Source organism: Streptomyces sp. NPDC001617, assembly GCF_053596855.1.
In genome coordinates this window covers 1-56,779 of record NZ_JBSFHA010000010.1, presented here as the reverse complement: position 1 = coordinate 56,779, position 56,779 = coordinate 1, and the positions used below count along the sequence as shown (strand labels likewise).

48 protein-coding genes and 3 pseudogenes (1 of these 51 cut by a window edge) are annotated in these 56,779 nt (G+C 71.2%); 27 read left to right on the top strand and 24 right to left on the bottom strand.

What is annotated here, in order from left to right:
• Both ACWC09_RS10620 and ACWC09_RS10615 read right to left on the bottom strand, forming a co-directional pair.
• On the bottom strand, positions 1-182 hold the start of the coding sequence (locus tag ACWC09_RS10620; RefSeq protein ID WP_450850170.1) for a glycoside hydrolase family 6 protein. 1,531 nt of this gene lie to the left of the window's left edge; 182 of the gene's 1,713 nt are visible here — the first part of the coding sequence; the start codon lies at positions 180-182; its stop codon lies off the left edge, out of view.
• Between the two features lie 60 nt (positions 183-242).
• Positions 243-1,718, bottom strand: a complete 1,476-nt coding sequence (locus tag ACWC09_RS10615) for a cellulose binding domain-containing protein (RefSeq protein WP_450850169.1) — start codon at positions 1,716-1,718, stop codon at positions 243-245.
• A gap of 287 nt (positions 1,719-2,005) precedes the next feature.
• Here ACWC09_RS10615 and ACWC09_RS10610 point away from each other — a divergent pair, with 287 nt between their 5' ends.
• A complete protein-coding gene (locus ACWC09_RS10610) occupies positions 2,006-4,924 on the top strand; it encodes a glycoside hydrolase family 48 protein (RefSeq protein WP_450850168.1) in 2,919 nt (972 codons plus the stop codon).
• 151 nt (positions 4,925-5,075) lie between these two features.
• Positions 5,076-7,739 carry a cellulose binding domain-containing protein gene (locus ACWC09_RS10605; RefSeq protein WP_450850167.1) on the top strand — a complete coding sequence of 888 codons (2,664 nt, stop codon included), beginning with the start codon at positions 5,076-5,078 and terminating at the stop codon, positions 7,737-7,739.
• Between the two features lie 49 nt (positions 7,740-7,788).
• On the opposite strand, the gene ACWC09_RS10600 is transcribed toward ACWC09_RS10605, so the two are convergent.
• The 4 genes and pseudogenes from ACWC09_RS10600 to ACWC09_RS10585 form a co-directional block, all read right to left on the bottom strand.
• Positions 7,789-9,702 carry a rhamnogalacturonan lyase gene (locus tag ACWC09_RS10600; RefSeq protein WP_450850166.1) on the bottom strand — a complete coding sequence of 638 codons (1,914 nt, stop codon included), beginning with the start codon at positions 9,700-9,702 and terminating at the stop codon, positions 7,789-7,791.
• A 75-nt stretch (positions 9,703-9,777) separates the two neighbouring features.
• Positions 9,778-10,341, bottom strand: a pseudogene (locus tag ACWC09_RS10595) (helix-turn-helix transcriptional regulator); the annotation flags it as partial.
• Between the two features lie 31 nt (positions 10,342-10,372).
• The gene (locus tag ACWC09_RS10590; RefSeq protein ID WP_450850165.1) at positions 10,373-11,122 is read right to left on the bottom strand and encodes a class I SAM-dependent methyltransferase; all 750 of its coding nucleotides are present in this window, start codon (positions 11,120-11,122) and stop codon (positions 10,373-10,375) included.
• A gap of 5 nt (positions 11,123-11,127) precedes the next feature.
• Entirely contained in the window at positions 11,128-11,433 is a 306-nt protein-coding gene (locus ACWC09_RS10585; RefSeq protein ID WP_450850164.1) for a 4a-hydroxytetrahydrobiopterin dehydratase, read from the bottom strand.
• Positions 11,434-11,623: 190 nt separating this feature from the next.
• Here ACWC09_RS10585 and ACWC09_RS10580 point away from each other — a divergent pair, with 190 nt between their 5' ends.
• The 5 genes and pseudogenes from ACWC09_RS10580 to ACWC09_RS10560 all read left to right on the top strand — a co-directional run.
• Positions 11,624-12,454: a helix-turn-helix domain-containing protein gene (locus ACWC09_RS10580; RefSeq protein ID WP_450850163.1), complete on the top strand. Its 831-nt coding sequence runs from the start codon at positions 11,624-11,626 to the stop codon at positions 12,452-12,454.
• Between the two features lie 214 nt (positions 12,455-12,668).
• Positions 12,669-13,532, top strand: a complete 864-nt coding sequence (locus ACWC09_RS10575) for a helix-turn-helix domain-containing protein (protein WP_450850162.1) — start codon at positions 12,669-12,671, stop codon at positions 13,530-13,532.
• 58 nt (positions 13,533-13,590) lie between these two features.
• A complete protein-coding gene (locus ACWC09_RS10570) occupies positions 13,591-14,397 on the top strand; it encodes an SAM-dependent methyltransferase (RefSeq protein WP_450850161.1) in 807 nt (268 codons plus the stop codon).
• A gap of 268 nt (positions 14,398-14,665) precedes the next feature.
• Positions 14,666-15,169, top strand: coding sequence for a nitrate reductase molybdenum cofactor assembly chaperone (gene narJ / locus ACWC09_RS10565; RefSeq protein WP_450850160.1), 504 nt, complete (start codon positions 14,666-14,668; stop codon positions 15,167-15,169).
• Positions 15,145-15,291 (top strand): annotated as a pseudogene (locus ACWC09_RS10560) (respiratory nitrate reductase subunit gamma); the annotation flags it as partial. The gene narJ and the pseudogene ACWC09_RS10560, both read left to right, overlap by 25 nt.
• Before the next feature lie 67 nt (positions 15,292-15,358).
• On the opposite strand, the gene dnaK reads toward ACWC09_RS10560, so the two are convergent.
• The 6 genes from dnaK to ACWC09_RS10530 all read right to left on the bottom strand — a co-directional run bounded on the left by dnaK (position 15,359) and on the right by ACWC09_RS10530 (position 23,473).
• Positions 15,359-17,230: a molecular chaperone DnaK gene (gene dnaK, locus ACWC09_RS10555; RefSeq protein ID WP_450850159.1), complete on the bottom strand. Its 1,872-nt coding sequence runs from the start codon at positions 17,228-17,230 to the stop codon at positions 15,359-15,361.
• 143 nt (positions 17,231-17,373) lie between these two features.
• On the bottom strand, positions 17,374-17,802 hold the full coding sequence (locus ACWC09_RS10550; RefSeq protein ID WP_450850158.1) for an OsmC family peroxiredoxin: 429 nt from the start codon (positions 17,800-17,802) through the stop codon (positions 17,374-17,376).
• Between the two features lie 57 nt (positions 17,803-17,859).
• Positions 17,860-19,596, bottom strand: a complete 1,737-nt coding sequence (locus ACWC09_RS10545) for a vWA domain-containing protein (protein WP_450850258.1) — start codon at positions 19,594-19,596, stop codon at positions 17,860-17,862.
• Between the two features lie 65 nt (positions 19,597-19,661).
• Entirely contained in the window at positions 19,662-20,723 is a 1,062-nt protein-coding gene (locus ACWC09_RS10540; RefSeq protein ID WP_450850157.1) for an ATP-binding protein, read from the bottom strand.
• A gap of 212 nt (positions 20,724-20,935) precedes the next feature.
• Positions 20,936-23,038: a phage holin family protein gene (locus ACWC09_RS10535; protein WP_450850156.1), complete on the bottom strand. Its 2,103-nt coding sequence runs from the start codon at positions 23,036-23,038 to the stop codon at positions 20,936-20,938.
• Positions 23,039-23,065: 27 nt separating this feature from the next.
• Entirely contained in the window at positions 23,066-23,473 is a 408-nt protein-coding gene (locus tag ACWC09_RS10530) for a hypothetical protein (RefSeq protein ID WP_450850155.1), read from the bottom strand.
• Positions 23,474-23,557: 84 nt separating this feature from the next.
• On the opposite strand from ACWC09_RS10530, the gene ACWC09_RS10525 reads away from it, so the two are divergent.
• Positions 23,558-24,331, top strand: a complete 774-nt coding sequence (locus ACWC09_RS10525) for an MBL fold metallo-hydrolase (RefSeq protein WP_450850154.1) — start codon at positions 23,558-23,560, stop codon at positions 24,329-24,331.
• Positions 24,328-24,957 carry a DedA family protein gene (locus tag ACWC09_RS10520; protein ID WP_450850153.1) on the top strand — a complete coding sequence of 210 codons (630 nt, stop codon included), beginning with the start codon at positions 24,328-24,330 and terminating at the stop codon, positions 24,955-24,957. Before ACWC09_RS10525 ends, ACWC09_RS10520 begins: the two co-directional genes overlap by 4 nt.
• 49 nt (positions 24,958-25,006) lie before the next feature.
• Here the strand turns inward: ACWC09_RS10520 and ACWC09_RS10515 are convergent, their stop codons facing one another.
• The 4 genes from ACWC09_RS10515 to ACWC09_RS10500 form a co-directional block, all read right to left on the bottom strand.
• A complete protein-coding gene (locus tag ACWC09_RS10515) occupies positions 25,007-26,062 on the bottom strand; it encodes an MBL fold metallo-hydrolase (RefSeq protein WP_450850152.1) in 1,056 nt (351 codons plus the stop codon).
• The gene (locus tag ACWC09_RS10510) at positions 26,059-27,306 is read right to left on the bottom strand and encodes an aminotransferase class I/II-fold pyridoxal phosphate-dependent enzyme (RefSeq protein ID WP_450850151.1); all 1,248 of its coding nucleotides are present in this window, start codon (positions 27,304-27,306) and stop codon (positions 26,059-26,061) included. Before ACWC09_RS10510 ends, ACWC09_RS10515 begins: the two co-directional genes overlap by 4 nt.
• Positions 27,307-27,492: 186 nt before the next feature.
• Entirely contained in the window at positions 27,493-28,392 is a 900-nt protein-coding gene (locus ACWC09_RS10505) for a hypothetical protein (RefSeq protein WP_450850150.1), read from the bottom strand.
• Between the two features lie 175 nt (positions 28,393-28,567).
• Complete coding sequence (locus ACWC09_RS10500) at positions 28,568-29,284, bottom strand: ANTAR domain-containing response regulator (protein ID WP_450850149.1); 717 nt, start codon at positions 29,282-29,284, stop codon at positions 28,568-28,570.
• An 88-nt stretch (positions 29,285-29,372) separates the two neighbouring features.
• Between ACWC09_RS10500 and ACWC09_RS10495 the strand changes: the two genes are divergently transcribed.
• Positions 29,373-29,810 carry a GAF domain-containing protein gene (locus ACWC09_RS10495; protein ID WP_450850148.1) on the top strand — a complete coding sequence of 146 codons (438 nt, stop codon included), beginning with the start codon at positions 29,373-29,375 and terminating at the stop codon, positions 29,808-29,810.
• Here the strand turns inward: ACWC09_RS10495 and ACWC09_RS10490 are convergent.
• The 3 genes from ACWC09_RS10490 to ACWC09_RS10480 all read right to left on the bottom strand — a co-directional run bounded on the left by ACWC09_RS10490 (position 29,791) and on the right by ACWC09_RS10480 (position 32,356).
• Positions 29,791-30,585: an RNA polymerase sigma factor SigF gene (locus tag ACWC09_RS10490; RefSeq protein WP_450850147.1), complete on the bottom strand. Its 795-nt coding sequence runs from the start codon at positions 30,583-30,585 to the stop codon at positions 29,791-29,793. The genes ACWC09_RS10495 and ACWC09_RS10490 overlap by 20 nt on opposite strands.
• 327 nt (positions 30,586-30,912) lie before the next feature.
• The gene (locus ACWC09_RS10485; RefSeq protein ID WP_450850146.1) at positions 30,913-31,611 is read right to left on the bottom strand and encodes a response regulator; all 699 of its coding nucleotides are present in this window, start codon (positions 31,609-31,611) and stop codon (positions 30,913-30,915) included.
• Positions 31,612-31,774: 163 nt separating this feature from the next.
• Complete coding sequence (locus ACWC09_RS10480; protein WP_450850145.1) at positions 31,775-32,356, bottom strand: CBS domain-containing protein; 582 nt, start codon at positions 32,354-32,356, stop codon at positions 31,775-31,777.
• A 16-nt stretch (positions 32,357-32,372) separates the two neighbouring features.
• Here ACWC09_RS10480 and ACWC09_RS10475 point away from each other — a divergent pair, with 16 nt between their 5' ends.
• Positions 32,373-32,522: a hypothetical protein gene (locus ACWC09_RS10475; RefSeq protein ID WP_450850144.1), complete on the top strand. Its 150-nt coding sequence runs from the start codon at positions 32,373-32,375 to the stop codon at positions 32,520-32,522.
• Here the strand turns inward: ACWC09_RS10475 and ACWC09_RS10470 are convergent.
• Complete coding sequence (locus tag ACWC09_RS10470; protein ID WP_450850143.1) at positions 32,516-34,228, bottom strand: SulP family inorganic anion transporter; 1,713 nt, start codon at positions 34,226-34,228, stop codon at positions 32,516-32,518. The genes ACWC09_RS10475 and ACWC09_RS10470 overlap by 7 nt on opposite strands.
• A 239-nt stretch (positions 34,229-34,467) precedes the next feature.
• Here ACWC09_RS10470 and ACWC09_RS10465 point away from each other — a divergent pair, with 239 nt between their 5' ends.
• The 4 genes from ACWC09_RS10465 to ACWC09_RS10450 all read left to right on the top strand — a co-directional run bounded on the left by ACWC09_RS10465 (position 34,468) and on the right by ACWC09_RS10450 (position 38,081).
• A complete protein-coding gene (locus tag ACWC09_RS10465; protein WP_450850142.1) occupies positions 34,468-35,097 on the top strand; it encodes a hypothetical protein in 630 nt (209 codons plus the stop codon).
• Between the two features lie 154 nt (positions 35,098-35,251).
• Complete coding sequence (locus ACWC09_RS10460; protein WP_450850141.1) at positions 35,252-36,157, top strand: universal stress protein; 906 nt, start codon at positions 35,252-35,254, stop codon at positions 36,155-36,157.
• Between the two features lie 23 nt (positions 36,158-36,180).
• The gene (adhP, locus tag ACWC09_RS10455) at positions 36,181-37,203 is read left to right on the top strand and encodes an alcohol dehydrogenase AdhP (protein WP_450850140.1); all 1,023 of its coding nucleotides are present in this window, start codon (positions 36,181-36,183) and stop codon (positions 37,201-37,203) included.
• Positions 37,204-37,208: 5 nt separating this feature from the next.
• Positions 37,209-38,081, top strand: a complete 873-nt coding sequence (locus tag ACWC09_RS10450) for a universal stress protein (RefSeq protein ID WP_450850139.1) — start codon at positions 37,209-37,211, stop codon at positions 38,079-38,081.
• A gap of 17 nt (positions 38,082-38,098) precedes the next feature.
• Here ACWC09_RS10450 and ppk2 read toward each other — a convergent pair whose 3' ends face one another.
• Positions 38,099-38,902 carry a polyphosphate kinase 2 gene (gene ppk2, locus ACWC09_RS10445; RefSeq protein WP_450850138.1) on the bottom strand — a complete coding sequence of 268 codons (804 nt, stop codon included), beginning with the start codon at positions 38,900-38,902 and terminating at the stop codon, positions 38,099-38,101.
• A 40-nt stretch (positions 38,903-38,942) separates the two neighbouring features.
• On the opposite strand from ppk2, the gene ACWC09_RS10440 reads away from it, so the two are divergent.
• The 5 genes from ACWC09_RS10440 to ACWC09_RS10420 all read left to right on the top strand — a co-directional run bounded on the left by ACWC09_RS10440 (position 38,943) and on the right by ACWC09_RS10420 (position 44,947).
• Complete coding sequence (locus ACWC09_RS10440; protein ID WP_450850137.1) at positions 38,943-41,324, top strand: phosphoketolase family protein; 2,382 nt, start codon at positions 38,943-38,945, stop codon at positions 41,322-41,324.
• A 310-nt stretch (positions 41,325-41,634) separates the two neighbouring features.
• Complete coding sequence (locus ACWC09_RS10435; RefSeq protein ID WP_450850136.1) at positions 41,635-42,366, top strand: CBS domain-containing protein; 732 nt, start codon at positions 41,635-41,637, stop codon at positions 42,364-42,366.
• Between the two features lie 16 nt (positions 42,367-42,382).
• A complete protein-coding gene (locus ACWC09_RS10430; protein ID WP_450850135.1) occupies positions 42,383-42,883 on the top strand; it encodes a flavodoxin domain-containing protein in 501 nt (166 codons plus the stop codon).
• Positions 42,884-43,177: 294 nt separating this feature from the next.
• Positions 43,178-44,248: a zinc-dependent alcohol dehydrogenase family protein gene (locus tag ACWC09_RS10425; protein ID WP_450850134.1), complete on the top strand. Its 1,071-nt coding sequence runs from the start codon at positions 43,178-43,180 to the stop codon at positions 44,246-44,248.
• A gap of 18 nt (positions 44,249-44,266) precedes the next feature.
• Positions 44,267-44,947 carry a helix-turn-helix domain-containing protein gene (locus ACWC09_RS10420; protein ID WP_450850133.1) on the top strand — a complete coding sequence of 227 codons (681 nt, stop codon included), beginning with the start codon at positions 44,267-44,269 and terminating at the stop codon, positions 44,945-44,947.
• A gap of 107 nt (positions 44,948-45,054) precedes the next feature.
• On the opposite strand, the gene ppdK is transcribed toward ACWC09_RS10420, so the two are convergent.
• On the bottom strand, positions 45,055-47,742 hold the full coding sequence (gene ppdK, locus ACWC09_RS10415) for a pyruvate, phosphate dikinase (protein WP_450850132.1): 2,688 nt from the start codon (positions 47,740-47,742) through the stop codon (positions 45,055-45,057).
• Between the two features lie 467 nt (positions 47,743-48,209).
• On the opposite strand from ppdK, the gene ACWC09_RS10410 reads away from it, so the two are divergent.
• The 4 genes from ACWC09_RS10410 (at position 48,210) to ACWC09_RS10395 (ending at position 53,394) form a co-directional block, all read left to right on the top strand.
• Positions 48,210-49,064 (top strand): universal stress protein, encoded by an 855-nt coding sequence (locus ACWC09_RS10410; RefSeq protein WP_450850131.1) that lies wholly within the window; start codon positions 48,210-48,212, stop codon positions 49,062-49,064.
• 54 nt (positions 49,065-49,118) lie between these two features.
• Positions 49,119-51,494: a glycoside hydrolase family 65 protein gene (locus ACWC09_RS10405; RefSeq protein WP_450850130.1), complete on the top strand. Its 2,376-nt coding sequence runs from the start codon at positions 49,119-49,121 to the stop codon at positions 51,492-51,494.
• 181 nt (positions 51,495-51,675) lie between these two features.
• Positions 51,676-52,482, top strand: coding sequence for a universal stress protein (locus tag ACWC09_RS10400; RefSeq protein WP_450850129.1), 807 nt, complete (start codon positions 51,676-51,678; stop codon positions 52,480-52,482).
• Positions 52,483-52,749: 267 nt separating this feature from the next.
• Entirely contained in the window at positions 52,750-53,394 is a 645-nt protein-coding gene (locus ACWC09_RS10395; RefSeq protein ID WP_450850128.1) for a methyltransferase family protein, read from the top strand.
• On the opposite strand, the gene ACWC09_RS10390 is transcribed toward ACWC09_RS10395, so the two are convergent.
• Complete coding sequence (locus tag ACWC09_RS10390) at positions 53,391-53,642, bottom strand: hypothetical protein (RefSeq protein WP_450850127.1); 252 nt, start codon at positions 53,640-53,642, stop codon at positions 53,391-53,393. The genes ACWC09_RS10395 and ACWC09_RS10390 overlap by 4 nt on opposite strands.
• A 128-nt stretch (positions 53,643-53,770) precedes the next feature.
• On the opposite strand from ACWC09_RS10390, the gene ACWC09_RS10385 reads away from it, so the two are divergent.
• Together ACWC09_RS10385 and ACWC09_RS10380 are read left to right on the top strand one after the other, a co-directional pair.
• Complete coding sequence (locus ACWC09_RS10385; RefSeq protein ID WP_450850126.1) at positions 53,771-54,163, top strand: DUF2795 domain-containing protein; 393 nt, start codon at positions 53,771-53,773, stop codon at positions 54,161-54,163.
• Between the two features lie 332 nt (positions 54,164-54,495).
• Positions 54,496-55,041: a type 1 glutamine amidotransferase domain-containing protein gene (locus tag ACWC09_RS10380; RefSeq protein ID WP_450850125.1), complete on the top strand. Its 546-nt coding sequence runs from the start codon at positions 54,496-54,498 to the stop codon at positions 55,039-55,041.
• A 176-nt stretch (positions 55,042-55,217) separates the two neighbouring features.
• On the opposite strand, the gene ACWC09_RS10375 is transcribed toward ACWC09_RS10380, so the two are convergent.
• Positions 55,218-55,466: a DUF6158 family protein gene (locus ACWC09_RS10375; protein ID WP_450850124.1), complete on the bottom strand. Its 249-nt coding sequence runs from the start codon at positions 55,464-55,466 to the stop codon at positions 55,218-55,220.
• 88 nt (positions 55,467-55,554) lie between these two features.
• Here ACWC09_RS10375 and ACWC09_RS10370 point away from each other — a divergent pair.
• Positions 55,555-56,696, top strand: a pseudogene (locus tag ACWC09_RS10370) (baeRF2 domain-containing protein).
• Positions 56,697-56,779: the final 83 nt, after the last annotated feature.

Here is a 56,779-nt window from a genome sequence, read left to right as displayed (position 1 = left end):
CTGTTGTTGGTGATGGTCACGGCGGCGGTGAAGCCGGTGTCCCACTGGTTCTGCACCTTGTAGTCGACGGTGCAGGGAATGGCTTTCACCCCGACGTCCCCGGGGACGACGGCCGTCGCGGTCCCGGCTGTCCCGGCGACCAGCGCCAGGGCGGCGAGTATCGCTGTTCTGGTACGGCTCATGAGTGCGGGTTTCCTTCTCCGTAGCGGTGGTTGTCCGTTGCGGGAACCACAGGTTCGGGATTACGGGTTGAGGGCACGCAGGTGATCGCGCAGCCCGATGCCGTACGACGTGGGAGTCCCGTCGTAGGCGGAGATCAGCGAGGGACCGGAGGAGCAGTCCCAGGTGTTCCAGGTCCAGCCGAGGTAGGAGAGCCCCCGGTCGTCGAACCACTTCATGACCTGGTCCACAAAGCCGTGCGAGCAGGTGTTCTCGCCGATCTCCCCTGCCACCAGCGGCACTTGGGCCGCGACCGGGGCGAGCGTCGAGTTCCAGCAGCTCTCGTTCGCGCAGGTGTTGAAGTTGTAGACGTGGTAGGCGGCGACGAGATTGCCCGTCGGATCGCTGGGCTTGTACGTCAGCCACTGACTCAGGTCGTTCGAGTACGCCAGTCCGCCGGCCATGACGACGTTCTTGGCGCCGGTGCCGCGCACCGCGTCCACCAGGTCCTGCATGCCGGCGACCTCGTACCCGATGCCCGGGCAGGTGCCGCCGTCGCGCCAGCACTGCCACGCCTGGGTGGTCGTGGAGGTGGCCCGGTCCGGATACGGCTCGTTGAACAGGTCGAACACCACGCCCTGGTCGCCCTTGAAGGTGTTGGCCACCGAGGACCAGAACGACGGCGTGTACTGCATGTCCGGCATCGGCTTCTGACAGCTCGCGTGGACGTCGGAGCAGCCGGCGGAGTTGCCGGTGTACTGCCCGTAGGTCCAGTGCAGTTCGACGATCGGCGTCATGCCGTGCGCCTCGACCCGGGCCACCAGGTCCTTGACGGCGTTGATGTAGGTGGCGCCGCCGTACGCGGACTGGATGTTGGAAAGCCCCAGCCAGCACTCCTCGTTGAGCGGAATGCGGACCGTGTCGGCCTTCCAGTCGGCGATCGCCTTGATCGCCGCGTCGTCCACCGGACCGTCGAAGATGCCACGGCCCTGCACGCACATGAACTCGCCGCCGGACCGGTTCACCCCGAGCAGCCGGTGCGTAGCGCCCGAGGCGTCCACGAGCTTGTTGCCGGAGACGTGCAGTGCGGGTGCCGTGCCCGTCGCAGGCGGCTCGGTCGGAGTCGGTGACGGCTCCGCATCGGCGTTGCACGTCGTCCCGTTGAGCTTGAACGACGTCGGTACGGCATTGCTCCCGGATCCCGGCCAGGAGGCGAGGAACCCTGCGCTGACGCTCGCACCCGTGGCCAGCGAGCCGTTGTAGCTCTCGTTGGCCGCGGTCACCGTCGTACCGGACTGGGACCATGTGGCGTTCCAGCCCTGGGTGACCTTCTGTCCTCCTCCGAAGTCGAAGCTCAGGCTCCAACTGCTCACGGCCGCCGTGTTGTTGGTGATCCTCACGGCACCCTGGAAGCCCGTGTCCCACTGACTGGTGACCGAGTACTCCACCGTGCAGGCGGGCGTGGCTCCCTGCGCCGTCACGACCGGGACGGTCATGGCCCCGACAAGGCCGACCGCTCCGACGACGGCTAAGAGTACTGAACGCGGGGGGTGTCGCATGAGCGACTCCTTGCAGCTCAGGCGCGTCGTGACGGACGCGTCGACTGATGGAATCGCTCCCACTGGTGTCAACGAAGCTAGCGCCAAGTGACAGCAAAGGACAGGGGAGTCACAGAGTTTCGCCGACTTTCCCTGACTTTCCCTCAACTAAAACCCGTCGAATCTTTTCGACTCTTCAAGCACCTTGACCACCCTCACCCCCGTCCCCACTATGGGAGCGCTCCCACTGGTTCAAGGCTTGTTGCTCCTCCCCCACTTCGCTCGAGCCGCAAGGAGGAACCAGCACCATGCAACCAAGACGCAGACGCCGCCGCACGCGGCGACTGTGGACCGCCGTCGTGGCGGCCCTCGCGCTTCCGCTCACCATGCTCGGCACCGGAACAACTCCCGCCCAGGCGGCGGCACTTCAGTGCAGTGTCGACTACAAGACGAACGACTGGGGCTCCGGCTTCACCGCCGATCTGACGATCACCAACCGCGGTACGGACGCCATCAACGGCTGGACGCTGACGTACGGCTACTCCGGCAGCCAGAAGCTCAGCAACGGCTGGAACGGCACCTGGTCCCAGTCCGGCACGGCGATCACCGTGAAGGACGCCGGCTACAACGGCACGATCGCCGCGGGCGCCGCCGTCTCGACGGGCGCGCAGTTCAGCTACAGCGGCACCAACACCGCCCCCACCAGCTTCGCGATCAACGGCACCACCTGCGCCGGCGCCCACCAGCCGCCGGTCACCGTGCTGACCAGCCCCACGGCCGGCGCGGTCTACACCCAGGGCGACGCGGTCCCGCTCGCCGCGACCGCCGCGGCCGCCGACAACGCGACGATCAGCAAGGTCGAGTTCTACGACGACACGACCCTGCTCGGCACGGACACCAGCGCGCCGTACACGCTGTCCGCTTCCGGGTTGACCGTGGGCAGTCATTCCCTGGTGGCGAAGGCGTACGACAGCCTGGGCGCGTCGGCGGAGTCCACGCCGGTCGGCATCACGGTCGCCTCGGGCCCCGCGGTGGTCGCCTCCCCCACCCAACTGGGCGTCCAGCAGGGCAAGACGGGCACGTACACGGTGAAGCTGTCGACACAGCCTTCGTCGAACGTCACCGTGACGACGGCTCGCGCGAGCGGCAACTCCGGTCTGTCGGTGACGGGCGGAGCCTCGCTCACCTTCACACCCTCCAACTGGAGCACGGCACAGACGGTGACCATCACCGCCGACTCCTCCGGGACCGGTGCGGCCTCCTTCGAATCGACGGCGACGGGCTTCACCAAGGCGGCGGTCACCGTCACCGAGCTGGCGGCCTCGAAGGCGTACGACGCCCGTTTCCTGGATCTCTACGGGAAGATCACCAACCCGGCGAACGGCTACTTCTCACCCGACGGCATCCCCTACCACTCGGTCGAGACGCTGATCGTCGAGGCGCCGGACCAGGGGCATGAGACCACCTCGGAGGCGTACAGCTACCTTCTCTGGCTGCAGGCCATGTACGGCAAGGTCACCGGTGACTGGTCCAAGTTCAACGCCGCGTGGGCCCTCATGGAGAAGTACATGATCCCCACCCACGCCGACCAGCCCACCAACTCCTTCTACAACGCCTCGAAACCGGCCACCTACGCGCCCGAGCTGGACACGCCCGACGAGTACCCGGCGAAGCTCGACACGTCGGTCTCGGTCGGCTCGGACCCGATCGCGGGCGAGCTGAAGAGCACGTACGGCACGGACGACGTCTACGGCATGCACTGGCTGCAGGACGTCGACAACGTCTACGGCTACGGCGACACCCCCGGCGGAACGTGCGAGGGCGGGCCGACGGCCAAGGGACCGTCGTACATCAACACCTTCCAGCGCGGACCCCAGGAGTCGGTGTGGGAGACGGTGCCGCAGCCGACCTGTGACGCCTTCAAGTACGGCGGCACGAACGGGTACTTGGACCTGTTCACCGGCGACTCGTCCTACGCCAGGCAGTGGAAGTACACGGACGCCCCGGACGCCGACGCGCGTGCGGTGCAGGCCGCGTACTGGGCCGACGTGTGGGCCAAGCAGCAGGGCAAGGGCAGTGATGTGTCGGCCACCGTCGGCAAGGCGGCGAAGATGGGCGACTATCTGCGGTACGCCATGTACGACAAGTACTTCAAGAAGATCGGCAACTGCGTCGGGCCGTCCACCTGCCCGGCCGGCACCGGCAAGGACGCCTCGGACTATCTGCTCTCCTGGTACTACGCGTGGGGCGGCGCGAACGACACGAGCGCGGGCTGGGCGTGGCGGATCGGTTCGAGTCATGTGCACGGCGGTTATCAAAACCCGTTGGCCGCCTATGCGTTGAGCTCCTACGCCGACCTCGAACCGAAGTCGGCCACGGGCACCTCCGACTGGTCCAAGTCCCTGCAACGGCAACTGGAGTTCTACCAGTGGCTGCAGTCGTCCGAGGGCGCCATCGCGGGCGGTGCGACCAACAGTTGGCAGGGGCGGTACGCGACTCCCCCGTCGGGTACGTCGACCTTCTACGGCATGTACTACGACTGGGAGCCCGTCTACCACGACCCGCCGTCCAACCAGTGGTTCGGCTTCCAGGCATGGTCGATGGAGCGGGTCGCCGAGTACTACCAGCAGACGGGGAACGCCACCGCGAAGGCGGTCCTCGACAAGTGGGTCAAGTGGGCGCTGTCCAAGACCACGATCAACCCGGACGGCACCTATCTGATCCCGTCGACCCTCCAGTGGTCGGGCCAGCCCGACACCTGGAACGCGTCGAGTCCCGGCGCCAACAGCGGACTTCACGTCACCGTCGCCGACTACACGAACGACGTCGGGGTGGCGGCCGCGTACGCCAAGACCCTGACGTACTACGGCGCCAAGTCCGGTGACGCGACGGCCAAGTCGACGGCGAAGGCGCTCCTCGACGGCATGTGGAACAACTACCAGGACAGCCTGGGCATCGCCGTCCCGGAGACCCGCGCCGACTACAACCGCTTCGACGACAGCGTGTACGTCCCGAGCGGCTTCAGCGGCAAGATGCCGAACGGCGACGCGATCAACTCGTCGTCGACGTTCACCTCTCTGCGGTCCTTCTACAAGAACGACCCGGCCTGGTCGAAGATCGAGAGCTACCTCGCGGGTGGAGCGGCGCCCTCGTTCACGTACCACCGGTTCTGGGCCCAGGCGGACATAGCCCTCGCCATGGGCTCGTACGCGGAGCTCCTCGAATAAGTCCCCGCTAAGGCTCCGCGTACTCGCCGGGCGACCCCCACCCGCACTGGGGGTCGCCCGGCCACTCGCGCACCGTATAGAAAGCGCTTCCCCTCGCCTTCCTTCAGTCCTCGCATCCCCCCATCCCTTCCCCTCCCGGAAAGGACCCCCCGTGCGAAGAACCCGCATCCTCACGGCCGTCCTGGCCCTCGCCGCCGGCCTGCTCGCCGGCACCCCGCCCGCACTGGCGGCCGACCACAGCGCGAAAGTGACGCTCGCCGCCGACACGTACACCTGGAAGAACGCCCGGATCGACGGCGGTGGCTTCGTCCCCGGGATCGTCTTCAACCGCAGCGAGAAGAACCTCGTCTACGCCCGGACCGACATCGGCGGCGCCTACCGCTGGCAGGAGTCGTCGAAGACCTGGACGCCGCTGACGGACTCGGTCGGCTGGGACGACTGGGGGCACACCGGCGTGGTGAGCCTGGCCTCCGACTCCGTCGACCCGAACAAGGTGTACGCGGCTGTAGGGACGTACACCAACAGCTGGGACCCGGGGAACGGCGCCGTGCTCAGGTCGGCCGACCGGGGCGCGAGTTGGCAGAAGACCGACCTGCCCTTCAAGCTCGGCGGCAACATGCCCGGCCGGGGCATGGGCGAGCGGTTGGCCATCGACCCGAACAAGGACAGCGTGCTGTACCTGGGCGCGCCCAGCGGCAAAGGCCTGTGGCGGTCGACGGACTCCGGCGTCACCTGGTCACAGGTGACCGGCTTCCCCGATGTCGGCAACTACCAGCAGGACCCGACCGACACGACCGGGTACGCCAGTGACAACCAGGGCATCGTGTGGGTCACCTTCGACGAGTCGACGGGTACATCGGGCAGCGCGACGAAGACGATCTACGTCGGGGTCGCCGACAAGGACAACGCGGTGTACCGGTCGACGGACGCGGGCGCCACCTGGACGCGCCTCGCCGGGCAGCCGACGGGCTACCTGGCCCACAAAGGCGTGCTGGACGCCAAGAACGGCTATCTCTATCTCGCCTACAGCGACAAGGGGGGACCGTACGACGGCGGAAAGGGCCAGCTGTGGCGGTATGCCACCGCGACCGGCATCTGGACGAACATCAGCCCGGTGGCGGAGGCCGACACCTACTACGGCTTCTCCGGCCTGACCGTCGACCGTCAGCACCCGGGCACGGTGATGGCGACGGCGTACAGCTCCTGGTGGCCGGACACCCAGATCTTCCGTTCCACGGACAGCGGCGGCACATGGACGAAGGCGTGGGACTACACCTCATATCCCAACCGCTCGAACCGCTACACGATGGACGTCTCGTCATCCCCCTGGCTGACCTTCGGCGCGAACCCGTCGCCGCCGGAACAGAGCCCGAAACTGGGCTGGATGACGGAGTCGCTGGAGATCGACCCGTTCCACTCGGACCGGATGATGTACGGGACGGGGGCGACGCTCTACGGCACCGAGGACCTCACCAAGTGGGACAGCGGGGGCCAGTTCACCGTGAAGCCCATGGTGCAGGGCCTGGAGGAGACGGCGGTCAACGACCTGGCGTCCCCGCCGTCCGGAGCCCCGCTGCTCAGCGCTCTGGGCGACATCGGCGGCTTCCGGCACACGGATCTGACCAAGGTCCCGTCGATGATGTTCACTTCACCGACCTTCACGACGACGACCAGCCTGGACTTCGCGGAGACGAACCCCAACACGGTCGTCCGCGTCGGCAACCTCGACTCGGGCCCGCACATCGCCTTCTCGACGGACAACGGCGCCAACTGGTTCGCGGGGACGGACCCTTCGGGGGTGAGCGGCGGCGGGACGGTGGCGTCCTCGTCCGACGGCAGTCGCTTCGTGTGGAGCCCGGCGGGCACGGGCGTGCAGTACACGACGGGATTCGGCTCGTCGTGGTCGGCGTCGAGCGGTATCCCGTCCGGGGCGATCGTGGAGTCGGACCGCGTGGACGCCAAGACCTTCTACGGCTTCAAGTCCGGGAAGTTCTACGTCAGTTCGGACGGCGGCGCGACCTTCACCGCATCCTCGGCGACCGGGCTCCCGAGCGGCGACAGCGTGCGCTTCAAGGCGCTGCCCGGCACGAAGGGTGACGTGTGGCTGGCGGGCGGTGCCTCCGACGGTGCGTACGGCCTGTGGCACTCCACGGACGGCGGGGCGAGCTTCACCAAGCTGTCCAATGTAGATCAGGCGGACACGATCGGCTTCGGCAAGGCGGCGACGGGGGCCTCGTACCAGACCCTCTACACCAGCGCGAAGATCGGCGGAGTCCGCGGCATCTTCCGCTCCACCGACAAGGGCACGAGCTGGACCCGTATCAACGACGATGCGCACCAGTGGGGTTGGACGGGTGGAGCAATCACCGGCGACCCACGGATCTACGGCCGCGTCTACGTCTCGACGAACGGCCGGGGCGTCATCTACGGCGACACGTCCGACAGCGGCGGCGGTGACGGCGGCGGATCCACGGACCCGACACCGCCCTCCACAGGTGCCTGCACGGTCACCTACAAGATCTCCAACCAGTGGTCGGACGGCTTCCAGGCGGACGTCCAGCTCACCAACACCGGCTCAACTCCCTGGTCCGGCTGGTCACTTGGCTGGACCTTCGGCAACGGCCAGAAGATCAGCCAACTCTGGAACGCCGACTACACCCAGTCCGGCGCGACGGTCACGGCAAAGAACCTGAGCTGGAACGCCAACGTGGCCACGGGCTCGTCCGTGAGCTTCGGCTTCACAGGAACCTGGACGGGCTCGAACACGAAACCGACGTCGTTCAAGCTGGGCGACCAGACCTGTACGGCGGTCTGAGCACCGATTCGAGGGCGCGGGCCTTGACGGCACGCGCCCTCTTCGACGACTACGGCGTGTACACCGTCGGCCGCGGTGCCGTGGCCATTCCGTCGCCGATGAAGAAGCTGGGGTGCGGGGGCTGGTTGTAGGCCGTGTTCTGCCAGGCCAGGGCCGTGCGGTACTGGGTGTCGTGGAGGAGGGTGGTGATCCTCGTGCTGGTCTCGTACGGCGTCGAGTAGATCCGTAGGGCCGTGTTGTCCGTCGTCGGCCAGACCACCTCCTCGCGCCAGTCGCCCAGGATGTCGCCGGACAGGGACGGGGTCGCCTTGGTGCTGTTGTTGGAGTGGACGCCCGAGGCGGTCAGGAGGCGGGTGTCGGATGACGTGCCGTATTTGTCCACATGGGTGCCGTCGAGGAGTTCGCGGACCGTGTCGCCGTCCCACCAGTTCAGGAAGTTGATGCTGGAGGGCTTGCGGCTCGCGACGACGGTGCCCTGCGGGTTGCGTACGCCGTCGGCGTGGGAGGACCACGACTCCGCACCCGCGCTGCCCGCCCAGATGTCCCCGGAGACGCCCCGGCCGTTGTCGCCGTTCGCGGCCGTGGACCACAGGATCTGACCGGTCTTCGCGTCCGCCATCCAGGACGCCGGCTTGGAGCCGTCCTCGTCGACCTTGAACTCCTCCAAGCCAGGGCGCGACGGGTCCAGGTCGCCGACGTGCAGGGCGTCGCCGTGGCCGTTCTTGGTGGTCCACAGGCCGCTGCCGTTGTCGTCGACGGCCATCGAGCCGTACACGATCTCGTCCTTGCCGTCCCCGTCGACGTCCGCGACGGACAACTGGTGGTTGCCCTGACCGTCGTACCCCTTGCCGGAGTTGGTCGAGGAGTTGGTGTCGAAGGTCCAGCGGCGGGTGAAGGAGCCGTTCCGCCAGTCCCAGGCGGCGATGACGGTGCGGGTGTAGTAGCCGCGGGCCATGATGAGGGAGGGGCGGGAGCCGTCCAGGTACGCCGTCCCGGCGAGGAAGCGGTCCACTCGGTTGCCGTACGAGTCTCCCCAGGAGGAGACCGTGCCGCGTGCGGGGACGTAGTCCACCGTCTGCATCGCCTTGCCGGTCCGGCCGTTGAACATGGTCAGGTACTCGGGGCCGGAGAGAACGTACCCGCTGGAGTTGCGGTGGTCGGCGGACGAGCTGCCGACCACCGTACCCGTCCCGTCGACCGTACCGTCGGCCGTCTTCATCGCGACCTCGGCCTTGCCGTCACCGTCGTAGTCGTACACCTGGAACTGCGTGTAGTGCGCGCCGGAACGGATGTTGCGGCCCAGGTCGATACGCCACAGGCGGGTGCCGTCGAGCTTGATGCCGTCGACGATCGTGTCGCCGGTGTAGCCGGACTGGGAGTTGTCCTTGGCGTTCGTCGGCTGCCACTTGAGCACGAAGTCGAGCCGGCCGTCGCCGTCCAGGTCGCCGACCGACGCGTCGTTCGCCTCGTAGGTGTAGGCGACCCCGTCGGGGGTCGTCCCGCCCGCCGGCGGGCTGATCGGCACATCCTCGTAGCCGCTGCGGAACTGGATCGCGTGCTCGGAGTCGCCCTGCTCGACGCCGTTCACGAGCGCGCGGACCGTGTAGTCGGCCGAGTTGGGCGCACCCGAGTGGAAGTAGTTCGTGGAGCCGGTGATCGGGGCCGCGTTGACCTTCGTACCGGCCCGGTAGACGTTGAAGGAGACGTTGTCGGGGTCGGTGCCGAGCCAGCGCCAGCTGATCAGGTTGCCGCTGTCGGTGTGGACGCTGACCAGCCCCCGGTCGAGCTGCTCCACCTGCCGGGCGGTGGCGGCCATGGGGGCCCCTCCCGCGCGAGTCAGTTCGAGCGTGGGGGACGTGCCGGTGGTGGTCAGCGTGGTGAGTCCGGCGGCGACCAGGGCGGCGGCCGTGGTCACCGCCGAGAGGAGGGCGCGGCGTCTGCGGTGCTTGTGCGGGTGCTGCACGGGACGAACCTCCAGAGAGGACGGACGGGTTCCGCCCGTCCAGTCGCCGCCACTTGCCACCGCGTTGCCCCGCCTTTACGCCAACTTGACATATCTTTCGGCCAGTTCGGCGACCGTGCGGGCGATCCGGTTCCGGAGTTCGACGGGTTCCAGCACCTCGACGTCCGCGCCGAGCCGCAGGAACTCGCCGTGGGCGCGCTCGACGGACTCGACGGGGACCGTGACCACGGCCCAACCGTCGTCGTCCGTACGGGACTTGACCGCCCGCGGCAGGGTGACACCCGGCGCCAGCCGGACCACCGCCTCGCCGCGGTACAGCCGGTCGTGGAAGTCACGCTGGTAGGCCGTCCAGTACGCGGCCAGGTCGAAGTCGTCCGGGCGGGTGAACTCTGCGTCGGAGGGGGCGAGTTCGAGGATCTGATCGACGCGGTAGGTGCGGGGGCCGGGTCCCGCGACGACGTACCAGCGCCCCGCCTTCAGCACCAGCCCGTACGGCTCCAGTCTGCGCTCCACGTCGGTCGGCTCGGCCCAGCGACGGTACAGGACGTGCAGCACCCGGCCGTTCCACACCGCGTCCGCGACCGCCGGGAGGTACGGCGCCTCCTCCGCGTCCGCGTACCAGCCGGGGGCGTCCAGGTGGACAGCTGGCTGACCAACTGGACCATGGACTTCAGCCGGCCGTCGGCTTCCTGAAGGCGCGGAGGCTGAACTCCGGGTCGGGGCACGGCCGTTCCTGGTCGGGCAGGGCCTCCAGCCGGACGACGAACCGTTCGGTGAGCGGGTCACCGGGCGGCAGCATGGTGAACCAGCCGCGGCGCAGGTCGGCCGCGGTCCGGCGGGGGCTGCGCCCCTGACCGCGGCCCGAGAAGGTGGCCCGCCCCGCCGGATGCAGGCGGTGCGCGGCGGCGTACGACTCCACGAGCGGGGCGGCGTCGGGGGCCGGGCGGCGCGGGCGCGGGGCGAGGACGGCGTCGATGTCGCTGCCGACGTCGTGGGCGGCGGCCTTGTCGACGGTGGTGACGTAGACACCGCCCGGCTTGAGGACCCGGGCGCACTCGGCGACGACGGCGCGGACGTCCTCCGGGTCGTCGAGGAGGTGCAGCAGCCAGACGCTGGTGACGGCGTCGAAGGTCGCGTCGGGGAACGGCAGGGCCCGGCCGTCGGCCAGGGTGATCGCGCCGGGCAGACGGGCGGCGGCCATACGGGCCATGCCGTAGGTCAGGTCGACGCCGGTCACCCGGGTGGCGGGGCGCGGGGCGGCGAGGCGCCGGGTGACGATGCCGGTGCCACAGCCGACGTCCAGGAGGCGTCCGGCGCCGGCCGGGATCAGACCCAGTACGGCGTCGGCGGCGGCCTCGGCCCTCGCTTCGCCGCCGCGTGTCACGTCGTACGCGTCGGCTTCCTTGTCGTAGTCGAGCACGCGCGTCAGTGTGCCCCGTGTCCCTGTGCGAGCTCCTCGACCCTGGTCGCGAGGCCGAAGTCGAGCTCGGTGACCTTGCCGTCGGCGCTGTGCGTGTTCACGGACAGGGTGACGGTGTGGTAACCGAGGGTGAGGTCGCTGTGGTGGCCGAGTTCCTCCTGGACCTGGGCGATGTGCACGACCATGGCGGTCGCCGCGAAGTGCGAGCCGAGCCGGTAGGAACGGGTGAGCCGGTCCTCCTCGACCGACCAGCCCGGCAGCTCGGCCAACCGGTCCTCGATCTCCTTCTGGGACAGCGGTTCCACGGGCATGGCCTCGCTCCTTCCTGAGCTGCGGGTCCTTCTCCAGCCTGCCACAGCCGGGCGACTGCGGTCCTGGTCAGAAGGGTGCCCGGGGGTGGGGCGGGGACACCTGGTGGGACGGAGGGGCTTGGCTGCGGGTGAGCCGAGGCCGCTCCAACGCCCAGGTCATTCCCTGCGTCCCTCGGCTACGGTCGTACGTATGACCACTGCCGCGACCGGAACCGCCGCCTCCGTGACCGCTCCCGCCGACCGGGGCGTGGGCCCGCTGCTGCGGGCCTGGCGGGAGCAACGGCGGGTGAGTCAGCTGGAGTTGGCGTTGCGGGCGGACTCCTCGGCCCGGCACATCAGCTTCATCGAGACGGGCCGTTCACGGCCGAGCGAGGAGATGGTGCTGAGGCTCGCCGAGCACCTGGAGGTGCCGGTGCGGGAGCGCAACTCCCTTCTGCTGGCGGCCGGTTACGCCCCGCACTACCCGGAGACACCGCTGGACGACCCTGCGCTGGACGCCCTGCGGGAGGGCATGGAGCGGCTGATCCAGGGCTACGAGCCCTACCCGGCGTTCGTGGTGGACGCGACGTACAACGTGGTCGCGGCGAACCGCGGCGTGCTGATGCTGCTGGACGGACTCCCGGAGTCGCTCCTCCAACCCCCGCTCAACGCCATGCGGTTGACCCTGCACCCCGAGGGTCTCGCGCCCCGCATCCGCAACCTCCGTGAGTGGCGCGGTCATCTGCTGGCCCAGATGGAACGCCAGATCGCCCTGCACCGCTCCGAGCCGCTGCGGGCGCTGTACGAGGAGGTGGCGGCCTACCCGGTGCAGGAGACCCACCAGGCCCCCGAACCGCCCGACCCCGTCCCCCACTTCGCCCTCCCCATGCGGCTGGAGCACGAGGACCGCATCCTGTCCTTCATCTCGTCCATCTCCACCTTCAACACCCCCATGGACGTGACGGTCGCCGAGCTGGCCATCGAGACCCTGCTCCCGGCGGACCCGGCCACGGTCAAGTACCTCCGGTCGCTGATGCCCTAGGAAGGCGGGCCCCGGACCGGAGTGCGCCGTCCCGGAACCCGCTGCCACCACGATCCCGCGCACCGCGCCCCCGGTCGATGACCCCCGGAGTAATGACCGCCCGAACGGCCCGCGTGGCAAGCGCCTCATCGCCGGCCCGGTGAGACTGACAACGGAACATGACACACTGCTTCGCGCAGACTGATCCACCGGGCAGGCCCTTGGGGAGGGTGGCGTGAGTGAGCGGCGTCCCGCGCCCACCGTGGGCCAAGTGGTGCTGGGCAAGCGCCTGCAGGAGTTGCGGGAGGCGGCCGGGTTCAAGCGTGAGGAGGCCGCGCGTGTGCTGCGGGTGGCCCCGGCGACCGTGCGGCGGATGGAGATGGCCGAGGTCGCCCTGAAGATCCCGTACGTCCAGGTGCTGCTGGAGACCTACGGCGTCGCCGAGGACGAGACGGAGGCCTTCGTCCAGCTGGCCGAGGAGGCGAACCAGCCGGGCTGGTGGCAGCGGTTCCACGATGTGCTGCCGGACTGGTTCAGCCTGTACGTCAGCCTGGAGGGCGCCGCCGGCATCATCCGCTCCTACGAGCCGCACTTCGTGCCCGGCCTGCTCCAGACCGAGGACTACGCGCGTGCCGTGATGGAAGCAGGAACGGTTGGCCAGACCGAACCGGGCGCCATCGAGCGGCATGTCTCCCTGCGTATGGCCCGGCAGAAGCTCCTGGACCGCCCGGACCCGCCCCACCTCTGGGTGATCATGGACGAGACGGTGCTGAAGCGCCCGGTGAGCATCCGCGGCGAGGTCATGCGGGACCAGCTGGACAAGCTCCTGGACTTCGCCGAGCGCGACGGGGTCACCGTGCAGGTCGCCGAGTTCAGCGACGGCCCGCACCCGGGGACGTACGCGCCCTTCACGCTCTTCCGCTTCGGCGAGCCGGAACTGCCCGACATGGTCTTCACCGAGTACCTGACCGGCGCCCTCTACCTCGACTCGCGCACCGAGGTCTCCGCGCACCTGGAGGTCCTCGACCACATGACCGCGCGCGCCGCGTCGGCGCAGCGCACGAAGAAGATCCTGCGGAAGTACCGCGAGGACTTCTGACCCCGCACCTCGCACCCGTCACGCACAGCACCTTTCGCATCCGAGGAGAAGACAGCGCATGACCGGATCCGACGCCGCACCGCAGATCGACACCAGCCGGCCGCACTCCGCCCGGGTCTACGACTGGTGGCTGGGCGGCAAGGACAACTACCCGGTGGACGAGGAGCTGGCCCGCCGGATCCTGGCCGCCGACGGCACGGTCGTGCGCGGGGCGCGCGCCAACCGCCGGTTCATGCACCGGGCCGTCCGCGCCGCCGCCGAGGCCTGCATCCGCCAGTTCCTGGACATCGGCACCGGCATCCCCACCGAGCCCAACCTCCACCAGGTGGCACAGCAGGCGGCCCCGGAGTCCAGGGTGGTGTACGCGGACAACGACCCGATCGTGCTGCGGCACGCGGAGGCGCTGCTGAAGAGCACCCCCGAGGGCAGCACGGACTACATTCACGCCGACGTCCGCGACCCCGACACCATCCTGCGCCTGGCCGGCGAGTCCCTGGACTTCTCGCAGCCGATCGCGCTGTCCCTCGTCGCGCTCACCCACTACCTGGGCGACGAGGAGGACGACGTGTACGGCCTGCTCAAGCGCTACGTCGACGAACTCGCCCCGGGCAGCTGCCTGATCCTTTCCCAGGTCACCCCGGATCTCGCCCCCGAGGGCGTGGCCAAGGCCAAGGAGCTCTTCGCCCGCAGCGGGACGCCGTTCCACCCGCGCACGCTCCCGGAGTTCTACCGCTTCTTCGAGGGCCTGGAACTGCTCGGCCCCGGCGTGATCCCGGTCTACGGCTGGCGCCCCGAGCCGGTGGACGTCGAGGCCCAGGCCGAGGGCGTCGTCCCGGTGTACGCGGGAGTCGCCCGCAAGGTCTGACGCATCGCCCGTACACCCGTACGGGCGCTTGAGCAGGTGCGGTCCCCTGCTCACCCCTAGCGTCGAAGCACAGGGTGAGCAAGGGAGCGACGCACGTGACGGACACGCGGATACCGCCCACCGAACCGGGAGCGGCACTGCCGCGCGCCGGCAGGTTCTTCCGTACCGGTACACCGGCCCCCGACCTGCACAGGACGAGATCGAGGCGATGTACCGGCTGCCGGCGATCGCCAGGTAACGATCCGTCGTCCGAAGCGAAGGAGGTCTGATGCCCTCGGACGCAGTGCTGTACCAGGCGGCGGCGCTCTGCCTGACGTACCCCGACGACGACTTCCGCGCACGACTCCCGCTCCTGCGTGAAGCCGCCCCGCAGCTACGGGAGTTCGTGGACCACGCGGCCGTGACCCCACCCCAGGAACTGGCCGCGCACTACGTCCAGGTCTTCGACTTCGAGAACCGCCACAGCCTCCACCTCGGCAAGTGGCAGGACGGCGACACCCGGCGGCGCGGTATGTCGCCGGCCCGCTTCAAGGAGGTCTACCGCGCCGCCGGGCTGGAGTTCACCGGCGAGGAGCTGCCCGACTTCCTGCCCGCGGTCCTGGAGTTCGCGGCCCGCACCGGCGACACGGACCTCCTCACGGAAAACCGGGCCGGCCTGGAGCAACTCCGGTCCCGGCTCACCGACTTCGGCACCCCGTACGCGTCCGTGCTGGACGCCGTGTGCGCGACCCTGCCGGCTGAACGATGTCCTGGACCGACGAGGTCGGGGTGAGCGAGCACACGTACCACCTCTTCTCGCTCCACGGCGGTACGGAGGCGGGTGTGCCGGCGGTCGCGGGCATCCTGCTCCTGGTCCACCGCCGCCGCACGCACGCCCCCGTGTTCCGGGCGACACGGTGAACGACCGTGAGTGGTCCCGTCACCCGCCTGGTCCACATGTTCAGCGCCGGTCCGGCGGGGTCTAGGCGGCACCGCCCTTCGCATCCCGCTCGTCGTCGACGATCTCCGCGTCGACCACTCCCTCCTCGTCCTGCGGTGAGGTGTGCTGTTCGGCGCCGGTGCCACTGTCCGTCGGGGTCTGGTCGGCCTGTGCGTACATCGCCTGGCCCATCTTCTGGCTGACGGTGGCCAATTTCTCGACGCCGGTGCGGAGTTCGTTCGTCTCGGCGTTCCGCTCCAGCAACCCCTTCAGTTCCGTGGCCGCCTCCTGCACCTCGGACTTGGTGTCGGCCGGGATCCGATCCTCGTTGTCCCGGATGAACTTCTCGGTCTGGTAGACGAGTTGCTCGGCCTGGTTACGGGTCTCGGCGGCCTCCCGCCGCTTGTGGTCCTCCTCGGCGTACTGCTCGGCCTCCCGCATCATGCGGTCGATGTCGTCCTTGGGAAGGGCGGAGCCACCCGTCACCGTCATCTTCTGCTCGCGGCCGGTCGCCAGGTCCTTCGCGGACACGTGCATGATCCCGTTCGCATCGATGTCGAAGGCCACCTCGATCTGCGGCACTCCACGCGGGGCAGGCGGCAGCCCGGTCAGGTCGAAGACGCCCAACTTCTTGTTGTACGCGGCGATCTCACGCTCACCCTGATAAACCTGGATGCCGACCGAGGGCTGGTTGTCCGTGGCCGTCGTGAAGATCTCCGAACGTCGGGTCGGGATCGTGGTGTTGCGCTCGATGAGCTTGGTCATGATGCCGCCCTTGGTCTCGATGCCGAGGGACAGCGGGGTGACGTCGAGGAGCAGCACGTCCTTGACGTCGCCGCGGATGACACCCGCCTGGAGCGCCGCGCCGAGGGCCACGACCTCGTCCGGGTTGACGCCCTTGTGCGGATCCTTGCCGGTGAGCTCCTTGACCAGGTCGGTGACGGCCGGCATCCGGGTCGAGCCGCCGACGAGGATGACGTGGTCGACCGCCGAGAGCTTGATGCCCGCGTCCTTGACCGCCTGGTGGAAGGGGGTCTTGCAACGGTCGAGGAGATCCGCGGTGAGCTCCTGGAACTGGGCGCGGGACATCTTCTCGTCGAGGTGCAGCGGCCCCTCGGCGGAGGCGGTGATGTAGGGAAGGTTGATCGTCGTCTCCGACGAGCTCGACAGCTCGATCTTGGCCTTCTCGGCACCCTCGCGCAGCCGCTGCAGCGCCATCTTGTCCTTGCCGAGGTCGATGCCGTACTGCCCCTGGAACTTCTTCACCAGGAACTCGACGATCCGCTGGTCCCAGTCGTCGCCGCCGAGATGCGTGTCGCCGTTGGTCGCCTTGACCTCGATGACGCCGTCGCCGATCTCGAGGAGCGACACGTCGAAGGTGCCACCGCCGAGGTCGAAGACCAGCACGGTCTGCTCCTCGCCCCGGTCCAGGCCGTACGCGAGCGCCGCGGCGGTCGGCTCGTTGATGATCCGCAGAACCTTCAGCCCCGCGATCTCGCCGGCCTCCTTGGTCGCCTGCCGCTGGGAGTCGTCGAAATAGGCCGGTACGGTGATCACCGCGTCCGTGACGTCCTCGCCCAGGTAGGCCTCGGCGTCCCGCTTGAGCTTCTGCAGTACCCGGGCGGACAGCTCCTGCGCCCGGTAGCGGGTCCCGTCGATGGAGCCCTGTTCCGGGAAGCGCCAGGCGGCGTCCCCCATGTACCGCTTCACCGAGCGGGCCGTCCGCTCCACGTTGGTCACGGCCTGCCGCTTGGCGACCTCGCCGACCAGCACCTCCCCGTTCTTGGCGAAGGCCACGACCGACGGTGTGGTCCTGGCCCCCTCCGCATTGGCGACGACAGTGGCTTCGCCGCCCTCCAGCACGGCCACCACCGAGTTCGTGGTCCCGAGATCGATCCCGACCGCACGTGCCATCTCCGTCCCCTTCCGCCAGGGCACTTCTCAGTCTCCAGCACAAAACTTGAGTGCGCTGTTGTCAATGCCATGTACCCGGAAACGCGGGTGCCGCGCACCCGAGCGCGGTGGCGCGGCACCCGAGGGGCGTGCAGCCGTGGGATTCAGGCCAGCTTGGCCGACAGGGTGATCGTCGTGCCGGTCAGGGCCTGGCTGACCGGGCAGTTCTTCTTGGCGTCCTCCGCCGCGGCGGCGAACGCCTCGTTGTCGATCCCGGGGACCGTGCCCTCGACGGTGAGGTGGATACCCGTGATGCCCTCCCCCGGCTGGAAGCTCACGTCGGCCGAGGTCACGAGCTTGGTGGGCGGGGTGCCGGCGCCGTTCAGGGCGTGCGACAGCGCCATGGAGAAGCAGCTGGAGTGCGCGGCGGCGATCAGCTCCTCGGGGCTGGTCTTGCCATTGGCGTCCTGGGAGCGCGAGGCCCACGTGACCGGCTGCGCCTCGATGGCACCGGAGGAGTCGAAGTTGACGACACCGCTGCCCTCGATCAGGTTGCCTTCCCAGACGGTGTGTGCGGAGCGCGTGGTTGCCACGGTGAATCCTTCCGAATCCTGGGTGTTCCTTGGGACCCCATCCGATCACATTCCGGCTCACTGCACCCGGAAGACCGGCCCACGCGCGGTGAACGGGAGCCGTGCCCCCTGGGGGATCAGATACGCGTGCTCGCGGCGCACCCGCAGCACGTCGCACCAGCCGTCCGTGATCACGAGGAGCGGCGCGCCCGGCGGGAAGTCGTCCGCCCGGTGCAGGAGGTCGATCCCGGGCTGGAGGACCGTGCCGCCACGGCCGTGGACCCGTACCCGGCCGGCGATCTCCGTGACCGGCAGATAGCCCGCGTCGTGCGGGGCCGCGTCGCAGAAGACGACCCGGGCGGCGGGGACGTCGCGGGCCTCGGCGTACGAGGCGATCGCACCCAGTGCCTTGCCGAGCAGGGTGACGTTCATGGAGCCGGAGGTGTCCAGGATGACGCCGAAGGTGCAGCGGGCGATCTCCTCGGGCGGGAAGTAGCGGCCCGCGCGCGGGATGTCGGGGGTGGAGGACTGGCGGCGGGAAGGGCGGGCGTACGTCCGTACGGGCTCCGGGCGGGGCACGAACTCGTCGAACCAGCGGGCGAGTCGGGCGTCCCAGGGCAGGGGCGGGTGGCTGAGCGTGCGGATCTCCTGGACCAGGCCGGCCGGGAGGTGGCCGCGCTCCTGCTGCTGGTGCAGATCCAGGCCCTGGGACAGGCCGCGCCGGTAGAACTCGTCGAGGTCGACGTGGTCGCCGGGCGGGCCCAGCGGGGCACCGAGCACGTCGCCGACGCCCTTGCCGCGCAGCGTGGCCAGGCGGCGCATGCGGCGCAGGTCGCCGGCGATGCGGTCGTAGACCTCCTCGGCGGAGAGGCCGGCGAGTGCGGGGTCGTACAGCAGGCCCTCCGGCATGGTGCCGACCTGCATCTCGCACAGCCAGCCGTTGATGACGTAGTCGCAGGCGATGTTGAAGAGGTAGTGGTCGCGGGTGCCGCAGCGGTCGCCGTGGCGCAGGGCGGCGTGGAGCATCTCGTGGGCGAGGATGAACCGCCACTCCTCGTCGTCGAATCGGCGCAGCGGATTGATGTAGGTCTCGCCGGCCTCCGGGTTCACCGCTGCCACGGAGATGCCGTGCGCGCGGGCGAGTTCGGCGTCGGCGACGAGTTTGATGCCGGCCGCGATGCCGCCGAGCAGCGGGTAGGAGGAGATGAACCAGCTCAGGGCCTTCTCCCAGGGGCGCTGCGGGGCGACGTCCCCGCTGAGGGAGTCGCGGCGGCCGCCCGCCATGTCCATCGCCGCCGACACGGTCCGGGTCAGCGCGGTGGCGAACGCCAGCTGGTGGTCCGGGGGCTGCATCCAGCCGGCCCACGGCACGAGCAGCTGGTCGGGTGCGTCACCGGCCGTACCGCAACGCTCGTACGCGCGTGGGAGCCCGTCCCGCCGCCAGCGCGCGGCGAGTTGCTCCTCGTCGCCGTCCGGGTAGGAGGCGGGGAGCAGTTCCGGGGTCTCGCCCATGGCGAAGTTGAGGAGGAAGCGGTTGACCACGACGCAGCGCGCGGCGACGTCGTGGCGGTCGGGCTGTTCGCGCGGTTGTGGGCCCTTCACCGCGGGGACGTGTCCGAAGCCGAGGTGGAGGACGGCGTGGGCGATGGCCCAGGCCCAGGCGGCGGGGTCGGCGATGCTGGTCGGGTGGACATGCAGGTCGCCGTCGGAGTCGACGACCACGAGTCCGTCGCGGGGCGCGAGTCTGCACTCCTCGTTGCGGCAGACGCCGAACTCCACTGCCGCCAGCGCCGGGTTGGCCTTCACCAGCCGCATCCCCTCGGCGAAGGCCTCCGCCGCGAGGTCCCGCTTCTTGTCCCCCTTGCCCTTGGTACGGCTGCTCACCGCCGCGCCTCCACCAGCCGGGGCATGTCCCGCGCCGCCTCGATGAGGAACCACGACGGCAGGACGGGATTGCCGTCGGCGTCGGAGGCGATCACGGTCTGGGCCACCTCCACGGAGATCTCCGCGAGCTGCACCAGCAGCGACTTCGCGCGGTACGCGGTCTGCCGACCGTTCGCCGACATGTGCTCCTTGCTGACCGGGAGTTCCTTGACGAGGCGGCCGCGGAAGGACTCGGCGAGGTAGTAGAGCAGGTCGCGGTCCTCCAGGCGGCCCGGCCAGCGGGCGTCGCCCTTGATGATCGCCTCGATGCCGAACTGGCTGCGCACGATCTTGACGTAGCCGCAGAAGGCCGTGGCGTGCGCGGGCGTCAGCGTGCCGTGCGCGAGGACCTTCAGCGTCTCCTCGTCGAGGTCCCGGCCGAAGGAGTGCAGCGCGTCGGAGAGCATGTGCCAGGAGCGGGGCGTGGAGAAGGGCTCCTCGGTCTTCGGCGGCTTGGACCACAGGTGGTCGGGGCGGTCGGTGAGGTGGTCGAGGATCCAGGGGTGGATGTCGTGGTTCGCGGCCCAGGTCAGCCAGTCCTTGGCGGACGCCTCCAGGTGGACGTGGGCGAGGCGGTTGACGAGGGCGGAGGCGATGGGGCGGGCGAGCGCGTTGTCGGTGGCGCGGTTGCCGGCGCCGATGACGATCGAGCCCTTCGGCAGCTCGTAGTTGCCGATACGGCGGTCGAGGATGAGGGAGTAGAAGGCCTTCTGGACGTCGGGCGTGGCCGCGTTGAGTTCGTCCAGGAACAGGCAGTACGGCTCGTCGCGGGCGATCGCCTCCGGCGGGCAGAAGACGGACCGCCCGTCACGGATCTGCGGGACGCCGATCAGGTCCTCCGGCGCGAGCTGGGTGCCGAGCAGACTCACACACTCCAGGCCCAGCGACTCGGCGAACTCCCTCACCAGGGAGGATTTTCCGATGCCGGGGGCTCCCCAGATGAAGACCGGCCGCACGGTGGCGAGGCCGAGCAGCAGTTCCGGGATACGGGCGGGAGTGACGGTGACGGCTGCCTGCACGCAGAGGCTCCTGAAATATTCGAGTACGGCGCGGATGTGCGCGGTGGGACACGACCAGTGTGAGCGCGGTGATCGGCGGACGCAGCCGAATTTGTCGGCGCCCCTGACCGGAATGTGCCCTGGGCACAACCGACCGTGAGTGACACGGTGAGCGACGGTCCTCCGTGAGAGCCGCTCCTCCGTTCATGGGGGTCCGGAGGAGCGGCGAGGTGTCAGGCGGCGCGCTCTTCGGGCGCCGTCAAAGGGACTTGGGGTCCGTTCGTCTCGCGCAGCCAGCGCCGCAGTACGCGGTGCACCTGCTCGGCGCCGACGAGTTCGCACTCCTCCTCGACCGGCGCGGAGAACACGACCGGCGACAGCAGGAAGGGCCTGCCCTGCGCACCGCCGAGTCCGCCGTGCGAGCCGATCTGCTCCTCGAAGGCGAGGACTTCGCCGTCGGCCGGGTCGTGGAAGGAGTTGACCATGATGTCGGCGGTGTGCGGGAAGGAGTGCGTACGGCGCACGGCGTCGGCGGCGCCGGGCCCGAAGACCTCCAACGGACCTGAAGTGTCGTCGAGTTGGTCGAGCGGGATCTCGGCGCCGTACGCACCGAGCACGACTCCGCCGTGCTCCTCGCTGCGTACGAGGAGGAAGCCGATGCCGGGATGGTTGGCGAGGGTCGTCAGCAGGCCGGGGTGGCGGGCGTCGATCTCCTCCTTGCTCATCCGGTGGTGCACGTCCGGGAAGGAGACCAGGCCGAGGTTGCCGGACGCCAGCACGATCGGCTCCGAGCGGTGGGCGGGGCGGCGCTGCTCGCGCCCCTCCTCGACCGGCCGGCGCAGCGCCGCGCGCACGGCGGCACGGGCCTCGGCACCGCTGTGGGTGTGCTGCGCCGTGCGCGGCACGGGCAGCCCGCAGCCGGCCCGCACCAGGTCGCCGAGGCCGAGGCCGTAGCGGGCGCGGAAGGTCTCGCCGGGGCTCTGGCCGTGGTCGGACAGGACGACGATCCGGTACGGCCGCGGGGCGTGCTCGGCAACGTTCGCGATCAGCGCGAGGGAGCGGTCGAGACGTTCGAGCACCTTCTCGGCGTCGCGGCTCCTCGGCCCGGAGTGGTGGGCGACCTCGTCGTACGCCACCAGGTCGGCGTAGACGGCGCTACGGCCGGCGAGCATGTCGCCCATGACCGCGGCGACCACGACGTCCCGTTCGACGACGGTCGCGAAGGCACGGACGAAGGGGTAGAGGCCACCACGGGACACCCGCGGGCGCTGCTTCCCGATCACGGCCCGGCTGGACTGGCCGATCTCGCGGCCGGCCTCGGCGACGAAGGACATGGCGGTGCGGACGGCGTTGGCCGGGTCGGAGAAGTAGGCGAAGTAGCCCGCGCGGGAGCGGTTCTCGCGGCCCCGCCTGCGGGTGGCGATGGACAGCACCAGGGCCTGTTCGTCGGCTCCGCCGCTGAAGAGGTTGCCTCGGCTGGCCCCGTCGACGGTGAGCAGGCCGCCGTCGCCGGTGCACTCGACGGCGCGGCGCTGGAGTTCGGCGGCGCTGGTCGGGCGGTTGCAGACCATGACCTCGCCCCGGTCCTTCTCGTACCAGCGGAACGCGGGGACGTCGTGGTTGGAGCCGTGCAGGATGCCGAGCTGGCTGGCGCCGGTCTGGCTGGACCAGTCGGTGCGCCAGGGGGTGAGCCGGTGGGTGGAGTCCAGCCACCGGGCGACGGTGGGCATGAGCCCCTTGTTCACGGCGTCCAGGAGGACGTCGTGGCCGACGCCGTCGAGCTGCAGGAAGACGGTGCCGGGGGCGGACGGGCCGGGTGGCAGGCGTCTGCGGCGGCGGTCGGCGAGGCGATAGAGCCGGCGCCGGTAGGCGTCGTCGTCACGGACGGCCAGGGCACCGCCGGTGGCGGAGGCGACGGCGGACATCACGGCGGCGACGACCACGGCCGTCTCGGGCGCGGCCTCGGCGCTGCTGGACGGGTTGAGCCGCAGGGCGACCAGCAGCAGGGACCCGTTCAGGACGAAGACGAGCAGGCCCAGCACCAGCGCGGGCACGAGCAGCAGCAGCCGTACGAGCAACGGCCAGACCAGGGCCGACAGCACACCGAAGGCACCGGCCCCGAACGCGGCGGTCACGGCGATGTGGGTGGCGCTCTCGCCGTCGGGGGACTGCAAGCGGAAGTCCGGGAGGATCCCGGCGAGCACGAGCATGGTCACCGTGGACACGGCCCACACCGCGATACTCCGCCCCACCTGACTGGCAACCCGCCGCCACCGCACGCCCGCACACCTCACGTCCCGCCCGTCGTCGCTGCGGGCCTGGACCAAGCGTGTCATACGAGGTTCTGCGGGGGCGTGCGGGAACTACCGGCCGTCGTAGCCGGCCGTGGGCATCGACAGGCGCCGATGCACCCGCGCCTTCATCTGGGCGTCGTAGCACGGCTCCTCGAACCCGACGGTCTCCACCCGCACCCCGCGCCGCGCGCACTCCGCGGTGAACTCCTCGACGGACGACAGCGCGCTCTCCAGGACCCGTCGGCTGGGCGCCACGAACAGGTCGGTCCCGGGGCGGACGCCGTCCCACAGGACGCAGTGGTCGGCCCGCAGCCCTCGTACCAGAAGCTCCCGGCGGACGATGTACCCGCGCTCGGCCGCCCAGCGCGCGCACATCGCGTGCTGACTGCGGGAGTCCACCAGGAAGGGGTCGGCGTCCAGCTCCTCGAGCGGCGTCAGACTCGCGATCGCCGTGACGCGCACGCGCATCGGTCCCATGGCGTCCCCCTCACCTCCGGGTTTCGCCGCCGACCCTACTCCAGCCCGTAGGCTTCGGGGAGTCGCGCGAAGGAGGCAAAGAAGGTGCCGGTGGAGCTCACCTGGTGGGGTCACGCCACTTGCACGGTCGAGGACTCGGACGTCCGCGTGCTCACCGACCCCTTGTTCGCCCGCCGCCTCGCCCACCTCCGCCGGCGCAGGGGCGCGCTGCCGTCGCCCGGCGCCTGGCGCGCGGACGTGGCGCTCGTCTCGCATCTGCACGCCGATCACCTGCATGTTCCCTCGCTGGAGCGGCTCGCACCGGGCACGCGCCTGCTGGTGCCCCGGGGCGCACCCCGGGCGGTGCCGGGGCTGCGCCGGCTCACCCACCTGGACGTGACCGAGGTGGAGGCCGGCGATGTCACCCGGGTCGGCGATGTGGTCGTACGGGCCGTGCCCGCGCGGCACGACGGGCGGCGGCTGCCGGTCGGTCCGCACCGCTCCCCCGCGCTCGGCTATGTCGTCGAGGGCGAGGGACGGACGTACTTCGCCGGGGACACCGGGCTGTTCGACGAGATGGCGAAGGAGGTCGGGCCGGTCGACGTGGCGTTGCTGCCCGTGGGCGGCTGGGGACCGTACCTGGGAGAGGGCCATCTCGACGCGGGTCGGGCCGCCCGGGCGCTGGCCCGGCTGGCGCCGCGCAGTGCCGTGCCGGTGCACTACGGCACGTACTGGCCGATCGGGATGGACGCCGTGCGCCCCCATGAATTCCACGCGCCCGGCGACGAGTTCGTGCGCCTCGCGGCGGAACACGCGCCTGAGGTGGCGGTGCACCGGCTCGGCCACGGGGAGAGTGTGCGGCTGGAGGTCGCTCGGTGATCCAGCTGACGGTCACCGTGACATCGACCCTGCCGACCGAGTCCACGCAGCAGGCGATCGGGTATCCGTCGCTGTTTCTGCTGGTGCTGTTCGGGGCGTTGGTGCCGGTGATTCCCACGGGGGCGCTGGTGAGTTCGGCCGCCGTGGTGGCGTTTCACCACACGGCGCCGTTCGCTCTGGCGTTGGTGTTCGTGACGGCCGCGCTGGCGGCGTTTCTGGGGGATGCGGCGCTGTACTGGCTGGGGCGGCGCGGGATGAGGTCGAAGAACGGGTCGCGGTGGCTGGCGGCGATTCGTTCGCGGGCGCCGGAGGAGAGGCTGACGCAGGCGCAGGGGAAGTTGGCCGACCACGGGGTGGCGGTGCTGGTGCTGTCGCGGTTGGTGCCGGCCGGCCGGATTCCGGTGATGCTGGCCTGTCTGCTGGCGAAGTGGCCGACGCGACGGTTCGCCCGGGGGAACCTGCCGGCCTGTCTGGCCTGGGCGGCGACGTACCAGGTGATCGGCATCCTGGGTGGGTCGCTGTTCAAGGAGCCCTGGGAAGGTGTGGTGGCGGCAGTAGCACTCACCGTGCTGGTCGGTGCGACCCCCGCCGTCTGGCGACGCGTCCGCCGAACGACAACCGCCTAGGGCGCGTGCCGGGCGTCGCGGGACAGGCGGGACTTTCGCAACTGGCCCTCTAGTCCAGTACGCGGGATCCGCCCACCGGGAGGTCCCACAGGTCGGCTCGGTCCAGGCCCGCCTTCTCCCATGCCGTACGCACCCGCGTCAGCGGTTCCAGCACCGGCTCCGCCGACAGGACGAACGTGGCCCAGTGCATCGGAGCCATCCTGCGGGCACCGACGTCCTGGGCCGCCCGTACCGCCTCCTCCGGGTCGCAGTGGACGTCCCTCAGCCACCAGCGGGGGTCGTAGGCGCCGATCGGGAGGAGGGCCAGGTCGATGCCGGGGTAGCGCCGGCCGATACGGGAGAACCAGTGGCCGTAGCCCGTGTCGCCCGCGAAGTAGACGCGTCCGCCGTCGGGAGCCGTGAGAACCCAGCCGCCCCACAGGGAGTGGCAGGTGTCCGTGAGAGTGCGCTTGGACCAGTGGTGGGCGGGGACGAAGTCGAAGCGGACGCCGTCCAGTTGGGCCGCCTCCCACCAGTCGAGCTCCGTGATGGTGGTGAAGCGGCGGCGACGGAACCAGGCGCCCAGGCCCGCCGGGACGAACACCGGGGTGTCGCGCGGGAGCAGGCGCAGGGTGGGGGCGTCCAGGTGGTCGTAGTGGTTGTGGCTGATGACCACCGCGTCGATGCGCGGCAGGGCGTCCCAGGGGATGCCGACCGGGGTGATGCGGGCGGGCGTGCCGAGGATACGGCGGGACCAGACCGGGTCGGTGAGGACGGTCAGGCCGCCGATCCGGATCACCCAACTGGCGTGCCCTGCCCAGGAGACGGCTATCGTGCGGGCGTCGACGTGGGGCAACGGGGCGGGGGCGAAGGGGAGCCTGGGGATGTCGGCGAGGCCCTCGCGGCCTGGGCGCACCGAGCCCTCGCGGGCGAAGCGCGCCATGGCCTTCAGGCCGGGGAGCGGGGCGGTCAGGCGATCGTGGAAGGTCCGCGGCCACACCCGGCGCTCGCCCGGCGGTCGGGGCTCGGCGAGCGGCGGGAACGCGGGCGCGAACCCTGACCTGGACGCCGGTTCGTCGGCGTCCCGGCTGGTCCTGGTGGTGGTCGACTCGGACTGCTGCGTCATCGAGGAGGCTCCCATCGCTGAGCGTCGTCGCGGAGATCGTCGAAGACCGACTTCACATGGTTCAACGCGCGTTGCACGTGTGGCAGTTCCAACGGCGAGGGTGATGCGAGACATTCCGCGCGTTCGTCGTCCGTGCGGCCCAGCAGCGGGCCGGTCGACAGGCGTACGCGCAGGGCGCCCAGTTCGTCGCCGAAGCGGTGGCCGCCGGGCGCGGGCATGCCGAGCCGGGCGGCGAGGAAGTCCTCCAGTTCCTGTGCGTCGCCGACGCCGTGGGCGGTGAGGGCGGTGCGCAGCGGGCCGAGGTCGGCGTAAAGGTGGCGGCCGGCCTGCGGGGGCCGGGAGAGGGTGCCGGCCGCCACCACGGAGGCGTGCAGGGCGTTGGCCACGCGCGCGTGGAGGTGTACGGCGGCTGCCACGCGCGCGGTGACCGGCGCGGGCTCCTGGAGTGCGTATGCGGCGGGAGCGGCTACCGGGCCCGCGATACGGGCGCCCATCGCGGTGAGTACGTCGAGCACGCGCGCGTGGAGAGCGCGGCCGGCCTGGTCCGCCGGGAAGCGGGCCACCGCGGCCGGCCAGCCGGGCGGCAGCAGCGCGCCGGCCAGGTCGGTGACGACGGTGACCCGGTCGGGCAGCATCTCGGCGGGGCTGAGCAGCACGGTGTCGGGCGGGGCGTACAGGGTGTCGCGCCAGGTCTCGTCGCTCACCAGGTGCAGGCCCTCGCCCGCGGCGGCCTCCACGCACGCATGCAGCGCCTCGGGCGGGGCGACGGTGGCGGTCGGGTCGTCGGCGACGGACAGCACCAGGAGGCGCGGGTCACCACCCTCGGCGCGCACCCTGCGGACGGTCTCCAGGAAGGCGTACGGGTCCGGGACGCCACCGCACTCGGCCGGCGTGCCGACGTGGAAGACGGGTCTTCCCAACAGGCGTGCGTACGGCGCCCACCAGGGCGCGCAGGGCCGGGGCACCAGGACGTCGCCGCCGAGCGCGGCGGTCAGGGCGAGCAGCAGCGCGGGGGCGCCGGGGCCGGCGGCGACGCGGCCGGGTACGGCGGCGAGTCCACGGCGGTCCCAGTAGCCGCAGGCGGCCTCCAGCAGTGCGGGGCCGCCGCCGATCGGCTCCGCGTCGGCGCGAGCGGCGGACGCGGCGAGGGCGGCGGTCAGCTCGGGCAGCACCGGCAGCCCGTCCTCGGGGAGCGGCGGCCCGTACCGGACGGGGCCGTGGCCTTCCAGGTCCGTCCGCGGCATCCCTACCTCCGTTGTGGCCTGCCGGCTGCGCCTTGCCGTCGGCGATCGCGTCTCGTCGTGCCGGTGCCTGCCGCTCCTCGGTTCGTACGGTGCGGGTCATGTCCCTGCGCTGTGAGTACCCAGTGAGCCGTCGGCTCATGGGGCCCGTCCTGGTTACGCCCGTCACACACGCGACGGTGCGTGAGATCAGTGGCCGGGCCCGGCGTCCCGGTGCCGCAGCCGGTGGACGGCGGCGCCGAGCGCGCCCGCGATCAGGATGCCGCCGGCGACCAGGGCGGGCACGGAGTCGGTGAACGCGCCGCCCTCGCCGGCCTGCACCCCACGCTGGATCACGGCGGCACCGCAGGCGTCGGTACGGGACTGGTCGCACGGCTGGGTCCGGCAGTCGGTACGCGCATCGGCGCACGGCTGGTTGCCGCAGTCGGTACGCGAGTCAGCGCAGGGCCGACTGGCGCAGTCGGTACGGGGCTCGGCACACGGCTGGCTACTGCATCCGGTGGCCGACTCGTCGCACGGCTGAGCGGAACAGTCGGTACGGGGCTCGGCACACGGCTGGCTGCCGCACTCGGTGGCCGACTCGTCGCACGGCTGGCTGCCGCACTCGGCGGTCGACTCGTCGCACGGCCGGTCGCTGGCGGGCCCGGTGCCGGCGGCCCCGGTGCCGCGGTCCACCTGGAGCGTGGTGCTCCAGGCCGAGCCCTGTGCGCCGGGGGCCGCCGGGCAGGTGCCGTCGACGGTCCAGGCGGAGCCCGGGGTCCCGGCGTTCGGGCCGCCGGCCTCGAGGTCGGCGGCCTGGGCGATGCGGGCCGTGCCTCGGTAGGCCGGGCCGGAGGCCTGGTCGTCGTTGCCGGGGACCCGTTGCAGTTCGACCGTGTCCTGGTCGAAGGCCTGTGAGGTGGCGTCGATGGTGGCGGGTGCCTGGCCGCCGACGGCGCCGCAGGAGACCGAGACGGTGACACTGCTGCCCGGAGAGACGGTACTGGGACTGACCTCCGCGGCCGGGTCCGCGAAGGCGGCCGTACCGGTGACGCCGAGCGCGGCACCGGCCAGGGCCACGGCGGACAGGACACGGGCGGTGCGACGCATGGGGTGGGCTCCTTCGAGCGACGGCTGCGGGGACACGCAGGGCGTGCCTCACAGCCATCAGAGCCCGGAGCGGGGCGGGGCGCGCGTGGTCGGGCACCATTCGCGGGACGCGGAGGGCCAAGTGGGTGACAGGCGCACGGCAGTCCCGGTTGTTCTGTCCGGCACCCGGAACACGTCAGTTCCGCAACGCCCCCAACTCCCCCTCCAGCCCCCTCCCCCGCCGCTCCACCACCCTCGCCGCCACCTCCGCCAGTTTCCGGTTCGTGCCCTGGGAGATGCGGCGCAGTACACCGAAGGCCGCGTCCGCGTCGCAGGCCAGGACGTGCATGACGATGCCGCAGGCCTGGTCGACCTCGGGGCGGGTGCGCAGGGCCGTGCCGAGTTGGTCGAGTTCCGTGAGGGCGGCGTGGTAGGAGCGGTCGCGGGCCAGGGAGGTGACCGCGAAGTCGGCGAGGGCGCGGGCGGGGCCGCGCGGGGCGTCCTGGAGGGTGTCGGGGCGGAAGCTGTAGAGGCTGAGGGTGACCGTCAGACCGGAGCGGCGGAACGGCATCGTCACGCTGGAGCGCACCCCCGAGTCGAGCGCCAGGGCGCGGTACTGCGGCCAGCGTTCCTCGCGCAGCAGGTCCGCGCTGCGAGCGGGCTCGCCGCGTTCCAGGGCGGCCGGGATGGGCCCGTCGCCGGAGCGGAGCTGTACGGCGACGAGTGCGGCGGGATCGGGATGGGTGACGGCGGGAGGGCGTTCCGGTCCCTCGTCGGCCAGCATGCCGCTCGCGCCGCAGCAGTCGGCGGTGCAGCGCACGGCCTCCTCGACGAGTTCCGCCAACTGCCGCCCGGGAAGGGCGGGTTCGGCAGGCTCTGTCGTCCAGCGGTGGGGACGCCCGGTGTCCGGCATGCTGCTGTCCTCCTCTGTCCCGGCGCCTGCCCGCTCGCCCGGACCGAAAACAGTGGCCACCGGCCATGTCCGCCCTGGATTTCCCCGCATGACGCAGACGGACGAATTCGGTGAAGAACTCGCGGACTTCGCCCGCCGCGTCGCCGAACTCAAGTCGGCCAGAAGCGTGTCGGGCGGCGACCTCCCGACCGTCCTGGACGCGGCCCTCTTCGAACTCGACCATGTCGTGGCGCAGTTGTGGCCGCAGTACGAGCGGCTCTCCGCCCGTACCGGGTCAGCGGTGCTGCAGATCCGGCCGCCGGACCCCGACGCCCTCGGCCGGTACGCGGACGGCGCCCCCGTCCTCGTACAGGCGAACGTCACGTCTCTGCTGTGCGTGCCGGTGCGGCACGACGGTGCCGTGCTCGGGGTGCTCACGCTGCTGCGCTGCGGCCCCCGCCCGGCGTTCTCGATGGCGGAGGCGCAGGCACGGGACATGGTGTCGCGCCATGTGGCGCTGGCGCCGGCTACGCGGCCTCGCGCATGACCTGTTCGCGTACGCGGCTGCAGCAGCGGCTGATCAGGCGGGACACGTGCATCTGCGAGATGCCCAGCTGCTCGGCGATGCGGCTCTGGGTCATGTCCCCGAAGAAGCGCATGTAGAGGATGGCGCGTTCACGCTCGGGCAGCGCGGCCAGCCGCGGCGCCACGGCCTCGCGGTCCACGACCGTGTCGAGCGCGGGATCGGGAGAGCCGAGGGCGTCGCTGAGGGAGTAGCCGTCCTCGCTACCGGGCAGTTCGGCGTCGAGGGAGAGCGCGGTGAAGCTCTCCAGCGCCTCCAGGCCGACGAGGACGTCCTCCTCGCTCATGCCGGCGTGCTCGGCGATCTCCGCGACGGTGGGCCTGCGGCCGGAGATGGTCTGGGAGAGTTCCTGCGTGGCGAACCGGACGCGGTTGCGCAGGTCCTGGACCCGGCGCGGGACGTGCAGGGTCCACATGTGGTCGCGGAAGTGCCGTTTGATCTCGCCGGTGATGGTGGGCACGGCGTAGCTCTCGAAGGCGTTGCCGCGTGCGGGGTCGTACCGGTCGACGGCCTTGACCAGGCCGAGGGCCGCGACCTGGCGCAGGTCCTCGAAGCTCTCGCCGCGGCTGCGGAAGCGTCCGGCGAGGCGGTCGGCCATCGGCAGCCAGGCCTCGACGACCTTCTCGCGCAGGGTGTCGCGCTGCTGGCCGGCGGGGAGGGCGGCGAGTTCGCGGAAGGCTTCCGCGGTGTCGGGGGCGTCGTCGTGCGGGTGGTGCTTCGCGCTCACTTCAGTGGGCATGGTGCGTCGCAACTCCCTTGGTGGTGCTCTGGGTTGGACGGTCACCGTGGGAGAAGGGCCGCGTGTCCGGGACAGGCGCGGCCGGGGCGGCGCGATGGCCGCTCCCACGGACGTGCCTCCTGTCCGAAGCACTGACCTTGCGCCTGCCCCGGGCCCGTCCCGGCAAACACGGCCGGTCCCGGCGGCCCCACGGACGACCGCGCCCGGCGTCCACGATCAGGACGGCTCCGACGCCGTGATCGCACCAGCCACGTTGTGGTCGTCGCACTTGATCGGGGCCAAGCGGCCCGCCACGGCCGCATCGGTCGCGTTCGGCCCCGTCGGACCTCACCGCGTGGGCCGGTCTCCGGTGTCCGGCTGCTCCAGGTGGGAGGCCAACACCGCGGCCTGGACGCGGCGCTGGACACCGAGCTTGGCCAGCAGCCGGGAGATGTGGTTCTTGACGGTCTTCTCCGACAGGTAGAGCTTCTTGCCGATCTCGCGGTTGGTGAGACCGTCCCCGATCAGCGCCAGGATGTCCCGCTCACGGGGCGACAGGCTCGCCAGTTCGGGCGCGATGGTGGGAGCCGCGACGGGGTCGCGCAGCGAGCGCATCAGGCGCGCCGTGGTCGCGGGGTCGAGCATCGACTGGCCGGAGGCGACCGTGCGGACCGCCGAGATCAGATCGGAGCCTCTGATCTGCTTGAGCACGTAGCCCGAGGCCCCGGCCATGATGGCGTCCAGCAGCGCGTCCTCGTGGTCGAAGGACGTCAGCATCAGACAGGCCAACTCCGGCATCCGACTGCGCAGTTCGCGGCAGACCGAGATGCCGTCGCCGTCCGGGAGACGCACGTCGAGCACGGCGACGTGCGGGCGCAGCGCCGGGCCGCGCACAAGAGCGTGCTCGACGGTGTCCGCGTCGCCGACCACCGAGATGTCCGGTTCGGCGTCGAGCAGGTCGGTGATACCCCGTCGTACGACCTCGTGGTCGTCGAGCAGGAAGACACGGATCGGATTCTGCTCCGTGAAGGTGCGCGTCTCGGCCATGACGACCCCTTGTCCCCCGGTGGCGGACGGGCTGCGGGTTGCCCGTGAGGACGATCGTCGCTCGCCGAGTCCAGATGCACCAGGGCCGGCCGGCCCCGCTCAGCAAAACCCCTGGTCGAGAAACACGACGTCCTGGCCCATCCGATCGTGCGGCGCCGTTGCCTCAAAGCTCGAATCGGACGTCCACCACGCCCTCGACCGCACGCACCTGGCGGGCGGCCACGGGAATCAGGGCCCTGTCCCGGACACGGCCGCCGAGCTCCACGACTCCGTCGTGCACCCGGACACGGATCGCCGAGCCGGGCGTCGGGAAGAGGTAGGCCACGACCTCACGCCGGACCTCCTCGGCGATCTCCTCGTCGCCGCGCAGGAAGACCTTGAGCAGGTCGGCCCTGCTGACGATGCCCTGCAGCAGGCCCAGCTCGTCGACCACCGCAAGGCGCTTGACCTTGGGGTGCGCCATGGTCCGGGCCGCCTGCGCCAGGGTGACGTCCGCGCGGACGGTGAGCGCCGGGGAGGTCATCAGCTCCTCCGCGGTGACCACGCCGGCCTTCGCCAGGTCCGAGAGGGGACGCACCTGCGTGACGGGGGTCCCCCCGGTCGAGCGAAGCCGAGACGGGGAGGGGTCGGGGTCGCTGTCGCGGAACTCCTCCTTGGGCAGCAGGTCGGCCTCGGAGACGACGCCGATGACGCGGCCCTCGCCCTCCAGGACGGGCAGTGCGCTGACCTTTAAGTCCTGCGTCATCTGCACGATCGACCGCGTGGACGTCCTGCCGTTCCACAGGCTCGGTGCCGCGAAGTACGAGGCTCTTCGCGTTCCGTTCCCGTCGCGGGACACCCCTGCACCCGCTCCCGAACTGACCGGACACGTCCGCGAACGGTTCCGGGCGCACGGCCTGTCGGCCTACTGATCGCCGCACCATCTGCGGTAGGCGGCCACGGCGGTCGGCAGGGTGGGGAAGATCAGGTCCGCCCCGACGGTGTCCGCGAGGCCGTACGCCTCGAGGTCGTCCATGAGGTCCTGCTTGACGCGGGCGAGGGCGAACACGACGCCGCGGTGGGTGAGTTCGCGGCGCAGTTCGTCGACCGCGTCGAGCGCGGTGATGTCGACCTCGACGTTGGCCTCGGTGTTGAGGACGAACCAGCGGACGGCGCTGCTCTGTTCGTCGACGGCGGCCAGGGCTCGGCGGTGGAAGTCCTCGGCGTTGGCGAAGAAGAGGGGGGAGTCGTACCGGTAGACGAGCAGGCCGGGGATCGTGCGGGCCTGTGGGTAGTCGTCGACGTCGTGCATGCCGGCCACTCCGGGCACCAGTCCTTCGACGGCGTCGTGCGGGCGGGCCACCCGTGTCAGCAGCTCGGCCACGGACAGGCCGACGGCCACGAGTACGCCGTAGAGGATGTCCAGGGCCAGCACTCCGGCCAGGCAGCCGAGCGCGAGCAGTAGTTCGCGACGGCGGAAGGTGGCGAGCCTGCGGAAGCCGGCGAGGTCGATCATGCGGACGGCGGCGTACACGACGAGCGTGCCCAGGACGGCCGAGGGAGTACGACGCAGCAGCGGGCTGAGGAACAGCAGCACCGCCAGCACCACCGCGCCTGCCACCAGGGAGTACGCCTGGCTGCGGGCGCCCGCCGAGGAGGCCAGGGCGGTGCGGCTGGCGCTGCTGCTGACGGGGAAGCCGTGCAGGACACCCGCGCCGAGGTTGGCCGCGCCCAGCGCCAGGAACTCCTGGTTGGGGTCGAGCTCGGGCCCTTCGTCGTCGTGCCCGGAGAAGGCCCGTGCGGTGAGGATGAAGTCGGTGTACGCGACGATGAGCACACCGAGGGCCGGCAGCACGAGGCCCGGGAGTTCGCTCAGGTCCGGCCACGCGAGTCCGGGCAGCCCCGACGGGACGGTGCCGATCACCTTGATGCCGTACCGGTCGTCGAGGTCGAAGACCACCACGGCGACCGTGCTGAGGACGACGGCGAACAGCGGGCCGGGCAGGGCGGGGGCGTACCGGTACGCCGAGAAGAGGAACACGAGTACGGCGGCGGACAGGACGACGGTGGCCGCGTGGGCGTCGGGCACGTTCCTGATGAACGACCACAGTTGGGGGAAGAACTCCGAGCCGGTCGTCTTCACCCCGGTGAGTTTGGGCAGTTGGTCCACCATCATGATCAGCGCCACGCCCGCCAGATAGCCGATCAGGACCGGGCGGGAGAGCAGGTCCGCGAGGAAGCCCAGTCGTACGGCACGTGCCACCAGGCACAGCAGTCCGACGGTGACGGCGAGGGTGGCCGCCAGGGTGGCGTAGCGCTCCGGGGCGCCGGCGGCGAGGGGGCCGACCACGGTGGCGGTCATCAGCGCGGTCGTGGACTCGGGGCCGACCGAGAGCAGCCGTGAGGACCCGAACAACGCGTACAGGCCGAGGGCGGGCAGGATCGCCCACAGTCCGGCGGCCGGCGGGAGGCCGGCCACCCCGGCGTACGCCATGACCTGCGGCACCAGGTAGGCGGCGACGGTGAGGCCGGCCAGCAGGTCGCCCCTCAGCCAGGCCCGCCGGTAGCCGAGGAGGGCGACGGCTCCGGGCAGCAGGCCGCGCCACTCCGGAACATGTCTGCCGGTGCCCTGGGACATGAGCCACCCTTCTGCATTTTGATCGGTCTCAGGATCCACCGGCCGGCACCCGACCGCGACAGCTGAGCCGTGTCCGGTGCGCCGAAGGCCGAGCATGCGCCCCAACGTCCCCTGGGAACAGGGCCGTTCAGCCCCGCCGTGGCGGACCTTCGGCATCCGGTGACCACCGCCCCACGCGACGAGAGTGAGGGACGTCAGATACCGACCGGACCGTCCCACTCCTTGAAGGGATCACCATCATGGCCGTGCACGAGCACCCGCACCGGAGCCCGGGCCTCCACCTGCCGTCCTTCCGCAGGAACCGGACCGCCTCCGCATCCGACTCCGCCGTGTCGGCACGCATCGGCACGGACACCGCGCAGGCCTACGCCTTCGCGTCCCTGCGCCTGCTCACCGGGTTCGTCTTCCTGTGGGCCTTCCTCGACAAGACCTTCGGCTTCGGCTACGCCACTCCCTCCGGCAAGGGCTGGATCGACGGCGGCTCGCCGACCAAGGGTTTCCTCAGCTCCGTCGCCGCCGGGCCGATGGAGTCCACCTTCCACTCCTGGGCCGGCGACACCTGGGCCGACTGGCTGTTCATGCTGGGACTGCTCGGGATCGGTGTCGCGCTCATCGCGGGCGTGGCGCTGCGCTTCGCGGCCGTCGCGGGCACCTTGATGATGGCGCTGATGTGGATCGCCGAGTGGCCGCCCGCCAAGCACCTCTCGGACGGTTCTGCGAGCATGTCACCGAACCCGTTCGTCGACTACCACCTCATCTACGCCGTCGTCCTGATCGCCCTGGCCGCGGTCTCCGCCGGCGACGCCCTCGGCCTCGGCCGGCTCTGGGCCAAGCTCCCGTTCGTCCGCCACAGCCGCTGGCTGCGGTGACCGCGGGAGGTGCGGCGGGCTCCTCGGTGGGCCCGCCGCGCCGAGTACCGGCGAGGGCCGTTCGGTCCCTTGCCGGGACCTGCGGCCCCTGCCGCGCGCCTCGTCCGAAGACGAATCTCGAATCGGGAACCCCCCGATCCAGGAGGTGGAGATCATGACCCGCACCGTCACCGTCGGCCTCGACGGCTCTCCCGAGAGCCGCGCGGCGGCCGAGTGGGCGGCCCGCGAAGCACAGCTGCTCGGCCTGCCGCTGAAGCTGGTCCAGGTCTGGGAGCCGGTACCGAGCCCCATGGCGCAGGCGCCGCTGCTCGGCCCCGAGACGCACCAACACTGGACCGAGCGGATTCCCCGCGAGGCGGCCGAAGGCATCCGGCTGCGCCACCCCGGCCTCGGTGTGACCACCGAGCAGCTGTCCGGCCGGCCCGCCGAGGTCCTGGCGAACGCGGCGAAGGACGCCGAGCTGCTGGTGCTCGGCTCCCGTGGGCTGGGCGGGATCGGCGGTTTCATGGTCGGCTCCGTCGGACTGTCCGTCGTGGCGCACACCGAACGGCCGGTCGTCCTGGTCCGCTCCGGGGAACAGGCCGCCGACGAACACGAGATGGACCCGGTCGGTATCCCGTCCGCCGCGACTCCGTTCCGACCCGTCGTCCTCGGCCTCGACATCGAGAGCCCCGACGCCACCCTGATCGCGTTCGCCTTCGCGGCAGCCGCCCGCCGCGACACCTCCCTGCGGGTCGTGCACGGCTGGAACCCGCCCCCGTACTACGCCTACGGGCTCGCCACCGACCTGGAGCTCCACGGGGCCCTGGCACGTCAGGAAGCCATCGACCTGGCCGAGGTCCTGGGCCCGTGGCGGGAGAAGTACCCGGACGTCGAGGTCACCGAGGAGTCCCTCTACGGCACCCCCGGCAGCCACCTCGTCGACGCCTCCCGCGAGGCCTCCCTGGTCGTCGTCGGCCGCCGTGTCCGCCGAGGCCCGCTCGGCGCCCACATCGGCTCCGTCACCCACAGCGTCCTGCACCACTCCACCGCCCCCGTCGCGGTCGTTCCCCACGACTGACCCACCCCTGAGGAGCAGAAACCATGAAGGCAGCGGTCGTACGAGCCTTCGGTGAACCCCTGGTCATCGAGGAGCGCCCCGACCCCGAGCCCGGCCCCGGCCAGGTGCGCATCCGCGTCGAGGCCTCCGGGCTGTGCCACACCGACATCCACGCCGCCCACGGCGACTGGCCCGTCAAGCCGAACCCGCCGTTCGTGCCCGGCCACGAGGGCGTCGGCCTGGTCGAGCAGCTCGGCGACGGTGTCACCCACCTGTCCGTCGGACAGCGGGTCGCCGTGCCGTGGCTGGGCAAGGCCTGCGGGCGGTGCGAGCACTGTCTGTCCGGCTGGGAGACGCTGTGCGAGCAGCAGGTCAACACCGGGTACGGCTGCGACGGCGGGTACGCCGAGAAGATGCTGGCCTGGGCCGACTTCGCGCAGCCCGTGCCGGACGGTGTGTCCGCTGTGGACGCCGCCCCGCTGACCTGCGCCGGCGTGACCACGTACAAGGCGCTCAAGGTCGCCGGCGTGCGTCCCTCGCAGCTCGTCGCGGTCTCCGGCGTCGGCGGGCTCGGCCATCTGGCCGTGCAGTACGCGAAGATCGCCGGAGCCACCGTCGCGGCGATCGACGTCACCGACGAGAAGCTCGAACTCGCCACCGAACTCGGCGCCGACCTCGTCATCGACGCCCGCAAGGACGACGTGGGCCAGGTCCTCAAGCAGCACGGCGGCGCCCACGCCGCGATCGCACTCGCGGTGAACGACGCTGCCTTCGAGGCCGCCAATTCGGGTCTGCGGCGCGGCGGGAAGCTCGTCATGGTGGCGCTCCCCGCCCACGGCACGGTCCGCGTGCCCATCTTCGACACCGTCCTGAACGGCACCTCGGTGATCGGCTCGATCGTCGGCACCCGCCAGGACCTCGCCGAGGTCTTCCAGCTGCACGCGGCCGGACAGACCAAGGTCATCTGCGAGACCCGCCCGCTGAGCTCCGTCAACGAGTCCATCGACGAGGTGCTGCGCGGCCAGGTCAAGGCCCGGATCGTCTTCGACCTCGGTACGGGACGGTGAGGGCGATGGACCGCCCGATCGTCGTCGGCGTCGACGGCTCCGAGCCCAGCCTGCGGGCCGTCGACTGGGCGGCCGACGAGGCCACCGTGCGTGGGCTGCCGCTGCGCCTGGTGTACGCCTCGCTGTGGGAGCGGTACGAGGGCAACAGCCTCGCCGACGACCTGGGCAAGCCGTCGGAGGAGGTCATGGCCGAGGACATCGTCGAGAGCGCCGCCCGCCGGGCACGTGCCCGCTGTCCCGACCTGAGCGTTTCCGTGGAGGTGCTGGCGGAGGAACCCGAGTACGCACTCGTGCGGGAGAGCCGAAGCGCCGCCCTGCTGGTGACGGGCACCCGTGGCCGCAGCGGCCTGGCCGAGGCGGTGCTGGGTTCCGTGAGCCTGACCGTGGCGGGGCACGCGCAGTGCCCGATGATCGTCGTGCGCGGCAACCACGACAACCAGGCCAAGCACGGGACGCACGGCCGCGTCGTCGTCGGTGTCGGCGAAGCAGGCAAGGCGTCCCCGGCGGTGGGCTTCGCCTTCGAGGAGGCGCGGCGACGCGGTGCGGCGGTGGATGCCGTACGGGCGTGGCGGTGCCCCGCACACGAGAGCACCGACCATCCGCTGCTGGCCGGGGAGCCCGCCCGGCTGCACGAGCAGCATGCGGTGGAAGCCCTGGACGCGGCGCTGCAGGACGCTCCCGAGGACATCGAGGCACACCGCCGTACGGTCGAGGGACGCGCCCGGACCGTGCTCGTGGACGCGTCCCGGGACGCCGACCTCGTCGTCGTCGGAGCCCGGCGCAGCCCGCGGCACTTCGGGCTCCAGCTGGGCCGGGTGGCGCACGGCGTGCTGCACCACTCCGCCTGCCCGGTAGCGATCGTGCCCGACCCGCAATGAGGGCGATGAGCGGCTGCTCAGAGACGCGCCGCGTGATCGGGGACGTAGGTCTGCAGATCGCGCGGCGGGCGCTCGTAGCCGGTCGCCGCCGGACGCTCGGGCAGCTCCAGCACCGGCGGCGGCACCTCGCGGTACGGCACGGAGTCCAGCAGGTGGGCGATCATGTTCAGCCGCGCCCGGTGCTTGTCGTCGCTCTCCACGACGTACCACGGCGCCTCCGAGATGTCGGTGTGCACCAGCATCTCGTCCTTGGCCCGGGAGTACGCCTCCCAGCGGGTGATCGACTCCAGGTCCATCGGCGACAGCTTCCAGCGCCGCAGGGGATCCTCCAGACGGCGCCGGAACCGCTCCTGCTGCTCGGTGTCGCTCACCGAGAACCAGTACTTGCGCAGCACGATCCCCGCCTCGACCAGCATCCGCTCGAAGATCGGGCACTGGCGGAGGAAGAGCTGGTACTCCTGCCTCGTACAGAAACCCATCACGTGCTCGACGCCGGCCCGGTTGTACCAGGACCGGTCGAACAGCACGATCTCCCCGGCGGCCGGCAGATGCTCCACGTACCGCTGGAAGTACCACTGCGTGCGCTCGCGCTCGGTCGGCTTGGGCAGCGCCGCGATCCGGGCGACACGCGGGTTGAGGTGTTCGGCGACCCGCTTGATCGTGCCGCCCTTGCCGGCCGCGTCCCGCCCCTCGAACACGACGACCACCCGGGCGCCCTCCGCCCGCACCCACTCCTGCAGCTTCACCAACTCCGTCTGCAGGCGCAGCAGTTCCTTCTCGTACACCTTGCGCGGCAGCCTCACCGCATCCTTGCCGGCCATGCCGCCTCCACCACCCGATGACCTACTACGGAGCCATCCCATGTCCAAGGTCGAACACCAGGACGCCACCGTACTTTCCGACGACGAACTGCGCACCCTGGACGCCCACTGGCGGGCCGCCAACTACCTGACCGCGGGCCAGATCTACCTGATGTCCAACCCCCTGCTGACCGAGCCGTTGAGGCCGGAGCACATCAAGCCCCGGCTGCTGGGCCACTGGGGCACCTCGCCCGGACTGAACCTCGTGTACACCCACCTCAACCGCGTGATCAAGGCGCGTGGCCTGGACGCCCTGTGCGTGTGGGGCCCCGGGCACGGCGGCCCCTCCGTCCTCGCCAACTCCTGGCTGGAGGGCAGCTACAGCGAGACCTACCCCAACGTGCCGCGGGACGCGCAGGGGATGGAGCGACTCTTCCGGCAGTTCTCCTTCCCCGGCGGGGTGCCCAGCCATGTGGCGCCGGAGACGCCGGGGTCGATTCACGAGGGCGGTGAGCTCGGGTACTCGCTCTCGCACGCGTACGGCGCCGCCTTCGACAACCCGGACCTCGTGGTCGCCTGTGTGATCGGCGACGGCGAGGCGGAGACCGGCCCGCTGGCGGCCTCCTGGCACGCGAACAAGTTCCTCGACCCCGTACACGACGGCGCGGTCCTGCCGATCCTCCACCTCAACGGCTACAAGATCTCCAACCCGACCGTGCTGGCCCGCCTCCCGGAGCACGAACTCGACGCGCTGCTGCGGGGATACGGCCACGAGCCGATCCACGTGAGCGGGGACGACCCGCTCACGGTGCACCGGGCGATGGCCCGGGCACTCGACCGGGCGCTGGACCGCATCGCGGTGATGCAGCGCTCGGCCCGCGAGGACGGCGTCCCCGAGCGGGTGCACTGGCCGGTGATCGTGCTCAGGACCCCGAAGGGCTGGACCGGCCCCGCCGAGGTCGACGGTCTGCCGGTCGAGGGGACCTGGCGGGCGCATCAGGTGCCGCTGGCCGCCGTACGCGAGAACCCGGAGCACTTGCGGCAGTTGGAGACGTGGCTGCGCTCGTACCGGCCCGAGGAGCTGTTCCGCCCGGACGGCCGCCCGGTCGCCGACGTCCTCGCCTGCGTTCCCGACGGCGCCCACCGTCTGGGTGCCACCCCGCACGCCAACGGGGGCCTCCTCGTCCATGATCTGCCCATCCGCTCCCTGGACGACTTCGCCGTGCCGGTCGACAAGCCCGGCACGACGCTGCACGAGCCGACCCGGGTCCTCGGTGACCTGCTGGAGCAGGTCATGCTGGACACCCACTCCAGCCGGAACTTCCGGCTCGTCGGCCCGGACGAGACCGCCTCCAACCGTCTCCAGGCCGTCCTCGACGCGAGCGGCAAGGCCTGGCAGGCCGAGCACCTGCCGGTCGACGAACACCTCGACCGGCACGGCCGGGTGCTGGAGATCCTCTCGGAACACACCTGCCAGGGCTGGCTGGAGGGCTACCTCCTCACCGGCCGGCACGGACTGTTCTCGTGCTACGAAGCCTTCGTGCACATCGTCGACTCCATGGTCAACCAGCACATCAAGTGGCTGAAGACATCCAGGGAGCTGCCCTGGCGTGCCCCCATCGCCTCCCTCAACTACCTGCTCACCTCGCACGTCTGGCGTCAGGACCACAACGGCTTCTCCCACCAGGACCCCGGCTTCGTCGACCATGTCCTCAACAAGAGCCCCGAGGTCGTCCGGGTCTATCTGCCGCCGGACGCCAACACCCTGCTCTCCGTGGCCGACCACGCCCTGCGCAGCCGCGACTACGTCAACGTGATCGTGGCCGGCAAGCAGCCCTGCTTCGACTGGCTGTCCATGGAGCAGGCACGCGCCCACTGCGCGCGCGGCGCCGGCATCTGGGAGTGGGCCGGCACCGACAACGGCGGCGAACCCGACGTCGTCCTGGCCTGCGCCGGCGATGTGCCCACCCAGGAGGTCCTGGCCGCCGCCCAGCTGCTGCGCCGCAACCTGCCCGAGCTCGCCGTACGCGTGGTCAACGTCGTCGACATGACCCGGCTGATGCCGCGCGAGGAACACCCGCACGGCATGAGCGACTTCGAGTACGACGGCCTGTTCACCGCCGACAAACCGGTGATCTTCGCCTACCACGGCTACCCGTGGCTCATCCACCGCCTCGCCTACCGCCGCACCGGCCACCAGAACCTGCACGTGCGCGGCTACAAGGAGTCCGGCTCCACGACCACCCCCTTCGACATGGTCGTCCGCAACGACCTCGACCGCTACCGCCTCGTCATGGACGTGATCGACCGCGTCCCCGGCCTCGCCGTGCGCGCCGCCGCCGTTCGCCAGCAGATGGCCGACGCCCGCACCCGCCACCAGAGGTGGATCCGCGAACACGGCACCGATCTGCCCGAGGTCGCGGACTGGACCTGGAACGCGTGAACACCTCTGCCTGCGAGAGGAGTGCCGCACCTGAAGGGCGGTGCCCGGAATCGACCGCGGTGTCATGACCACCATCCACGGCCGGCATCGTCCCGACCAGCACGGGAGCCACCCGTGCCGTGAGGCTCGTGGTGCCGGAGCCGGCGGAGAACGTTGGGCCGACCGGCCCCGGGTCCACCCCGGACAGCCCATGGGGCCGCTCGCCGATCCGCTGGATGCTCGAAGTGACGTAAGAGGCCTGGAGGAGATCTCCCGATGGCCGACGACGTGCTCAGCCGACCCCGTCGATCCCGAGCCGGAGGGAACAGCCATGAAGCACAACAAGGTTGGCTCCGTGATGACCAGTGACGTCGTCCGAGCCGGGTACGACACCCCGTTCAAGGAGGTGGCGCAGCTGCTCGCCGACCACCGGATCAGCGGACTGCCCGTGGTCGACGAGGACGACAAGGTGATCGGCGTCATCTCCGAGACGGACCTCGTGGTGCGCCAGGCGGCGACCCCCGACCCGTACGAACACCCGCGCCGTCGGCCGCTCGCCGCGCTGACGCGCAGCGCCCGGCGGCAGGCCGCGAAGGCGGGGGCCCGCACCGCCGGTCAGCTGATGACCGAACCGCCGGTCACCGTGCACGCCGACGACACCATCGTCGAGGCCGCACGGACCATGGCCCAGCGGCACATCGAGCGGCTGCCGGTCCTCGACGAGGCGGACCGGCTGGTCGGCATCGTCACCCGTCGGGACCTGCTCCAGGTCTTCCTGCGGCCCGACGCGGAGATCCGTGAACTGGTCGTCCAGGACGTGCTCGTGCGCGCCCTGTGGCTGCCCCCGCACAGTGTCGAGGTCTCGGTGACGGAGGGCGTCGTCACCCTCACCGGCCAGATGGAGCGCAAGAGCGAGACGGAGATCGCCGTCTCGATGACCCGCCAGATCGACGGTGTGGTCGCCGTGGTCGACCAGCTCACCTACCGGCTGGACGACGCACGGCTGCGGCCCGACGACCAGGCGCTGCACGGCGTGGCCGACGACTGGCTGCGCCGGCTCTGAGAGGAGGTGGACCGCCATGACCAGCAAGGTGTTGGTGGCCTACGGAACGACGAACGGATCGACCGCGCAGATAGCCGAAGCCATCGCCGAGGTGCTGCGCAAGGCCGGACTGACGGTGGATGCGGTGCCCGCCCGGTCGGTGGCGAGCGCGTCCTCGTACGACGCGGTCGTGGTCGGCGGCGGTCTGTACGCCGGCCGCTGGCACAAGGACGCCCGCCGCTTCGTCCGACGGCACGCCCGGACCCTCGCCGAACGCCCACTCTGGCTCTTCAGCAGCGGACCGCTCGACGCCTCGGCCTCCGAGCGGGACATCCCGCCCGTGACCGACGTGAAGAAGGCCATGAAACGGCTGGACGCCCGGGAACACATCACCTTCGGCGGGTGCCTGGAGGAAGGCGCGAAGGGATGGGTGGCCCGCATGATCGTGCGCTCCGGGAAGGCCGGGGACTTCCGGGACTTCGCTCAGATCGAGGCGTGGGCGGGGCGAGTCGCCGATGACCTGGCGGGTGGTGCGTAGGCGTCCTGGAGCCAACCGGGTCACAGCCGCGCCGCCGGACGGTGCGGAAGGGCCGAACGGTCCCGGGATGGGCGGGCCCGGTGGCCCCGGACGGCGCCGCATGGCCGCCGTGCGTGACGACCCCGCCCGGTCGGGGGAAGTGGCCCGAACGGCCCAAGCGGCTCGCGCCCACACGGACCAGGCTGGACGTGCGGGGCACAACCGGCACGCGGGCGCCGCCAGGGCCGTCCTGGCGACCGAGTCCTCGCCGCCGGACCCCGGCTCCGCAACCGATCGAGCGGGGTGAGGAGCGTCATGAAAGGCTTCGTGTTCCACGGCGCCGGACAGTCCGCCTGGCAAGAGGTACCGGACCCGGCCGTCAAGGATCCCACCGACGCGATCGTACGCGTCGGGGCCGTCACCATCTGCGGCACCGACCTGCACATCCTCAAGGGCGACGTCCCCGAGGTGCGCCCCGGCACCGTGCTGGGGCACGAGGCGGTCGGCGAGATCGTCGAGGTCGGCAGCGACGTCCGCACCGTGCGGCCGGGAGACCGGGTCCTGGTCTCCTGCATCAGCGCGTGCGGGCGGTGCGCCTACTGCCGCCAGGGAATGTACGGCCAGTGCCGGGGCGGCGGAGGCTGGATCCTCGGCCACCTGATCGACGGCACCCAGGCCGAGTACGTCCGCGTCCCCTACGCCGACCTGTCCGTGCACCCCCTGCCCACCGCCATGGACGGCAAGGACGCCGTGCTGCTGGCCGATATCTTCCCGACCTCGTACGAAGTCGGCGTGCTCAACGGACACGTGCGTCCCGGAGACACCGTCGTCGTGGTCGGAGCCGGCCCGATCGGACTGGCGGCGATCGCCACGGCCCAGCTGTTCTCCCCCGAACGGATCGTCGCCGTGGACCTGGCCGCCGCCCGGCTGGAGGCCGCCCGGAAGCTCGGCGCCGACGCGGTGGCCGACGCCCGGGAGACTCCGGAGCAGCTGGTCGCCGACCTGACCGACGGGCTCGGCGCGGACGTCGTCATCGAGGCCGTGGGCGTTCCGGAGAGCTTCGAACTGTGCACCCGCATGGTCCGGCCCGGCGGGCACGTCGCCAACGTCGGCGTGCACGGCGCACCGGCGACCCTGCACCTCGAGGACCTGTGGATCAAGAACGTCACCATCACCACCGGGCTGGTCGACACCTACTCCACCCCCACTCTGCTGCGGATGGCCGCCGCCGGCCGGCTGCCCTCCACGCAGCTGGTCACCCACACCTTCCCGCTCGACCAGATGGAAGAGGCGTACGACGTCTTCGCCCGCGCGGGCGACACCGGCGCCCTCAAGGTCGTACTCGGCGAGGAGCAGCACCAGACCGTCGCCGTGCGCACGGTCTGACGAAGGGACGTGACGACCATGCCCGACCGGACACGGACCGATGCCGACACAGCGGCGGAACGCCCTCTGGGCGACCTGGGACGCCGCCTCGCCGCTCGGCGCGCTCATCTGGGCCTGGCCCGAGAGGAGATCGCCACCCGGGCGGGCATGGCGCCCAGCTACCTGAAGCACCTGGAGGAGCATCCCGGTGCCGCACCGAACAGGGGCACGCTCCTGAGTCTGGCCGCGGTCCTGGACACCACGGTGTCGGAGCTCACCGGCGGAGCCGATGAGCTGCCGCCCGGGCTCGAACAGGCCGCCCGCAGTCCCGAGTTCACCGAGCTGAGCAGGGACGAGTGCTGGTCCCTGCTCGGCAGGCACGGCGTGGGGAGAATCGCGGTGCCCACCGCCGAGGGGCCGGCCATTGTGCCGGTCAACTACAGCGTCGTCGACGCCACGATCGTCTTCCGGACGGCCTCCGGTACGACACCGTCGTTGGCGTCCGGTCATCAGGTGGCCTTCGAGGTCGACCGCATCGACGATGCCTTCAGCACCGGCTGGAGTGTGCTCGTACGCGGCCCCGCACGAACCGTCACGGACCCCCACGAGACACGCCGGCTCGACGAACGGGCGTACAGCGCGCCGTGGGCGGGCGGCCACCGTGACCTTTGGGTGCGGGTGGAGCCGCACGAGGTCACGGGACGCCGGATCGCCGTATGACGACCCGGACACCCCAGGTCCGGCAGGAGCGGCACCGAGTGGATCGGTGCCGCTCCTGCGTTCACTGACTCCCGGGTCGAGCGCTGTCGGTTCGACTCACTGCGGCCTCACCGGCTGTCGCTGCCCCCGCCCTCGGGCAGGGCCGCCCGGCCCGCCTCCAGACGGGCCACCGGAACCCGGAACGGAGAGCAGGAGACGTAGTCAAGTCCCGCCGCGTGGAAGAAGTGGACGGAGTCGGGGTCACCGCCGTGTTCGCCGCACACGCCGATCTTCAGGTCGGGGCGCGTGGCACGGCCTTCCTCGACGGCGATACGCACCAGTCGGCCCACGCCGTCGCGGTCGATCGTCTCGAAGGGCGAGGCGAGGAAGACGCCCTTGTCGAGGTACGCGGAGAAGAAGGCCGCCTCGACGTCGTCGCGGGAGAAGCCCCAGGTGGTCTGGGTCAGGTCGTTCGTGCCGAAGGAGAAGAACTCCGCCTCCTCGGCGATCCGGCCGGCGGTGAGCGCGGCGCGGGGCAGCTCGATCATCGTGCCGACCGGGCAGCGCACGGGCACGCCGGACTCCTGCGACACCTCGGCGAGCACCCGCTCGACCTCCACGCGCTCGATCCGCAGCTCCTCGACGGCACCGACCAGCGGCACCATGATCTCCGCCCGCGGTGAGCCCCCGGCCCGGGTGCGGGCCACGACGGCTTCGGCGACGGCCCGCACCTGCATGGCGACCAGGCCCGGAACGACCAGTCCGAGGCGCACACCCCGCAGGCCGAGCATCGGGTTCTCCTCGTGCATGCGGTTCACCGCTTCGAGCAACTCGACCTCGTGCGCGTCCGGTTGCTCACCGCGGGCCTCCGCGGCGGCGATGCGCACGGCGAGTCGGGTACGGTCGGGCAGGAACTCGTGCAGCGGCGGGTCCAGCAGGCGGATCGTGACGGGCAGGCCGTCCATCGCCTCCAGGATGCCGACGAAGTCCTGTCGTTGAAGCGGCAGAAGAGCCGCCAGCGCCTGCTCGCGCTCGGCTTCCGTGCGGGCCAGGATCATGTCCTCGACCAGCTTGCGCCGCTCGCCGAGGAACATGTGCTCGGTGCGGCACAGTCCGATGCCCTGCGCACCGAACCGGCGGGCACGCGCCGCGTCCTCGGGGGTGTCGGCATTGGCCCGCACCTCCAACCGCCGTACGGAGTCGGCCTGTTCGAGGGCGTCGGCCACCGCGGCCACGACGCCGCCGGACTGCTCACCGGTCTCCAGGTACCGCATCGCCTCGGAGGCGACCAGCGGTGCCGCACCCGCGTACACGGCGCCTGCGGAGCCGTCCACCGAGATGACCGTGCCTTCGTCGACGACCGTCCCGTCGGCGGCGGTGAAGCGCCGGGCCTCGGTGTCCACGGTGAGTTCCTCGGCGCCGCACACGCACACCTTGCCCATGCCCCGGGCGACCACGGCAGCGTGGCTCGTCTTTCCGCCCCGGCTGGTCAGCACCGCCTCGGCGGCGACCATGCCGGGCAGGTCGTCGGGGGTGGTCTCCTGGCGGACGAGTACGACCTTCTCGCCGGCCGCGGCACGCCGTACGGCCTCGGCGGAGTCGAACACCGCCGCGCCGACTGCCGCGCCCGGAGAGGCCGGGAGGCCGTGAGCGAGCGCCTCGCCGGTGGCGTCGGCGTCGAAGCGCGGGAACATCAGCCGGGCCAGGCCGTCCCCGCTGACCCGGGCCAGCGCCTCCTCGGCCGTGATCTGCCCTTCCTCCACCAGCTCGGCGGCGATGGCGAAGGCGGCCTCGGCGGTGCGCTTGCCCACCCTGGTCTGCAGCATCCACAGCGTGCCGCGCTCGATGGTGAACTCGATGTCGCACAGGTCGCGGTAGTGCCTCTCCAGGCTCTCCATGTGGTCACGCAGCCGCCGGTAGGAGTCCGGGTCCAGTTGCTCCAGCTCGGCCAGCGGCACGGTGTTGCGGATACCCGCGACGACGTCCTCGCCCTGGGCGTTGGGCAGGTAGTCGCCGTACAGGCCGGGCCGGCCGGTGGCCGGGTCGCGGGTGAAGGCGACGCCGCTGCCGGAGTCGGGGCCGAGATTGCCGTACACCATGCGCTGCACGGTGACCGCCGTACCCAGGTCGTCGGGGATGTGTTCCCGGTGGCGGTACAGGCGGGCGCGCTCGCCGTTCCAGGACCGGAACACGGCGAGGATCGCCAGGCTCAGCTGCTCGGCGGGCGCCTGGGGGAATGCCCGGCCCGTCTCGTCGAGGATCAGCCGCTTGTACGTCTCCACCAGGCCGGCGAGGTCGTTCGCGTCCAGATGCAGGTCGTCGGGGGCTTCGCGGGCCTCCTTGAGCAGGTTCATGGCTTCGTCGAACCGGGCGCCGTCGACACCCATGACCGTGCTGCCGAACATCTGGACGAGTCGGCGGTAGGAGTCCCAGGCGAAGCGATCACTGCCGGAGGTCTTGGCGAGACCCAGGACGGACTCGTCGTTCAGGCCGATGTCCAGGACGGTCTCCATCATGCCGGGCATGGAGAATCGCGCCCCGGACCGGACGGACACCAGCAGCGGATCGTCCGGCTGTCCGAGCCGGCGTCCGGCGGAGTCCTCCAGCGCGGACAGGTGCCGGGCGACCTCGGCCGACATGCCCTCCGGCTCGGCACCGGTCGCGAAGAAGGCCCGGCAGGCGTCCGTGGTCACGGTGAAGCCGGGCGGGACCGGTAGGCCCAGCCGGGTCATCTCGGCCAGGTTCGCGCCCTTGCCTCCCAGCAGATCCGCCATCTCCCGGCGGCCCTCGCTGAAGTCGTACACGTAACGGCCCATCACACTACGCTCCTCGGCTCGGCAGGCTCTTCGATCACGACGCAGGCCCAGCGTCGAACGGTGCCGGGCGAACCGGCAGGTGCTGTCCGTCCTCGCCGTGGGGCCGAACGGCCCCAGGGCCACGTCGGCGGGGGGCGAGCCGAGCATCCATGGGGCGTCCCCGCACGGCAGAGGCGACCGCCGGACCTTCGGCCGCCGTGCCCGGAACCCGTGACGTCACCCGCCGTGGGCCACTGACGAAGACATCGCTGATGACGGACTCCGTGAGAGCGCGAGCGGGCCGGCCGGCACGTCCCGAGCCGTGCGGGTGGGTCGACTGCGGGATCACCGCCGACCGCCGACGGCATGGGCCGAACGTCCCCCGGCAGTGGCCCGTCCTCCCCTCGCACCGCCTGCCGACGCATGCGACGGTGAGGGAAGAACCCTGGTTGTCCTGCGGGGCGGCCCGGCGGAAGGCGGTGAGGGCGATGACACTCCCCCTGGTCGTGGGCGTCGACGGATCGGACGCGAGCCTGACGGCCGTCGACTGGGCGGTGGACGAAGCCGCCCGCCACGGTCTGCCGCTGCGGTTGGTGTACGCGTCTCTCTGGGAGCGGTACGAGGGGGCCGTCCCGTCGAGCGGACAGGAACGCCCCTCCGGGCGCGTACTGGCCGAGCACATCGTCGCCTCGGCGGCGGAGCGTGCCGCACGGCGTGACCCGGATGCGAAGGTGTTCACCGACGTCGTTCCCGCCGAAGCGGCCGACGCCCTGCTGCATGCGGGCAACAACGCCTTCGCCCTGGTGACGGGAGCACGAGGCCGCGGTGAGCTGCAGGGCCTGCTGCTCGGGTCGGTCGGCCTGGCCGTGGCGGCCCGCGCGCACTGCCCGGTGATCGTGGTCAGGGGCGACACGGCAGGCGTGGCCGGCGCGCACGAGCGGATCCTGCTCGGCGCGGGAGATCCGGCCACCGGCGGTGAGGCCGTACGCTTCGCCTTCCGCGAGGCCGGGGCACGCGGATGTGCCCTGGACGTCGTACGCGCCTGGCGCTGCCCCGCGCACGAAGACGCGGACTCCCTGCACCGGCACGAGGAACAGGCCTCGGCCCAACTCGACGAACTGCTGCGCGATGCCATGGCCGAGCACCCGGGTGTCCGGGTGCGCCGTGCCACGGCCGAGGGGTCGGCCCGCACCATCCTCGTCAACCGTTCAGCCGCCGCCGACCTCGTGATCATCGGGGCGCGTCGCAGGCAGGGCCACGTCGGCCTGCAACTCGGCCGGGTCAGCCACACCCTGCTGCACCACGCGCACTGCCCGGTGGCAGTCGTCCCCCAGCTGGTGTGAACGTCGTCCCCGGCCCCTCGTACACGACCTCGCGGAGCTGCTCAAGGAGGGGGGATGTCGGTGACGTCCTGGATATGGGAGTACGACGGCTACGAACCTGCCGCCGAGCGTCTGAGGGAGTCGCTGTGCGCCCTGGGGAACGGGTATCTCACCACCCGCGGGGCGTTTCCGGAATGCGGGGCGGACGAGATCCACTACCCGGGCACCTACGCGGCCGGCTGCTACGACCGCCTCACCTCGGAGGTGGCCGGGCGCCGGGTCGAGAACGAGGACATGGTCAATCTGCCGAACTGGCTGCCGCTGCGCTTCCGGCTCGCCGGCGGGGAGTGGCTCACGCCGGACACGGCGACCGTGCTCGATCACCGGCTCGTCCTGCATCTGTCGTGCGGGTCGCTGGAACGCCGAACCCGGTATCGGCTCGGGGCCGGGCAGGTGTTGTCGGTGCGGCAGCAGCGGCTGGTGCACATGGCCGACCCCCATCTGGCCGCCCTGCGCACCGAGTTCACCGCCGAGGGCTGCACGGGAGAGCTGGACGTCGAGGCCGCGCTCGACGGGAGCGTCACCAACTCGGGCGTGGCTCGCTACCGGGACCTGGACGGCCGTCACCTGACCCACGTGCACACGGGCACCGCCGCCCCGGACACGGTGTGGCTGCGTTGCCGTACCCGAAGCTCGGACATCCGGATCGCGCTGGCGGCGCGTCTGACCGCCGATGAGCCGGTGTCGGACGCGCACGAACCCTCGCGCGCCGTCCAGCGCACACGCCTGCGACTGGCCCCCGGCCGAACCGTCACGGTCGACAAGACCGTCGCCGTGCACACCTCGCGCGATCCCGCGATCAGTGACCCGCTCCGCGCCGCCGTCGACCGGGTGACCGCGGCACCGGGATTCGACGAGCTGCTGGAGGCGCATCTGACGGCGTGGGACCAGTTGTGGCGACGGGCCGACCTCGACGTCCCCGGAGAGGCCGGCCACATCCTGCGACTGCACCTGTTCCACGTCCTGCAGACCCTCTCCCCGCACACGGCGGACCTCGACGTCGGAGTCCCGGCCCGGGGACTGCACGGAGAGGCCTACCGCGGCCATGTCTTCTGGGACGAGCTGTTCGTCCTGCCGTACCTCGACCTGCACTTCCCCGAGGTGTCCCGCGCCCTGCTCCGCTACCGCCACCGCCGCCTGGACCAGGCCTGCGCCAGCGCACGCGCGATCGGCCGGCGCGGTGCCCTGTACCCGTGGCAGAGCGGCAGCGACGGCCACGAAGAGACGCAGGAACTGCATCTCAACCCGCGTTCGGGGCGCTGGCTGCCGGACCACTCCCACCTCCAGCACCATGTCGGCTCGGCGATCGCGTACAACGTGTGGCGGTACTGCGAGGCCAGCGGCGACACCGAGTTCCTGCACACCAAGGGCGCCGAGATGCTGCTGCAGATCGCCCGCTTCTGGGCGGACTCGGCCACCTGGGACGAACACCTCGGGCGCCATCGCATCCGAGGCGTGGTCGGCCCCGACGAGTACCACGACGCCTATCCCGACGCGAAGGAGCCCGGCCTCGACGACAACGCGTACACCAACGTCACCGCCGCCTGGGTGCTCACCCGCACGCTGGAACTCCTGCGGGCCCTGCCCGAGCCCCGACGGCGCGAACTCGTCGAGTGCACCGGGCTGGACGCCGGTGAGATCGAAGAGTGGGAGGACGTGTCCCGCACCCTGCACGTGCCCTTCCACAGCGGGGTCATCAGCCAGTTCGAGGGCTACGGCGACCTCGCCGAACTCGACTGGGACGGCTACCGGAGGCGGTACCACGACATCCGCCGACTGGACCGGATCCTGGAGGCGGAGAACGACACGGTCAACCGCTACCAGGCATCGAAACAGGCCGATGTGCTGATGCTCGGCTACCTCTTCTCACCGGCCGAACTGCAGGAAGTCTTCGAGCGATTGGGCTACCGCCTCGACGAGGACACCTGGCACCGTACGGTCGACCACTACCTGCGCCGCACCAGCCACGGCTCCACCCTCAGCGGCCTGGTCCACGGCTGGGTCCTGGCCCGTGCACGGCGCGCGGAGGCCTGGACGTACTGCCAGGAGGCGCTGCGCGGCGACATCGCGGATCTACAGGGCGGCACCACCGCGGAGGGCATCCATCTGGGCGCCATGGCCGGCACGCTCGACCTCGTTCAGCGGGGACTGACCGGACTGGAGACCCGCGCCGACGCCCTGTGGCTCGACCCCGTGCCGCTGCCGGAACTGTCGTCGTACGGCTTCTCCCTGCGTTACCGGGGGCATTGGGGCGTACGACTGCGTCTGGAGCGTGAGCGGCTGGACATCGAGGTCCCGGCGTCCGACCGCGCCCCGATCGACATCCGGCTGCCGGACCGCGCGGTGTCCGTGCAACCCGGAGAGACATGCCGACTCATTCTCTCGGACTGACGGGACCGTGGTGAGGGCCTTTCCGGTCGGGGCGGGCGCGTGCCCCGATCCTCGTGGGGCGGGGCCGGACGCCGGGTCCGAGGGGACCGTCCGGCCCTGTCGGGGCGTCAGGTCGCGGGGCGACTCTGAGTCCGGGAAGCAGGACCGTCCTGAGGCTGCGTGAGGGAAAAGGAGGGCCGTCATGAGCGGTCCGGTCGTGGTGGGAGTCGATGGCTCGCAGTCGAGCATGGCCGCCGTGGAAACCGCGGCGCGGGAGGCGGACCGGCTCGGGGTGGAGCTCCGGCTGGCGCACGCCCTGGTCTGGCCGTCGGCCCATGTGCCGCCCGGCGTGCCACCGTGGGATCGCGGCGGCGCCGGCGTGCGTGGCGTCGTCAACGGCGCGCTGGCCGAGGCCGAGTCCCGGGCCCACCGCGCGGCACCCTCCGTGCACGTCACGCAGGACGTCCTCATGGGCGAACCCGTGAGGGTGCTGGCGACCGAGTCCCGTGAGGCCGCCCTGACCGTCGTCGGCAGCCGTCCGCCCGGCCGGCGTGGCGGCTCGGTCGCCGGGCAGCTGGTGGCTCATGGAAGTTCACCACTGCTGGTGGTGCGGGGCAGGCCGGACCCGGCCGGTCCTGTCGTGCTGGTCGGGAGCCACACGCCGAAGGTGCGGGCGGCGGCGGAGTTCGCCTTCGCCGAGGCGTCCCGGCGTGGTGCGGACCTGCTGGTGCTGGACGGGACGAAGCCGGGCGACGCCTTGCCGCATCACGAACTCGCGGATGCTCTGCCTTCGTTGAGGGAGAAGTATCCGGACGTCGTCGTGCACCATGCCCACGTCCGCCGAGGTATCCGTCGAGCGCTCGTCGAGGCGAGCACCACCGCTCAGCTCATGGTGGTCGGAGCGGAGGGCAGGGGCGGTCTTGCGGACGGGCTGGGGAGCCCGGTCAGCCGGGTGGCGCTGAACCACTCGGACTGCCCGGTCGTCGTGATACGCGCGGAAGGACGGTAGCCGCGTCTGGAGGACGAACCGCACCACACTGGAGCTGAGCGGCCCGGCCCCCGGCAGGTGCTGGAGAAGGGCCTCCCACCGGACCTCCGCCCTCGCGCCTTCGGCCAGGCGGTGTCGACCGCGGTGGGCCCGTCGCGGTGCCGGGAGCTCCACCCCTGGGTGGGAAATGCACAGCCGGGGGTGGGCTCTGGCTCTACCCGTGGGTGGGCCTGCGGTTCAGCCCGTGGGTGGTGGTGGCCGGCTCCCCTCGCGGCGCACGCTTGAGGCATGGACTCGCCACTGCACTCCGCTCTCGTCGCGCTCATCGCCGGATGCGTCTTCGTGTTCGTCGCGGCGTGGCTCGTCGGCGCCGTCCACTTCGGCCTGAAGAGAGGGTCCGGGGCGGCAGGCCTGGCGAGCGACCTGCGCCGGACCCTGCCCCGCCGGGTACTGCTGATCGCCGGTTCGTATCTGTTCGTGCTGCTGGTCCGGCACACCCCGGACTCCTGGTGGCACGACCTGGCCTTCTGGCAGCCTGAACTCGCGCTCCTGGGCGCCCTGCTCGCCGTCGCCTCCACCGTCTGGCTGCTGTGGGCGCGCTGGGTGCTGGGCACCATGTGGGCCAGCATCCCGATGGTCCGGGACCACCATGAGCTGCGCACCGACGGCCCGTACCGGATAGTCCGCCACCCCATCTACACCGGTCTCCTCGGACTGGTCACCGGTGCCATGCTCGCCTGCGGCTTCGGGGTCTGGGTCGTGATCCTCGCCGTCGCCGTCCCCTGGCTGCTGCGCCGGGTCCGGGTGGAGGACGGCATGATGGCCGACCGTTTCGGGGCCTCCTTCGAGGCCTACCGCTCCCGTGTCCCGGCCCTCATACCTTCGATACGCCCGGCCTGGAGCGGCCTGCGCCGCGCCGACGGCCACCGCTAGGGCGTCCAGGTCCCCGCCGATTCCGACGGCCTCGTTCCTGAAGCACCGGCCGGCGAAGCACGTGTCCCGACGGGCCCCTGTGTCGGCAGGACGCTGATCGGAAGCGTCGCGGCGAGCGGCCCGGTGCGGGCCTCCTCGATTCCGTCGGCGTTCTTCGTCTTCGTTTGCAACAGCAGCTCCTCATAGCGGCCCAGTGCGAGCACCACGCCGAGCATGAGGAGCGGGATGAACACGGCGAGCAGTGCCATGGCCGTTCCCTCCCGGGGATGGGAGTGGGGGGCCCGTGGCGAGTTTCCCGCCCTTCGCTGTGCAAACCCCGTGTCGGCCTCCGGTCTACGGGTACGCGGTCACGACCCCCGAAGATCTGGAGGGAGTCATGCAGCGAGGCAGTGACCGGCTGAGCGTCCATCGAGACGAGGAGATGAAGCACGAACTCCAGGGTCTGCTCCGGTCCGGGCACCCCACGCGGACCGAGGAGTGGCACGACCCGGAACCCACCGCCGAGGACGACCCCGAGGTCGCCGGCGGCCCGATCACCCCGGGACGCCCGGCGGCGTCCCTGGCGGCGGTACGCACGGAACTGGCCCGCTATCTGAGCCGCCACGCGTTCCCCGCGGGCCCCCGCGAACTCACCCGAACCCTGCGCCGGGCCTACGCCCCCGACACCCTGGTGGAACCGGTGGAACGCCTGCCACGCGCAGCGCGCTACACCACCATCCAGGGTCTGGCAGAGGCCCTTGTGGGGGCCGGGCGGGGGCAGCAGGGGTAGGCAGCGAGTGGTGGGCGCCGACCCAAGAGGGCGCGTGGCAGGCGTCGGCCCGGCAACCCGCGGGGCGGGCGCCAGACCCCGAGCCGGCGGGACGCGACGCCGCCGGCTCGGCGCTCGGTCCCACGAGGGCCGAAGAGCTGCGCCCAACCCTTCGAGCCGCGGGCCGCCGCCTCGCCACCCCGGCCGCCCGCCTTGCCGCCCCCGGCCGCAGGCCCGCCGGGACGGCCAACTGCTCGCCCGCCCTGACCCAGCGGTCGCGAGCCACCGCGCGACCGTGCGGCAAGCCTCGGAGCGGAGCGAACTGGCGTGTCACGAAAGGACGTTGATGCATCATGCGGATCGCATTCCTGACCGCACCCGAGGGCGTCGAGCAGATCGAACTGACCGATCCGTGGCAGGCCGCGAAGGACGCCGGCCACGAGCCCGTGCTGGTGTCCACGGAGTCCGGTGAGATCCAGGCCTTCGACCACCTGGACAAGGCGGGCACGTTTCCCGTGGACGAGGTCGTCGGCGAGACCTCCGCGAACTCCTTCGGCGGGCTGGTCCTGCCGGGCGGGGTGGCCAACCCGGACTTCCTCCGTACGGACGAGAGCGCCGTGGCTTTCGTGCGGGACTTCTTCGAGCAGGGCCGCCCGGTCGCGGCGATCTGCCACGCCCCGTGGACGCTGGTCGAGGCGGACGTCGTCCGTGGCCGGACGCTGACGTCCTGGCCGAGCCTGGAGACCGACATCCGCAACGCGGGCGGCACCTGGGTCGACGAGCAGGTCAAGATCTGCGATCACGGCGGCAACAAACTGATCACCAGCCGCAAACCGGACGATCTCAAGGCGTTCTGCGACGCGTTCCTGCACGTGTTCGCCGAGGGGGCCGGCGGATGACCTGCCCCGCCGACGACTCGTCGGCCGACGCGAGCGCGGGCCGGCGCTTCGACCACGAGCGGATCCCGGAGCGGGAGCTCGGCGTCCAACTGGTCCCCCACTCCCTCGGCGGAGGCCGTACGAAGGTTCATATCCGCGACAGCGGCGTCCCGGGCACGGCGTCCCAGCCGCGGCGCTCAGGTGCGGGGAGTCACCGACTCCCCGCTTTGGCGCTCCCGGGCCCCCTCGCGGGTGCGGCCCGCGGCCACCATGCGCCGCGGGTTGCGGCGCAGGTACTCGCCCTCCAGCTGGGCCATGCGATCGTTGTGGGCCCGCAGCGCGTCGGTCGAGCCGTACAGCAGCGTGTCGTGGCGCGTGCGGTGGATCGTCTCCAGCTCCTTCATGAGCTGCTGGTCGTCCAGCTTGGTGGGGTCGACTCCGGCCATGGTGGTACCCCGCTCGTCGTGTTCGTCCCTGCGGTCCGGGTACCCGCCCGGGAAGCACTACCCGCACAGCGGCACCCGGGAGGGAACCATGGATCTCGCCTTTCTGCATCCACTTTACGAACATCACGGCCCCTGGGCCTCCGTGTACGTCGACACCTCCCGGCATACGGAGGACACGCCCCACGAGCGCCATCTGACGGCGGTGGCGCTGGCCCGGGACCTGGATCGGCAGGGCGCGGACGAGCCGACCTGCCGGGCCGTCCGCGAGGCCCTCGACGAGCTGCAGCACTCCTCCGAGCCGAACGGCCGGGCCCTGTTCGCCCGCGCCGGCGAGGTCGTCCTCGACCCGCCGCTGGCCCGGCCTCCGATGCGCGACAGCGCCCACTGGGCACCGCTCCCGCACACCGCGCCCCTGCTGGAGCTGGCCGGCGAGGACCCGCTCTGCGTGGTGGCGTACATCGACCGCAGGGGCGCGCGCTTCGAGCTGCGCAGCTCGATGGGCACGGAGGACGCCGGTTCGGTGACCGGGCGGCAGTGGCCGATGCACCGTACGCGCACGATCGACTGGTCCGAGCGGCACTTCCAGCTCGCGGTGGAGAACACCTGGGAGCACAACGCGGCCGAGACCGCCGACGCCCTTGCCGCCTGCCAGGAGGAGACCAGGGCCGACCTGCTGGTCCTGGTGGGTGACGACCGGGAGCGCCGGTCCGTGCACGACAAGCTGCCGGCGCGGCTGCGGGAGATCGCCGTGGAGGCCCCGCACGGCACCGGCAGCAGGCTCCTGGACGAGGACGTCGAGCGGAGCCGTGAGCAGCATGTACGGCAGCGGGCGGAGCGCGAGCTGGAACGCTTCCTCACGGCCCGCGAACCGGACGCGGAGGGGCATGCCGGCGCGGTCGAGGGCGTACCGGCCCTGGTCGAGGCGGCCCGCGAACACCGCATCGACGAACTCCTGATCCGCCCGGACGGCCCCGACGCCCACCGCGAGGTATGGATCGGCGAGGAGCCGAACCAGCTGGCGGTCCGCCGCACGGACCTCAAGATCCTCGGCGAACAGCACTCCTGGCCTGCCCGGGCGGACGACGCCCTGATCCGCTCGGCCGTGGCGACGGGAGCGGCGGCGCTGTCGGTGACCCCGGCTGCCGAGGCACGGGGGGACAGATACCGGCGGGGGGCCTGGGCGCACTCCTGCGGTGGACGGTAGGCACAACCAGCCCGTCCGGCGTTTGAGGAAGAGGCCCCTTCAGGGCCGGTCGGGGGTGGAGGCGCGGCGGGACCGGGCGGGAGACGACGGGGAGGCCGGACACGAGGCC

Coding starts and splice junctions, on each gene's coding strand:
- ACWC09_RS10615 (WP_450850169.1), bottom strand. CDS start 1,718: ATGCGACACCCCCCGCGTTCAGTACTCTTAGCCGTCGTCGGAGCGGTC.
- ACWC09_RS10610 (WP_450850168.1), top strand. CDS start 2,006: ATGCAACCAAGACGCAGACGCCGCCGCACGCGGCGACTGTGGACCGCC.
- ACWC09_RS10585 (WP_450850164.1), bottom strand. CDS start 11,433: ATGCCCGTGGAACCGCTGTCCCAGAAGGAGATCGAGGACCGGTTGGCC.
- ACWC09_RS10580 (WP_450850163.1), top strand. CDS start 11,624: ATGACCACTGCCGCGACCGGAACCGCCGCCTCCGTGACCGCTCCCGCC.
- ACWC09_RS10570 (WP_450850161.1), top strand. CDS start 13,591: ATGACCGGATCCGACGCCGCACCGCAGATCGACACCAGCCGGCCGCAC.
- narJ (WP_450850160.1), top strand. CDS start 14,666: ATGCCCTCGGACGCAGTGCTGTACCAGGCGGCGGCGCTCTGCCTGACG.
- dnaK (WP_450850159.1), bottom strand. CDS start 17,230: ATGGCACGTGCGGTCGGGATCGATCTCGGGACCACGAACTCGGTGGTG.
- ACWC09_RS10545 (WP_450850258.1), bottom strand. CDS start 19,596: ATGCGGCTGGTGAAGGCCAACCCGGCGCTGGCGGCAGTGGAGTTCGGC.
- ACWC09_RS10535 (WP_450850156.1), bottom strand. CDS start 23,038: ATGACACGCTTGGTCCAGGCCCGCAGCGACGACGGGCGGGACGTGAGG.
- ACWC09_RS10530 (WP_450850155.1), bottom strand. CDS start 23,473: ATGGGACCGATGCGCGTGCGCGTCACGGCGATCGCGAGTCTGACGCCG.
- ACWC09_RS10515 (WP_450850152.1), bottom strand. CDS start 26,062: ATGACGCAGCAGTCCGAGTCGACCACCACCAGGACCAGCCGGGACGCC.
- ACWC09_RS10510 (WP_450850151.1), bottom strand. CDS start 27,306: ATGCCGCGGACGGACCTGGAAGGCCACGGCCCCGTCCGGTACGGGCCG.
- ACWC09_RS10505 (WP_450850150.1), bottom strand. CDS start 28,392: ATGCGTCGCACCGCCCGTGTCCTGTCCGCCGTGGCCCTGGCCGGTGCC.
- ACWC09_RS10500 (WP_450850149.1), bottom strand. CDS start 29,284: ATGCCGGACACCGGGCGTCCCCACCGCTGGACGACAGAGCCTGCCGAA.
- ACWC09_RS10495 (WP_450850148.1), top strand. CDS start 29,373: ATGACGCAGACGGACGAATTCGGTGAAGAACTCGCGGACTTCGCCCGC.
- ACWC09_RS10490 (WP_450850147.1), bottom strand. CDS start 30,585: ATGCCCACTGAAGTGAGCGCGAAGCACCACCCGCACGACGACGCCCCC.
- ACWC09_RS10485 (WP_450850146.1), bottom strand. CDS start 31,611: ATGGCCGAGACGCGCACCTTCACGGAGCAGAATCCGATCCGTGTCTTC.
- ACWC09_RS10480 (WP_450850145.1), bottom strand. CDS start 32,356: ATGACGCAGGACTTAAAGGTCAGCGCACTGCCCGTCCTGGAGGGCGAG.
- ACWC09_RS10470 (WP_450850143.1), bottom strand. CDS start 34,228: ATGTCCCAGGGCACCGGCAGACATGTTCCGGAGTGGCGCGGCCTGCTG.
- ACWC09_RS10465 (WP_450850142.1), top strand. CDS start 34,468: ATGGCCGTGCACGAGCACCCGCACCGGAGCCCGGGCCTCCACCTGCCG.
- ACWC09_RS10460 (WP_450850141.1), top strand. CDS start 35,252: ATGACCCGCACCGTCACCGTCGGCCTCGACGGCTCTCCCGAGAGCCGC.
- adhP (WP_450850140.1), top strand. CDS start 36,181: ATGAAGGCAGCGGTCGTACGAGCCTTCGGTGAACCCCTGGTCATCGAG.
- ACWC09_RS10450 (WP_450850139.1), top strand. CDS start 37,209: ATGGACCGCCCGATCGTCGTCGGCGTCGACGGCTCCGAGCCCAGCCTG.
- ppk2 (WP_450850138.1), bottom strand. CDS start 38,902: ATGGCCGGCAAGGATGCGGTGAGGCTGCCGCGCAAGGTGTACGAGAAG.
- ACWC09_RS10440 (WP_450850137.1), top strand. CDS start 38,943: ATGTCCAAGGTCGAACACCAGGACGCCACCGTACTTTCCGACGACGAA.
- ACWC09_RS10435 (WP_450850136.1), top strand. CDS start 41,635: ATGAAGCACAACAAGGTTGGCTCCGTGATGACCAGTGACGTCGTCCGA.
- ACWC09_RS10430 (WP_450850135.1), top strand. CDS start 42,383: ATGACCAGCAAGGTGTTGGTGGCCTACGGAACGACGAACGGATCGACC.
- ACWC09_RS10425 (WP_450850134.1), top strand. CDS start 43,178: ATGAAAGGCTTCGTGTTCCACGGCGCCGGACAGTCCGCCTGGCAAGAG.
- ACWC09_RS10420 (WP_450850133.1), top strand. CDS start 44,267: ATGCCCGACCGGACACGGACCGATGCCGACACAGCGGCGGAACGCCCT.
- ppdK (WP_450850132.1), bottom strand. CDS start 47,742: ATGGGCCGTTACGTGTACGACTTCAGCGAGGGCCGCCGGGAGATGGCG.
- ACWC09_RS10410 (WP_450850131.1), top strand. CDS start 48,210: ATGACACTCCCCCTGGTCGTGGGCGTCGACGGATCGGACGCGAGCCTG.
- ACWC09_RS10405 (WP_450850130.1), top strand. CDS start 49,119: ATGTCGGTGACGTCCTGGATATGGGAGTACGACGGCTACGAACCTGCC.
- ACWC09_RS10400 (WP_450850129.1), top strand. CDS start 51,676: ATGAGCGGTCCGGTCGTGGTGGGAGTCGATGGCTCGCAGTCGAGCATG.
- ACWC09_RS10395 (WP_450850128.1), top strand. CDS start 52,750: ATGGACTCGCCACTGCACTCCGCTCTCGTCGCGCTCATCGCCGGATGC.
- ACWC09_RS10390 (WP_450850127.1), bottom strand. CDS start 53,642: ATGGCACTGCTCGCCGTGTTCATCCCGCTCCTCATGCTCGGCGTGGTG.
- ACWC09_RS10385 (WP_450850126.1), top strand. CDS start 53,771: ATGCAGCGAGGCAGTGACCGGCTGAGCGTCCATCGAGACGAGGAGATG.
- ACWC09_RS10380 (WP_450850125.1), top strand. CDS start 54,496: ATGCGGATCGCATTCCTGACCGCACCCGAGGGCGTCGAGCAGATCGAA.
- ACWC09_RS10375 (WP_450850124.1), bottom strand. CDS start 55,466: ATGGCCGGAGTCGACCCCACCAAGCTGGACGACCAGCAGCTCATGAAG.